This window comes from Aeromonas sp. FDAARGOS 1405 (genome assembly GCF_019048265.1).
Taxonomy (GTDB): Bacteria; Pseudomonadota; Gammaproteobacteria; order Enterobacterales; family Aeromonadaceae; genus Aeromonas; species Aeromonas veronii_A.
Map to the genome: position 1 here is coordinate 470001 of NZ_CP077311.1, position 56986 is coordinate 526986.

The following is a 56986-nucleotide window of genomic DNA, read 5'->3' on the forward strand; positions in this document are numbered from 1 at the left end:
CGCAGCAGGAAGTCCGGCTGACCACAGGAGCGACGCTCACGCTTTTGCATTTCGGCGGAGCAGGTGACCGCATCCGTCCCCTCTTTATTGACGCAGATGTAGATCTCCCGCAGGAAGCGGCCACCATCGGCGCAAGCCACCGTGATGTTGTCGGGCGCCAGCCACTGGTTGGCGCTCGCCAGATCGGCCTTGAGCTGGAAGGTGCTCTTGCGCAGCGGCGCTTCCGGGGATTGATAGGCCACCGGGATCTTCACCTTCTGGCGCAGATCGCTAGCCAGCTGATGGAAGGCCTGCTGGCTCAGACCGGAGCAGGTACCGTGCTTCTCCCACTCATGGCGATAGAGGAAACGGCTGGGGTAAAGGTCGGCAAACTCGCTCTCCATATCGGGATCGAGCCGTTCGCGGGTGCAACTGCTGGGATAACCGCGATCGTACTGAGGCCAGAGACCGTGCAGCACGAACCCCAGCTTGCGGGAACACTGGTCCCGATCCGCCGGTTTGACGGCGCAGTGCTCGGGCGACCAGGAGAGCGCCATGGCGTAATAATCAAACTCCCCCGCCTCCCCTTTGGCCTGTGCGGCCGAGGAGAGCAACAAACCACCCGCCAGCAGGGCAATCATCTTCTTCATCTATATATATCCATTTCAACCAACTAGGGAATGGCTGCAATGCTCCCATATTCCAGCGCGCGGAAACAGTGCTCCCGCCAAGGCTTGCGACAAGGGTCAGACCACTTCGGGGTTTCACCGGATAATAACGAGGCGTAAGCTGGCATCCTGGCGCCGGGTGCGCCACCGCATAATTTCAAGCAACCACAGGATGTAACATGATCCGCAAGAATCCCTCCGGCCATCTGCCTGTCATCGACGAATCCGCCTATATCGACAAGACCGCCATCATCTGCGGCAAGGTGATCATCAAAGAGAATGTCTTTGTCGGCCCCTATGCGGTGATCCGTGCCGACGAGGTGGATGAGAGTGGAGATATGGAACCCATCGTCATCGGCGCCAACTCCAATATCCAGGACGGGGTGGTGATCCACTCCAAATCCGGCGCCGCCGTCACCATCGGCGAGTACACCTCCATCGCCCACCGCAGCATAGTCCACGGGCCGTGCGAAGTGGGGAACCGGGTCTTTATCGGCTTCAACAGCGTGCTGTTCAACTGCCATATCGGTGACGGTGCCGTGGTGCGTCACAACTCGGTGATCGATGGCTGCGATCTGCCGCCGGAGTTCTACGTCCCCTCCACCACCCGTATCAACCAGCAGAGCGATCTGACCCATATCCCGCGGGTTTCGGTAGATGCCGCCGAGTTCTCCGAAGACGTGGCACACACCAATATCGATCTGGTCAAAGGGTACAAGGCGCTCTCCAACGAGTTCTGATCCCTTTCTTTATGACCAGAGAACAAAACGGGCGCCGAGGCGCCCGTTGCTGTTTCTATCTCTACTTATATATGTGCGGGTCAGGAGCACTTCTTCAGGCTGATATGCCAGTTGGCACCGGATTGCACCTGATGCTTGGCAGCGAAGCTGTCCATGTTCAGCGCCACCGACACCTGCAGCAGACTGTTGAGGTAGACCAGCGGCTGACCTTCCGGCACATCACCGAAGCTGCTGACGTAAGGGGCCTTGCCGTCATATTTGACCACATCCCCTTCACGGATCTTGATGCAGGCGTTATCCCCCTTGTTGATCCCCGCCTTGGTCAGCAAGGCATCGTCGATATTGGTCCAGACGTTGCCGTACTGCACATCGAGGATCGGGATGGTGCCCTTGAGGGTGCCATCTTTCTCTGCTACCGCAGGCTGATAGGGGATCTTCACTACCTCGGCGGGCAGCAGCGGGCCCACCTGCTCGTAGCTGATGGCGCCGGAGGCTAGCCGTGCGCCGGTATAGGCATACACATCGCGGCCGTGGAAGGTGTAGGACTTCTCGGAACCCTTGAGGCGGTTGAGTTTCTCGTCGATCTGGCGCACCGCCTCGATGCCGAAGTGCTCGGCCACCAGGGTCAGGGTGCCGTTGTCCGGAGTCACGATGTAGTGACCGCTCTTGGTCTTGAGCACCACAGACTTGCGCTCGGTGCCGACACCGGGATCCACCACGCTGACAAACACTGTGCCCTTGGGCCAATACTGCAGGGTCTGGTAGAGGCGGTAGGAGGCTTCCCAGATGTTGTAAGCCGGGATCTCGTGGGTCAGGTCATAGAGCGGCAGGGTGCGATCCACCCCGAAGGCGACCCCCTTCATGGCCGACACGGCGCCATCTTTGAGGCCGAAATCGGTCTGGATCACCAGCGCTTCGTTGGCGGCGGCGATGCCGCTTGCCAGCATGAGGGCGAGCGCGATGGCGCGGGGTGTGGTGCGAATATCCATATCTGAACTCCTGAATCATCTGAGGATAACGAAACGGCGATAGCCATTTAGACATCCAGACTGCCACCAATGGATTTTTTTGCAAGGGGTTTGCAACAAAGTGAGGGACGACTCGCAGAAATTGTGCTCGCAAAACGTCGGCGGCGGGGGTATCAAAGGCAGAATGGGAAAACGTTTACAATACAGGAGCTCAGCACCATGACACAACCCGTACCGGAGATGATGACCCTGCTGCTGGAGATTGGTGAACAGAGCAGTCAGCTCTGGCTGAGCCAGCCAGATGCGGCCCCGTCACACTACCCGCTGGCCTTTGGCACCCACGCCATCCAGCCCGGACCGTTTCGCAATGCGCCACCCACCCCGCTCGAACTGGAGCGGGCCATCATGGTGGTGGAAGATGAGCTGATGCGCATCGCCCCACAGATCCCGCCCGGCTTGCAGCTGACCCTGCGCAGCCAACCCTCACTGGCCGAAGCGCTGGGGGACAACCAGCTCGACCGGGATCTGGTGGAGCAAGCCTTTGGCCAGCTGGCCGCGATGGCGGAAGGGGATCCCCTCGCCGCCAGCTTGCTGCCACGCGACGAGCACTTTGCCGCCGTGCTGCTGATCGTCAGGGAGTGGCTGCACCATCTGGCCAGCGAGAGCGTGCTGATCGTGGAGTAGTGTCATGGCTGATGCCCCTTGCACTGCCGACTCGCGGTAAAACAGAAGCGCGGCGACGAGGTCCTGCGCCACCGCCATGCGCGGCATGCAAAACCGGGAGCTATGCGCCCTTGCTCATCATCGCCTTCTGCCGCGCCCCCAGCTTCTGTTACCATCGCGGCCACGATCACTCATTGCATCGTGGCCGCAGGCCGCGATAACCCCGACTGGTGCCCCTATGTCCACAGCCTCCTTTGCCGAACTGGCCCTCTCCCCCCGTCTGCAGCAGACCCTGACCGAGCTCGGCTATGCCGCCCCCACCCCCATTCAGGCTCGTGCCATCCCGGTCATTCTGGCAGGGCGGGATCTGATGGCGGGGGCCCAGACCGGCACCGGCAAAACCGCCGCCTTTGTGCTGCCGCTGCTGGAGCAGTTGCTGGCGCAGCCGCAAGCAGAATCCCCGCGCCCAATCCGTGCGCTGGTGCTGGTGCCGACCCGCGAGCTGGCGGTGCAGGTCGCCGAGAGCGTCGCGCGCTACGGCCAGGGGACAGGTCTCACCAGCACGCTGGTCTACGGCGGGGTGAGCATCGCGGCGCAGGTAGAGGCGCTTCAAGCCGGGGTGGATCTGCTGATCGCCACCCCGGGCCGTTTGCTCGATCATCTGCGTCAGGGGGCCTTGAGCCTGGATAGCCTGCGCCATCTGGTGTTTGACGAGGCCGATCGCATGCTCGACATGGGCTTTATGGACGAGATCAAGGCGCTGCTCAAACAGATCCCGGTGGATCGCCAAACCCTGCTCTTCTCCGCCACCTGCGACGACAACCTGTTTGCCCTCTGCAAGGTGCTGCTGCGCGACCCCGAGTTGATTGAAGTTACACCGCGCAACACCACGGCGGCCGAGGTGGAGCAGCGGGTCTACACGGTGGACAGCGATCGCAAGCTGGCGCTGGTCGAACACATGCTGAAAGTGAAAAGGTGGGCACCGGCGCTTATCTTCAGCCGCACCCGTCAGGGGGCGGACAAACTGGCCCAGCAGCTTGGCAAGACGGGCATCAATGCGCTGGCCTTCCACGGCGATCTGTCGCAAAGTGCGCGGGAGAAGGTGCTGCTGGAGTTTCGCACCGGCACCTTGCAGGCGCTGGTCGCCACCGACGTGGCGGCCCGCGGCCTCGATATCACGGATCTCAACTATGTGATTAACCTCGAGTTCCCGTTTGTGGCCGAGGATTACGTCCACCGTATCGGTCGCACAGGCCGTGCCGGCAACAAGGGGCTCGCCATCACCCTGTTCAGTCCGGAAGATGCCCCCCTGTTGGAGAAGGTGGAAGCTGTGCTCGACACCCGTTTGCCCCAGCAGTGGTTTCCGGGCTTTGAGCCAGATCTCACCCGCTTCGAGCCCGAGCCGCGTCGCAACAGCAAGGCGGCTCAGAAGCAGCGCGCCAGAAAGCAGGCCCTCGCTGGCAACAAGGGTGGCAAGGGCAAGCGTTAAACCTCCCCTGCGCCGCCAATAAAAAAACGCCCGCACGGGCGTTTTTTGTTATCTGACAGGAGCCTGCTCTTGGCGAGTAGCACCCTAGCGGGTCGCCAGCACCAGTGGCAGGGATCGCAAGATCTGCCGCTCTGCCAGGGTCGAGAGGATGAACATCACCATATAGCCAAGCCCCAGCGCCACGATAATCGCCACCACGTTGGCAGTGAACTCGGCCACCAGATAGTAGGCGGCGACCAGCGCCACTATGCCCGCCAACCGGATCAGCAGACTCTGGGTAAAGTAACCGTGGGCCTTGATGTAGGCGAGCTGATAGCCGTTGAGCATCATAAAGATAAAGAAGATGGAGAAGTGGAACAGCACAGGCACCGCCCCCACGTAGTCGGCGGGGAAGAACAACAGCACCAGCGGCTTGCCCGCCAGCAGCATCAAGCCAAAGAAGATCAGGCTGACGATGGCGGAGAGACGGAAGATCCAGCTGCGGATCATCCTGATCTGGCGGTGATCGCCGTTGCGCAGATTAACCGCCAGCTCAGGCAGCACAAAGCGGTAGATGGGGAAGACGAACAAGGTGGTCATATAGGTGAAGATGGGGCGCACCACCACCTGAAAATCCCCCAGCTCGTCGAGGCTGAAGTGGCGGATGGTGAGCAGCACAGTGATGTAAATCATCAGGATGCTGGCCCCCGCCTCCAGGGAGGCGGTAAAGCTCTTCTTCACATAGCTCACCATTTCGGGGCCGAGCGCCACCTTGGCGAGCGGCCTGGTGGCGATGGCCCGGCGCCGCGAAACATACATATAACCGGCGATGGCGAGCGACGAGAAGGTCAGCCCGTAGAAGAGCGAGGCAAGCGCATCCATCCCGAGCCCGAAATAGCAGGCCATAAACAGCAGGCCGTTGGCCAGCGGCTCCAGCCAGGTGACCCGGTTGGAGAGCGCATACATCCGGTACATCGCGACCAGATTGGTGAAGTAGACCTTGAGCCCCAGCCCGAAGATAACCCCCACCAGTTGCAGATACTCCACCCGGATATGGAGCCCGTGCTTGATATAGGGGATCACCGCTCCCCAGGTGAGCAGCACAATACCGATGAGGAAGTAGCGAAAGATATTAATGATGTCCCGATCGTTTTTGGTCTGGGAGTAGCTCACCACCATGGATGAGCGAAAACCTGTCATCAGGATAAAGGAGAGGGATATCAAATCCACCACGCTGTTGAACAGCGCCAGCTCCCCCTTGGCGACCCACTGCGCCAGCCACACCTTGAAGGCGAAGCCGATAACGATGCTGACCAGCGAGGCCCACATCCCGGTGATAAAGGCCTGTTTGAGGCGGGCGAGAGAGGCGTATTGCATAACGAAAATTTATGGTTTTCCGGGGAATGACTAAACGCCATCTTATGAAAGCCCACCCGCCTTGAACAGCCTTAATCCCGCGCACTCACAACAACCAAGGGCAAAAGGCCCGCTCCCGGGCGTTTTGCTGTTCACCACTTTTGATGACCCGCCAGTTGCCCTGCACCACCCCATCTCCACAAGGCCAGAGCAGCCCAAATAACCAGCCGCAATTAATCGAATACTCATTTGGTGTAATTGATGGATTTGGCATCCACCATTACCCCTCTTATAGTAGGGCCGAAGCGGCCTCAATCGCTCCCTCCCCACTCATTCCGGACAGGAATCTTATGAAAAAACTCACTCTCGCCCAGCTCGCCGCACTCGTGACCGTGCTGCTGGCTATCGTCTGCTGGCAGCTGCCAGCCCCGGCCGGACTGGCACCGGCGGCCTACCACACCGCCATTCTGTTTATCGCCACCATTCTGGTCATCGTCACCAACATAGCGCCGACCGGCTATATCGCCATCCTCTCCCTCGGGCTCTACGCCGTGCTCCATGCCGGTGGCGAAGCGACCCCCAAGGCGGCCATCGAAGGGGCGCTGGTCGACTTCAACCACCCGCTGATCTGGCTTATCGTCATCGCCTTCATGATTGCCAGCGCCTTTGCCAAGACCGGCCTTGGCAAGCGGATCGCCCTGCTGCTGCTCAGCCGCTTTGGCCAGTCCACCCTGCGCTCCGCCTACTGTCTGGCGGTTGCCGACTTTATTCTGGCCCCCGCCACCCCGAGCAACACGGCCCGCGCCGCCATCGTCGCCCCCATTGCCGACTCGCTGGCCAAGACCATCAACAAGGATGACCGCAAGCTGGGGCAGTTCCTGCTCTCCAGCGTCAGCGCCATGAACGACGCCTCGGCGGTCGCCTTCAGCACCGGCTTTGCCGGCAATCTGGCGCTGGTCGGCATTGCCGCCAGCGTCGCCGGGCTGACGGTCGGCTTTCGCGAATGGGCGCTCTATCTGCTGCCGCCCGCCATCGGTCTGCTGCTGATCATGCCGCTGGTGCTCTATATGGTGATCCGCCCCGAGACCCGCGACACGCCGGATGCCCCCCGCTTCGCCCGCGAGGAGCTGGCCAAAATGGGCCCCCTCTCCCGCCATGAGAAAAGCCTGCTCGGGGTCTTTGTCGGTCTGGTGGTGCTCTGGGTCGGCGGCAGCAATCTGGGGCTGGATGCCACCACGGTCGCCTTTCTCGGTCTGGCCGCCCTGCTGCTGCTCGGGGTGCTGAACTGGAACGATGTGAAGGGCAACAGCGCCGCCTTCGATACCCTGATCTGGTTCAGCGTGCTGATGGGGATGGCCGACAACCTGAAACGGGTCGGCTTTACCGGCTGGCTGGGGGATGAACTCTCCGGCTTTATGCACAGCACCCTCGGCGGGCTCGGCACCATTCCCATGCTGCTGGTGGTGATGGGGCTCTACCTCTTTACCTCCTACGCTTTCGCCTCGGCCACCGCCAAGGTGGTGGCGCTGGCGCCGGTCATTGCCGGGGCCCTGCTGGCGGTCGGCGTACCTGCCGAGCTAGCCATCTTCAGCATCGCCGCCATCACCAACGTCGGCTGCAACCTCGCCACCTACTCCCACGCCCGCATCCCGCTGCTGATGGGGATGGGCTATCACACCAGCGCGGAGTGGATGCGCATCGGTCTGGTGATCGCCATCGTGGGCTTTGCCGTGGTGATGAGCATCGGCCTCACCTGGTGGCAGTGGCTGATCTGATAGCAAAAGGGCCCGTAACGGGCCCTTTTGCATAGAGGGTGTGCAGCGTTTCATACCGGCGCTGCGCTTGCCACAAGCTGCGGCATTGTTAAAAACAGCGCGGGTCAGCTCTGCGGAACCGCCTTGATCAGCTCTTCATAGTGATCAATCAGCTCAGGCCCGTGCAGCGGTGAGTCGTGACCGCCGATCACCGTCTTGATCGGCAGCTTCATCGCCTTGAGCCGCTCGATGGTCTGCGGATACTCCTTCACATTGGCAAAGCTCAGGTTGCCCAGCTTCTCCTTGAGGATGCAGTTGCCATAGAGCACCTGCTCATCGGGGAAGTAGACAAAGATGCCGTCCGGCGTATGGGCCGGGCCCGCGTAGAAGGCGCGCACCTTGCCCTCTTGCAGGGTGAAGTCGCCATCGTGCACCACGTTCGGCAGTACCAGCGGCAGATCCGGATACTCCGGCAGCCCCTTGCGGGTAAAGGCGACAATCTCGGCCCAGTCGCTCTTCATCAAATCCCGGGTCTGGCGGGTCGCCACCACCTTGGCCCCGATGGACTTCCAGTAGGCGTTACCGCCCGCCCGGTCGGTGTGGTAGTTGGTGTTGATCACCTCCAGCACCGGCTTGCTGCTGACCCGTTTAATGAGCTTGTGCAGCTCGCGGGCGGTATCCGGCGTCCAGGTCGCCCCCACCACAGTCACCCCCTTGGCCCCGAAATAGACCATGGAGTTCTCTTTGACGTAGTAGTTGTCCTCCACCACATAGACAGGGCCGCTCACCTGTTTGAGGGAGATCCCCGCCGCCCGCACGCTGCCCCCCCAGAAACTCGCCATCAGCACCACGGCTCCGGCCAACCCGCACTTCATCCAACCTTTCATCATCTTGCTCCCTCGAACCAACCACCCCCTCGCCACCCCTGTGGCAAGCCGGGCCTTTTAAGCAGTGGGCAGAAGATACGGGGGATTTGTGAGGGGAGAATGAGGTTGTGTGAAGAGAAGGTGAAGTCTGGGGGAAGTCAGGGGGAATTCAGAAAAAAACAGGGGGAATCGGCGACGAGCCACGACCAATATGGCGATCGACGGTACGGGAAGTGGAGAGAGGTAAAGGCTCAAAACGAAACGACAACACAGATAGCAGCCCCTCACCCTAGCCCTCTCCCGAGGGAGAGGGGATGGCCCGTGCCAATTCCAAGCCACTCATATTCACCCGCACCACAGAGCCAACGCACAATCAGCGGAGCATATTTGCCCCCTTCTCCCCTTGCGGGAGAAGGGCTGGGGATGAGGGGGGAGGTAACAATAAGCCACATCATGTAGTTTACCGCGAATAGCCTGATAGCAAGAGAAGCCGAAAACACTGAACACATGCGGCCTCTCGGCGACCTCCCTTTCGCGATCGTCCGAATACGCTTCGCTATTCGAACCTGCAACACAGATAGCGGCCCCTCACCCTAACCCTCTCCCGAGGGAGAGGGGATGGCCCGTGCCAATTCCAAGCCCGGTTGCCAGACCACATCAGAGGCGCATATTTGCCCCCTTCTCCCCTTGCGGGAGAAGGGCTGGGGATGAGGGGTGGTAAATGGCAATACGAAAGCTCAATACTCGAGATAATTTATTGATCTATGTCGAATTTGATCGGGAAGTAACTTCCCTAAAAAATATTTCTAGCTATGATGCTCATTTGATGACAAAAACATGTTGAAACTATTTTCCGGGAAAGCACTGTGAAAACAGAACTATCTATAAAGCTGGACTATTTAAAAGACAGGAGCAATCCTGCCGAAGTATTCGAAGCAATGGCATCATATATCAATGCCTATCAAGACCTTGGTCAGTTGCTTAGTAGTTCTATTGGACTAGATACAGATTTCAGTTTTCAATTAAATGACATAGAGAAAGGTTCAATTCTAAGCAAGCTATCTGTAATATCAGATAAAATAGATAACCTCCTTGAGGCTGCTTTCTATAACTCAGGGAATGAGTTATTTAAAGAACTTATCGATGAAGAGTCAACTGAGAGTGAAGAGCAAGTTGAACAATTAGCAGCCAAATTAGAGTCATCTCTAGCACAAAACATTCCGCCACAAATGATAGACCCCTACATAGATAGACAAAACCTATCTTTTGTTTTAAGCAAATTCTCAAATGCCAATCAAAAAATAAGAAACGGTGAGTCTGTAACATTTAAAAATGGAGAAAGTAATCGTTCCGAGTGCAAAATTAATACAAGTTGGCGCTTCTTAGGTAATCCTAGAGAAATGTTCCAAGGTGATACAAAGTCTCATGAAACCGATGATAGATTGTATGTCAAAATTTCTGTCAATGAAGGCAACTCAGTTTGGTCATTCCGTAGTACATTATTAAATCGTTCTTTCCCCGCTAGAATATTGCAAAAAGAATGGTTAGAACGATACCAAGCAGGACTAATCCCTGCCATTGGCCCCAAAGATATTATTAAAGCTAGAAATAAATATGATGTTTACACCCCAACCAAAGGACATGGCCATCCAGAAATAAGGAATGCAAAGATAATTACTATAGACAATATAGAAAGATACAGTGGACATCAATATGAAATTGACGCTTGATATTAAAGAGCGAAAAGCCACATACGCTGAATTAAAAACAGAATATCTGTATATTTTAATTCCTTTCATGCTGCTTGTTTCAGTAAAGCTATATCTATCCTCTTGGCAAGAAATAATCATATCCCCCGACTGGTCTTTAGCATCATGTCTCATCTTTGGTCAAATTACATCGAAAGTATCTAAAGCGATAGCTCGAACAAAATGTAATACCAGTGAGGAGCATTTTGGTTGGTATACGGCAAAGAGATTTCTTCTTGTATTAGTATCTGCTGCATCTTATTTTGGTATGTTATCTAAACCCACGTTCGAATTGGGTGTATTTCAGCTATTTATTTTTTTACTTGCAAGTTATTTTCATTTCAAAGATGGTTTTACAACAAAACTATTGCAGAAAAATTCAAAGTGATTTTTTCAAAAACAAACCCATCCGCATTACGGATGGGTTTGTTTTTCTTATTACCGGTAAACCCCAAGAAAATTAACTCACAACAGCACTCACCCCAACGGCGGCGTGCGCGGCGGCACCATACGCTTGCTGCCGGTGGACTCGAAGGCCGAGGCGAAGCGCAGCAGGTTGTTGTCGTCATAGGCGCGACCGGCGAAGGTCAGGCCTACCGGCATACCGATATCGGCCATCACGCCCATGGGGACGGTGACGGTCGGCACGCCGAGGTGGCGAATGGCGAGGTTGCCGTTGGCCACCCAGATGCCGTTGCTCCAGGCGATATCGGCGGAGGCCGGATTCACATCCGCATCAGCCGGGGCGACGTCGGCGACGGTCGGGAACAGCACGGCGTCGAGCTTGAGCCCGTCCATCCAGTCCTCCAGGTCGAGCTTGCGAGTCTTCTCCAGACCACGCAGGCCATCCGGCACTGTGGGGATCTCGTCCCAGGATTTCAGGCCGCGCTTGGCCATATTGACGTACTCGTCCATGCCCGCTGCCAGATCGCCCTCGCGGTTCGGCAGGGTGCCCGGATCGTGGGGGAAGATCTTCGGCCCATCTGCATCCTCAAGCTTGTTCAACTTGGGATCGCCGTTGGCGCGCAGGAAGTCGTCGAACGCCCAGCCGGAGAGCTCCCACAGTTCGTCGTTGAGAAACTCCGGGCTCACGATGCCGCGATTGAACACGGTCGGCGCGCCGGGTCGGTCCCCTTCGCAGTTGGAGACCAGCGGGAAGTCCACTTCGATGACTTCGGCGCCAGCGGCTTCCAGCGCCTTGCGCGCATCTTCCCAGAGGGCAATCACGGTCTCGCGGGTATGGATGCGCTGACCGGTCGGGCCGCCGATGCCGGGGTTTTCGCTGGTGCCGGCCAGTTCATCCTTGTTGATAAACATGCGCGGCACGCCGAGGCGCTTGCCCTTGAGGGCATCGGCCTTGGCAGCGAGCTCCAGATAGGAGGCCGGACGCACCTCGGACGCCTTGGGCAGCTGCACCCAGGGCTGCATGCGCCACAGATCGCCACGGGTATCGGCATCGTCAGCCACTACCACATCCAGCACTTCCAAGAGGTCGTTCATGGTGCGGGCATAGGGCACCACCACATCCATGGTCGGAGTCAGCGGCCAGTTGCCGCGCACCGAGATGACGCCACGGGACGGGGTGTAGGCGCACAGGCCGTTGTTGGAGGCAGGGCCACGGCCGCTCGACCAGGTCTCTTCCGCCAGACCAAAGGCGGAGAAGCTGGCGGCGGTGGCGGTACCGGCGCCGTTGGAGGAGCCGGAGGCAAACGGCGCGGTCAGGTACGCGGCATTGTAGGGGCTCTCGGCACGGCCATAGACGCCGCGCTGCATGCCGCCATTGGCCATCGGCGGCATATTGGTTTTGCCAAGGCAGATGGCACCGGCGGCACGCAGGCGCTCAACGGTAAAGGCATCGCGCTGGGCAACCAGATCCTTGAAGGCCGGGCTGCCGGAGGCGGCGGTCAGCCCCTTGACCAGATAGCTGTCTTTGGCGGTGTAGGGGATGCCGTCGAGCGGCCCCAGGGTCTCGCCACGGGCACGGCGGGCATCGGAAGCCTCGGCTTCTTTCAGCGCATCGGGATTGGCGACCACCACGGCATTGAGTTTGGTGGCAGTCTCGGGGCCGTTGTAGGCCTCGATACGGGCCAGATAGGCCTTGACCAGTTCGACCGCAGTAGTGCGGCCTGATTCGAGCGCGGCACGCAGCTCGGCAATGGAAACCTCGGTCACTTCGATCATTTAGGATCTCCTGTAAAAGGGTGACTGTTTGTCATGATGATCGCCGCATCAGCACCTGCGACCATCACACTATCAAGGGATAAAACCCCACTGCGTGGGGCTTTGAATACCAACCTCAGCTGGCTTGGAACAGGTTCTTACTTCCCTGAGGGGATCTGCTGAGTAATGCAGTGGATATTGCCACCACCCAGCAGGATCTCGCGGGCCGGTACGCCGACCACGGTGTGCTCCGGGAAGATCTCTTCCAGAATCCGCTGGGCTTCGCCATCGGTGGCGGCATCCAGCAGCGGATAGACGATGCGATCGTTGGTGATCAGGAAGTTCACGTAGGAACCGGCCAGACGGCCTTCTGCCTCGCGCGGCACACCGCTGCCGCTCTCGACACCGGCAGACTCCTCTTCGGTACAGAACAGCGGGCCCGGCTGGGGCAGCTTCCACACTTTCAGCTTGCGACCCTTGGCATCGACCGCCGCTTCCAGCACCTTGAGAGCGGCTACGGAGCGGGCGTACTGGGGATCGTTCTGATCGTCAGTCCAGTGCAGGGCCACTTCACCCGGACGCACGAAGCAGCACATGTTGTCGATGTGGCCGTCGGTTTCATCCATGTAGACGCCTTCGTCCAGCCAGATAAAGCTGGTGACGCCCAGATAGTCGCGCAGGTGAGCTTCGATCTGCTCTTTGGTCAGGTGCGGGTTGCGGTTTTCGTTGAGCAGGCACTCGGCGGTGGTCAGGCAGGTGCCTTCGCCATCGACATGGATGGAGCCCCCTTCCAGAATCAGCGGCGCGTCGTAGCGAGCCATGCCGTGCTGGGCCAGCATCTGGGCAGCGACCTCTTCATCCTGATTCCACGGGTAGTAGAGACCGCCCTTGTGACCGCCCCAGGCGTTGAAGCCCCAATCCACCCCACGGCACTCGCCGGCAGCGTTGGTCACAATGGTCGGGCCGGTATCGCGGGCCCAGCAGTCATCGCTGTTCATTTCAACCAGAGTGACATGGGCGGGCATGATGGCGCGGGCCTTCTCCATAAACTGGGCCGGAACCCCCATAAAGACAGGGGTGGCACCGCCGATAGCATCGGCCACCTTGGCGAAGGTCTCTTGCGCGAAACGACCGGCTACGCGCCAGTTGTCCGGGCGAAACGGCCAGATCATCCAGACGGCCTGCTGGTGCGCCCACTCGGCGGGCATGGTGAAGCCGTCGGCGGCCGGCGTGGAGTTAATGGTCTTGATGCTCATCGCAAGGCTCCTTGCATGGATTGAGGCCCCCGATTACGCCCGATGCGGCGCGGGAACCCGGAAAAATAAGAGTGGGTCGCAGATTAAGACGTTGCGCCCCCATCCATCAAATGAATAGGATGGATTGCCCCATAAACACGACGAATAATCCCCCCATGAAACTGCACCAACTCGACCTCAATCTGCTGCTCGCGTTTGACGCCCTGATGACGCAGGGCAGCGTCACCCGCGCCGCCGAGGCGCTCTTTATCAGCCAGCCCGCCATGAGCCACTCCCTTAACCGGCTGCGCACCTTTCTCGGCGACCCGCTGCTGGTACGCACCCCGCAGGGGATGCTGCCGACCCCGCGCGCCCAGCGGCTGCACCTCGGGGTACAGCAGGCACTGCGGCTGCTGGAGCAGCAGCTCACCGAGGAAGAAGAGTTCGAGCCGAGCCAGTCGAAGCGGCGCTTCGTGCTCTGCACCACAGATTACGTGGAGTGCGTGCTGATCCCGCCGCTTATTCAGCGGCTCAGACGGCTGGCGCCGGGGGTCACCATCGAGATCCGCATCCTGCGCGACACCCTGCCCGAAGCCGAGCTGGCAAGCGGCGAGATCGATCTGGTGCTGGGCTTTGACGAATACATGCAGGTACCGGGGTATCTGGGCAAGGAGACCTGGCTCACCGAGCCGCTGGCCGGGCTGGTGCGCGCCGATCTGCCCATTGCCAAATCGGCCCCCGCCGGGGCCGAGGATGACCCCTCCCAGTGGATGGAGCGCATCACCTTGCAGCAGCTTATCGCCATGCCCCATGTGTTCCACTCGCCCCTTGGCACCTCGGAGGCGAGCCTCGACCGCTATCTGAAGAGTCAGGGCTTTAGCCGCACCATCTCGGTCAACAGCCAGAGCTATATGTCCGCCGCCGCCATCGTCAGCCAGAGCGATCACCTCTTGGTGCTGCCCAGCATGGTGGCCGAGCTGCTCGCCACCCACTGGCCGCTGAAAAGCCTGCCGCTGCCCGAAGACGTGCCGGATTATCACCTCAACTGCGTCTGGCACCCCGTGCACGCGCAACAACCCGCACTGGTATGGCTGAAAGATTTGATGAAAGAGCTGGTGGGGCCGAGGTAATGCTGAGGTAAGCCTCCCAAAAACAACAGTGGCTCCCGAGGGAGCCACTGTTGTTTCTGCTGTATCGCGTTACGCCCGCAGGGCCCGCATCAGCTGGGCGACTACGTCGTCGAGCAGGGGGCGATCGGGACGGCACTGGGCGAAGGTGACCAACCCTTGCAGGTTGATCAGCAGCAGGGCGGTGAGGGTGTGGATATTGCTATCCGGGGCCAGCTCGCCCTTGGCCTGCGCCTGTGTCAGCAACTCGGCCAGATCCTGCTCCAGCTCGCCATAGATCCCCTTGACCCGCTGGGTCAGCTCCTCATCCTGCTCGCTCAGCTCCATCATGGTGCGGGTCACCAGACAGGAGCCGCAGAGCGCCTCCCCCACAATCCGGTCGAGATAGGCAGCAAGGCCCGCCAGCGGGCTCGGGTTGTCGAGCAATGAGCGGCGCAGGGTGCGTTTACCCTCGACATAGTGATCCACCGCCGCCAGCAGCAGGCCGCGCTTGTTGCCAAAGGCGCCGTAAATGCTGCCCGGGTGCAGGCCGGTGGCGGCCACCAGCTCCTGCATGGTGGTCTTGGCATATCCCTTGGCGCGAAACGCTTCCATGGCATTTCGCAGTACCTCGTCCCGATCAAACTCGGCTATGCGCATGGTTCCTCCCGTGGGAAATGGTTCACCGGCAAGAGGCAACAGGGCCCGCCGATAAAGAGTGGCTGGAAAGGGCGGCAAGTTTACCCCAGCCGCCCGCTCGGGCCAACCTTCTTGAACGCGCATTCAAAAAAAGCTTGCACCCGACGCAAAAAACGTCTTGAATGCACGTTCAAGAATAACCCGTTCAGGACAACCTATCATGAATACTCTGTTTCAGCCGTATCGACTCAATGACACTCTGACCCTGGCCAACCGTTTCATGATGGCCCCGCTCACCCGCTGCATGGCAGGCCCAGGTCTGGTGCCGACCGAGCAGATGGCAGCCTATTACGGCCGCCGCGCCGACATCGGCCTGATTGTTTCCGAGGCCGTCATCATCCGCCCCGACGCGCAGGGCTACCCCAATACCCCGGGTCTCTTCACTCAGGCGCAGATCGATGGCTGGAAGAGAGTGACCAGCGCCGTGCACGCCAAGGGCGGCAAGATCTTCGCCCAGCTGTGGCACGTCGGCCGCCTCTCCCACCCCTTCTTCCATCAGGCGGAAGTGCTGGCCCCCTCTGCCGTGGCGCACGAGGGCACTGTGCCCCGCATGCGCGAGCTGACCTATCAGGTGCCGCGTGCCCTGACCGAGGCCGAAATCACCCAGCTGGTGCAGGATTACGCCCAAGCCGCAGCCAACGCCATCGAGGCGGGCTTTGACGGGGTGGAGATCCACGGTGCCAACGGCTACCTGATCGACCAGTTCCTGCACCACTCCACCAACCTGCGCACCGACAACTACGGTGGCAGCCCGGAAAAGATGAGCCGCTTCGCGCTGGAAGTGGTCGATGCCATCAGCACCCGCATCGGCGGTGATCGGGTTGGTATTCGCCTCTCCCCGGGTGCCTATGTCCATCTGGCGGGCAGCCAAGAAGATCGCGCCGTGTTCGACTACCTGCTGGGCAAGCTCAACGATCGCCCGCTGGCCTATATCCACCTCGGCATCTTCGATGACAACCTCACCTTCGATTATCTGGGTGGCCGCGCCTCCGACTATCTGCGCGCCCACTACAAGGGCAATCTGGTCGGGGTGGGCAACTACGACGCCGAGCGCGCCGCAGCAGCCATCGAGGCCAACCGCTTCGATCTGGTGGCCATCGGTCGTCCGCTTATCGCCAACCCGGACTATCTCGCCAAAGTGAAAAATGGCGAAGCACTGGTGCCCTACGCCGACACCATGCTGGCTGAGCTGGTATAACCGCATCGGCATCGCCAGACGACAGGCAATAAAAAACGAGGGGAGCTGTTGCTCCCCTCGTGCTATTTGGCTGGCGTTATAACCCTGATTAGTTTGTTCCGCTAATCAGTTGGTTCTGGACTCAGTTTGTTCTAAACAGAGCCTCAATAGAGAGCCCCTGGCTCAGCAGGATCTCCCGCAGACGGCGCAGCCCCTCCACCTGGATCTGGCGTACCCGCTCGCGGGTCAGGCCAATCTCGGCCCCCACATCCTCGAGGGTGGCGGGCTCGTAACCCAGCAGACCGAAACGACGGGCCAGCACTTCCCGCTGCTTGGGATTGAGCTCCTCCAGCCAGTGCACGATGCTGCTACGCATATCATCTTCCTGTGACTCCAGCTCAGGCCCCATGCCGCGCTCGTCGGAGAGCACATCCAGCAGCGCCTTGTCGCGATCGCCGCCGATGGGGGTGTCCACCGAGGTGATCTTCTCGTTGAGCTTGAGCATGCGGTTCACATCATCCACCGAACGATCCAGCGCGAAGGCGATATCCTCGGCGGTCGGTTCATGATCGAGGCGGTGAGAGAGTTCGCGCGCAGTGCGCAGGTAAACGTTTAACTCTTTGACCACATGAATAGGCAGACGGATGGTACGGGTCTGGTTCATGATGGCCCGTTCGATGGTCTGGCGGATCCACCAGGTGGCATAGGTAGAGAAACGGAAGCCTCGCTCGGGGTCAAACTTCTCGACCGCACGGATAAGACCGAGGTTGCCCTCTTCGATAAGATCCAGCAGCACCAGGCCGCGGTTATTGTAACGACGGGCGATTTTCACCACCAGTCGCAGGTTGGACTCGATCATGCGCTTGCGGGCTGCTTTGTCACCTCGCAAGGCACGACGGGCGTAGTAGACTTCCTCTTCGGCAGTGAGCAGCGGGGAGAAACCTATCTCCCCCAGATAGAGTTGCGTGGCATCCATCACCTTGTTCAGCTCAGGTGCCAGCAACTCATCGGAGATACTCTCGTCCGCCTCGGCGGCTACCTCCTGCAACTCTTCTACCTCGTGAGATTCGGGTTCAGCGTCAAACTCTAACTCTGCATCCTGCATTACCAGTTGTTCTTGGCTCATGGTGTGTCTCCCTGACGTTACCAGAGTAAGACGGTCTCTCTGGGGTTAACGCTTTGGCAAATAGCTCATCGGATTGATCGACTTGCCTCTGTACCGGATCTCGAAATGCAATCGCACATCCGGCGCGTCCGTGCTACCCATGTTGGCAATGACCGATCCCCCCTTGACGCTGTCCCCTTCCTTCACCCGCAACTCGTCGTTGTGTGCGTAGGCGGAGAGATAGTCATCATCATGCTTGAGGATAATCAGCTTGCCATACCCCCTTAAAGCACTGCCAGCGTATACCACTTTACCGCTGCTGGCGGCGTAGACGGGTTGCCCCTTCTGGCCGGCTATGTCGATCCCCTTGTTACCCTGTTCTGCAACAGAGAACCCCTCGACAATCCGACCTTTTGCGGGCCAGTGCCAAGCAAGTCTCGACTGGGAGTTGTTTGTTTTTTGTTCTTTGACCTGAGCGTATTCCTTCGGTGCTGCCGGAGCAACGGATTTCTGAGAGATGAACGGCGTGGTCTGACCAGATCCGCTAGGCTCGGCCAACGGACGCGGACCGCTGCTCGGACGGCTCACGGCCACCGGCGTCACGGTTGTCGGACGAGTCACAGCCACCATCTGGGTTGTGTTGCCACCGGACTGTACATTGAGCACCTGACCCGGTTGCAGCGCATAAGGGGCGCTCAGGTTATTGCTCTGGGCCAGCGCCTGCGCACTCATGCCAAACTGGCGACCGATGCTGCTCAGGGTATCGCCGCGACGTACCTGATAGGTCCCCGTACTGCGGCTGCTGCCAACACTGGCACTGGAGCCATCGAGGCGCAGCCGCTGCCCCGGATAGATGTTGTAGGGCGGGCTGATATTGTTGAGGCTGGCCAGTGAGGGCACATCATTACCGGAGTTAAAAGCGATGGAGTAGAGAGTATCCCCCTTCTTCACCACATAGCTGCCGCCCTGAATAGGGGCGCTGACCTGGGCACCACTATGGCGAGCCGGAATGGTCGAGACGAACTGATCATCACCGACCCCATCCACCGGAGCTGCAGTTTTACTGGAGGAGCAGGCAAGCAGCAGCCAGGACAACACCACGACACTGCTTCCCTGCCAAATACGCGAACGCATAATGGATCCTTAACGACTAAACCAGAAATAGGCCACCACGGCCAGACCAATACAGAGCCAACCGAGCACATCTACATAGTGCATCAGTTTGCGTTCCATCTTCTCGCCCCCCCAACGCATCAGGCCAGCAACCAGGAAAAAGCGCATGCCACGACCGATGAGGGAGGTGATGATGAAAGGCAACAGAGCCATTTGCAACAACCCAGCCGTCACGGTAAACACCTTGTAGGGGATCGGGGTGAAGCTGGCAATGAAAATGACCCAGATCCCCCACTGCTCAAACCAGTGGCGGGCGATCTCGATCTTTCCCTGATAGCCAACAGACTCCACCAGTGGCAGCACCACCGGATCCCACAAGGCGTAGCCAAGGGCATAGCCAAACAGCGCACCCAGCACCGAGAATACGGTAGCCAGCGTAGCGTAGTGCCACGCCTTGTGCGGCTTGGCGAGCGCCATCGGCGCCAGCATCACATCCACCGGGATCGGCCAGAATACCGATTCGATAAAGGCGGTGATGGAGAGATACCAGGGAGCATGCTTGTGGCGGGCCCACTGCATCACCAGTACATACAAACGGGAAAACAACTTCACTCAACATCTCCGTCAATCAGGGGAACAAAACGTACCGGCTCCAGAATTCGGCTGGTCAGCTGGGAGCCGGATCGTTCAATCAGCTGCAGGGTCTGCTGACTGTCACCGACAGGCAACACCAGTCGCCCCCCTTCGGCCAGTTGATCGGTCAGTGCCGTCGGGATCTCGCTCGCCGCGGCCGTCACCAGAATGGCGTCATAAGGCCCCTTGTTGGGCCACCCCAACCAGCCGTTGCCGTGCTTGGCCGAGACATTGTGCAGATCGAGCTGGCGCAGCCGGCGCCGGGCCTGGAACTGCAGCGACTTGATCCGCTCAACGGTATACACATGCTCCACCAGATGGGCGAGGATCGCCGTCTGGTAACCCGAGCCAGTGCCAATCTCCAGCACATGGGCCGGATTGTTTTGCATCAGTAACTCGGTCATTCGCGCCACCATATAAGGCTGCGAAATGGTCTGGCCGTGGCCAATGGGCAGGGCGGTGTTGTCCCACGCCTTGTGTGCCATGGCCTCGTCCACGAATAGCTGACGTGGCACTTTCGCGATGGTCGCCAGCACGCGAAAATCGCGAATATCCTGTGCAATGAGCTGATTTAACAGGCGCTGTACTATCACACCACCCTCATCCCTGCAGATCTAACCAAGCCCCCAGACCGGCGAGACTGTCATAGGCAGTCATGTCGATGGTCAGAGGGGTAATCGAGACATAGCCCTGCTCGATGGCGGCAAAATCGGTACCTTCACCGGCATCCTGCTGGCTGCCGGGAGGGCCAATCCAGTAGATGGGCTGGCCACGGGGATCCTCGGTATGGATCACCGACTCCGCCCGGTGGCGATTGCCAAGGCGGGTGGTCTTGATCCCCTTGATCTGTTCGAGGGGCAAGTCCGGCACGTTGACGTTGAGGATCTGATCGGCAGGCAGGGGGTGTTTCATCAGCCCCTTCACCAGCAGGGCCGCATAGTGGGCCGCCGTGGCGAAGTGGGTCTTGCCCACCAGCGAGATGGCGATGGAGGGGTAACCAAGATGGCGCCCCTCGGTGGCCGCGGCGACCGTCCCCGAATAGATGACATCATCTCCCAGGTTGGCGCCGTGATTGATGCCGGCCACTACCATGTCCGGCTCCGGGCGTACCAGCTCGTTGACTGCCAGATGCACGCAGTCGGTCGGCGTGCCTTTCACCGCATAGTAACCGCTTTGGGCAATGTGTGTGACCCGCAGTGGTACTTCCAGCGTCAGGGAGTGACTCGCACCGCTACGGTTGCGATCCGGCGCCACCACAATGACCTCGCCACAGGCGCGCAGCGCCTCGCTGAGGGCTCTAATGCCCTCGGCATGCACACCATCATCATTACTGACCAGAATTCGCATCGGTCTGATTCCTGAAACCATGATCGGCCTCTTCGGCCTGCATTAACTCGCGCACCACGCTGGTGGCAAACGCGCCCGCCGGCAGGAAGAAGGAGAGGGTCAGCGCCTCGCCGTCCAGCTGCCAGCTCATCTGCTCCGGCTTGAGTAGCAGGGGGCGCCTGTCCTGCTCCAGCCCGGCTTTCTCCAGCCCGTCACACCAATCGCTGTAAGGAGCCAGCACGCCCTGTTCGAACTCGGCAGCGGCACCCTGACTGGCCAGACGGCCACGGCCCCACTGGGGCGCGGTGAGCTGCACATCGCCGGAGGCGAGACGCGCTTCCAGCTCGGGGGTCACGCTCTCTTCGCTGAAGATGGAGTGGCTACCCTTGAGCATCACGCAATCACCGGCCAGCAGCTGATGGGCCAGCCCCTGTTCGATACGGGCGCTGACGATGGCGTTGAACAGCATGCTGCGGGCGGCAGAGAGGTAGAGGGAGCGCTTGTTGCGATCCTTGATCCGCTTGCCGGCAAACATCGCCTTGGCCGCTTCCAGGTTGTTGCCATCGCGGCCAAAACGCTGCTCACCATAATAATTGGGCACGCCCTGAGTGGCGATGGCCTGCAGGCGCGCTTCCAGCCCGTCGGCCTGTTCCAGACCGGTGAGACGCAGGGTGAAATGGTTGCCCTTGAGGTAGCCGACCCGTAATTTGCGGTTGTGACGCCTGGCTTGCAGGATCTGGATGCTGTCGCTCTCGATGACCGACAAGTCCGGCTCGGCCTTGCCCGGCAGGTGAATGCCAAACCACTGCTCGGTCACCGCGTGGCGATCCTTCAGGCCCGCCCAGGTCACCGCATTGCGGTTGACCCCGGCCGCATCGGCCAGCAGACCCGCTACCCAGGCGGTGTTTTCGCCGGTTTTGCGCACCCGGACGAAAATATGCTCCCCTTCCCCGCAGGGCTCGAAGCCGAGATCCTCATTGACCACGAAATCGGCGGCCTCGGCCTTGAGGATACCGCGGGCAGTGGGCACCCCGTGCAGATAGGCAAGTTGTTCCAGCATTATTGTTTCACCAGTAGGACGACGGCTTCGGTGGCGATCCCTTCCTTGCGCCCCGTAAACCCAAGCTGTTCGGTGGTGGTCGCCTTGACGTTCACCCGGTTCAAATCACATTGCAGGTCGGCGGCCAGCACGGCGCACATGGCGTCGATATGGGGGGCCATTTTGGGCGCTTGGGCGATGATGGTCACATCCAGGTTGCCGATGGCATACCCCGCCTTCTGTACCCGGGCAAACACATCCCGCAGCAGGATGCGGCTGTCGATCCCCTTGAACTCGGCAGCGGTATCGGGGAAGTGGCGACCGATGTCACCGGCACCAATGGCGCCCAACAGGGCATCGCTCACTGCGTGCAGCACCACATCGCCGTCGGAGTGGGCAATCAGCCCCTGCTCGTAGGGAACCGGCACGCCACCCAGCATGCAGGGGCCAACCCCGCCAAACTTGTGTACATCAAAACCATGACCAATGCGCATCATAAGAGACGACCTCCCGACATGCTGAAACCAACCCCATCAATCTTGTGCACGTCAAAACCATGACCAATGCGCATCATCAGCGGCCACCTCCCAACATGCTGAAACCAACCCCATCAATTTTGTGTACGTCCACACCATGTCCAATCCGGATCATGCTAACTCCTTGTTCGGGCCTGTTTGTTAGAGACACTCTGCTCTGAACGGTCTGTTCTGACTGAGGGGCTTATGCCTGCTGGCTTAAAAACAGCCCCGCCAGCGACAAGTCTTCTGGCCGGGTCACTTTGATATTGTCGGCGCGCCCTTCCACCATGCGCACCGCAAATCCTGCCCGCTCCATGGCGGAGGCCTCGTCGGTGATGGTGGCACCCAGCAGCAGTCCCTCCTCCAGCGCCCGCTTCAAGGCACGGGTCGGGAACATCTGCGGCGTCAGGGCATGCCAGAGCTGCTCGCGCTCGACGGTGGCGATGATATTGCCCTCCCCATCGGAGCGCTTCATGGTATCGCGCACCCGACTGCCGAGAATGGCGCCGCCACAGCCCATGGCCACGGCAATCAGCGCATCGAGATCGCCGTGAGTCAGACAGGGGCGGGCCGCATCGTGCACCAGCACCCACTCCCCTTGCGCCACATGGAGGCCATTGAGGACGGAAAAGGCGCGCTCGGCGCCTCCCTCTACCCGCACAATTCGCGGGTCGGCCGCCACGGGCAGGGCCTCGAACCAGCGGTCATGGGGTGCCAGCGCCACGATCACCTGGGCGATAGCCGGGTGGGAGAGCAGCCGCTCCAGGGTATGTTCGAGAATGGTTTTACCCGCCAGTTGCAGGTACTGCTTGGGGCAATCGGCCCCCATCCGGCTGCCGATACCGGCGGCAGGGACGATCGCCGTCAGGCCGGATACCCGGCTGGCATCAGTCATCGTAGGGCTCATCGTCCGGCGCTGTCTCTTTGTCTTTCTCTTTGGGGATGATCCGGTAGAAGGTCTCCCCCTGCTTGATGTAACCCAGATCGTTGCGCGACAACTCCTCGATGGCCTCGAGGCCAGAGGTGAGATCATCTATCTCGCGGTAAATGAGGTCGTTACGATCCTTGAGAGTCTGGTTGTCCCGCTGTTGCTGCGAGATGGCCTCCGACAGGTTCTGATAATCGGATAGCCCGTTCTTCCCCAGCCAGAGGTCATATTGCAGTCCCCCCAGCAGGAGGATCAGGATCAGGGTGAATAGCCGCATGCACTAGGTCTCCTTCAGGCGGCCTAGTGTCCCATATTCGGTGCCAAGACAAAAGAAAGCGAGCACCCGGGAGCCACTGGCCGAACATAAAAAAGTGCCCAAGAGTGAATCAGATAGCACAAAGCCCCGCCAAACCGGTGCAAGGATGGCCAACCAGGGCGCTCCTTGTCCGGGGGCGGGGCTCTCAATCAGAAAGCGGTAAGGGGGATCAGTTCACCGCGACCGGCTCTCCCGCGCTCTCGGCCGGGGTGTTGTACTCCTCCTCGGCATCGCGGAAACGCTCCAGCATCGCTTTTGAGGGCGCTTCGCCCAGCAGACTGCCCACCACGATGGCCAGCAGTGCGAACAGGAAGCCCGGAATGATCTCATACAGCCCCAGCCAGCCGAACTGCTTCCAGACGATGACTGTGATAGCACCGACCAGCATGCCGGCCAGCGCGCCGTTGCGGGTCATTCTCGGCCAGAGCACCGAGAGCAGCACCACGGGACCAAAGGCGGCACCGAAACCGGCCCAGGCGTAGCTCACCAGCCCCAGCACCCGGTTTTCCGGATTCATGGCAACGGCGATGGCAATCACGGCGATCAGCAGCACCATCAGGCGACCCACCCACACCAGCTCACGCTGGGAGGCATTCTTGCGCAGGAAGGGCTTGTAGAGATCCTCGGTAATGGCGCTGGAGCAGACCAGTAATTGACAACTTAGAGTGCTCATCACCGCCGCCAGAATAGCGGAGAGCAGCACACCGGCGATCCAGGGGTTGAACAGGATCTTGGAGAGCTCGATAAAGACCCGCTCCGGGTTGCCGGTCACTCCAGCCGCCACTTCCGGGAAGCGGGCGAAGTAGGCCAGCCCGAAGAAGCCGATGGCCACCGCGCCTGCGAGGCAGAACACCATCCAGGTCATGCTGATGCGACGGGCATTGGCCATGGAGTGGTGGGAGTCCGCCGCCATGAAACGGGCCAGAATGTGGGGCTGACCGAAGTAGCCAAGGCCCCAGGCCATCAGCGAGATGATGGCGATCACATCCAGATTCTTGAACATGTCGAGGTTGGTGGCGCTCTTGGCGGCCACCTCGATCATGGCGCTGTCTATCCCGCCGACGGCGATGATGACGAAGACCGGGGTCAGGATCAGGGCGAAGATCATCAGGGTCGCCTGCACCGTATCGGTCCAGCTCACCGCGAGGAAGCCGCCGAAGAAGGTGTAGGTGATGGTGGCGGCGGCACCTACCCAGAGGGCGGTGTTGTAATCCATGCCGAAGGTGCTCTCGAACAGACGGGCACCGGCCACCACGCCGGAGGCGCAATAGATGGTGAAGAAGAGCAGGATCACCAGCGCCGAGAGAATGCGCAGCACCTTGCTGTGATCTTCAAAGCGGTAGGTGAAATAGTCCGGCAGGGTCAGGGCATTGCGGTTCTTCTCGGTATGTACCCGCAGGCGACCCGCTACCCAGCGCCAGTTGAGGTAGGCGCCGATGACCAGACCGATAGCGATCCAGCTCTCGGAGATGCCACTGACGAAGACGGCGCCGGGCAGGCCCATCAGCAGCCAGCCGCTCATGTCGGAGGCGCCGGCGGAGAGAGCGGTCACCCAGCTCCCCATCCGGCGGCCGCCCAGAATGTAGTCATCAAAGTTGCGGGTGGCGCGATAGGCGACGAAGCCGATCAACACCATTCCGAGGATATACACCAGGAAGGTGATTAACATGGGTGTGCTAGCTGTCATGCGAAACTCCGTTTTGTGTCATTTTATGCCCGCTCTGGTGACGGGCTCATCCCTAAAAAACCGGCCTAGCTTAATCAGCCGTTCGCGCCAGCTCAACCACTTTTAACAAACACAAAACACAATAAAAACCTTTGCGCATCAAATCATCTGCCACATCAAGAGGATGGCGCCAGATTTCCTGCCGTGGCCGTGGCTGCCATATCGCCGCAACGGCGGCTATTGAGCGTTATGTTTTCACATTTTGTTACTATCCATTTTTTTACAAGCCAGCGCCCCGCTCCTACACTCCCCGCCCTGTCTCATCACACCAGTCAGAGGTCGGCACCATGTCATCTCATCTGTCACACCTGCGAACCCTCGCCCGCCGCCTTCATCCGGTGGAGGAGTCGGGTCATCTCATCCGACGGGCCAAGTATGTGGGGCGTCTCTGGCTCAATCCCGGCGCCCGCGCACTCTATCGCCAGCAGCAGGAGCAACCGCTGCTGGCGCAGGCGATCAGCCGCTTCCCCGATATTCTGGAAAAGCCGATCCACCCCTATCGCCACAAGGGGCTCCGCAAGCGCCTGCGAGCCGGGCTTATCAGCGGCCACTACCAGCAGCTGGCACGTCAGCTGCCCAAGGCGCAACAACTGGCAATCTACAGCGGGCGCGGCCTGCTGCTGGCCCAGTGGCAGAGCGACAAGCTGACGGCACCGCTGACCCTGCAACTGGATTACCAAACCCACATGGGCAAAGAGGGGGAGATGAGCCTGACCCTCAAGCTGGGTGACGCGGCGCTCTATTACATGGCCCTCAATCTGCGCCCCGCGCCGAACCCGACCCTCGAGATCTGCTCGCTGCAGGGCGGCAAGGGGCAGAGCGAGGAGATCAAGCAGGTCACCAAGGCGTGCGGCGGGCTGCGCCCCATGTCCCTGCTGGTCTATATGGCCGCCGAGCTGGCCCGGGGGCTGGCGTGCAAGAGCCTGCTCGGGATCCGCACCCAAAGCCACGTCTATCAGAGCAGCAAGCGCACCGCCGATCGGGTCAAGTTCGACCTCGACGGCTTGTGGCAGGAGCATCAGGGCAGCGTGCAGGATGAACTCTGGATGAGCCTGCCGCTGGAGGTGCCCCGCAAGACGCTGGAGGAGATCCCCTCCCGCAAGCGGGCCAGCTACAAGGCGCGCTACCAGCTGCTCGATCAGCTCGGCAGCGAGCTGCAGGCAAATCTGCTGCGAAGCTGAGTCAACGCAGCAGAAACAAAAAGGGCGAACAGCTTGCTGTTCGCCCTTTGTCGTGACGGGGATTTGCCGTTAGCGGTTGATCGCCATCGGCATGCCGTTGCGCTGCTCCAGCGCCTGCTTCACCAGTTGGGAGTCGCTGTCGGCGTGGGCAATGAAGCGGGTCACCGCCGGGGTCATCGGCAGCGGTGCCGGCAGCTTGGAGTTGAACTCCTCTTCGCTGCGCGACAGCGGCTGATGCACTTCCAGATAGCGGACACCGTTGGGCTCGAGAGAGGCCTTGATCGGCTGGTTGACGAACTGGACGCGAGTACCGACCGGTACCTGCTTGAACAGATAGGCGATGTCATCGTTGCGCAGGCGCACACAGCCGTGGCTCACCCGCAGGCCGATGCCGAAGTTGGCGTTGGTACCGTGAATGGCGTACATCTTGCCGATGTAGAGGGCGAACAGACCCATGGGGTTGTCCGGACCGGCCGGCCATACCGCAGGCAGGCTCTCGCCACGGGCGGCGTATTCGGCATGCATCTTGGCGGTCGGGGTCCAGGTCGGGCCCGCTTTCTTGCGCTGCACGCTGGTCACCCAGTTTTCCGGAGTATCGGTGCCGAGCTGGCCGATGCCGATGGGCAGCACTTCCACCACTTTTTTACCCTTGGGGTAGTAGTAGAGGCGCATCTCGGCCACGTTCAGCACGATCCCTTCACGGGGTGCATCCGGCAGGATCAGTTGCTGGGGGATCACCAGCTTCTCGCCGGTCTGTACCAGCAGGGGATCCGCATCGGGGTTGGCTTCGGTCATGTTGGTGAGCCCCAGCTGGAATTTGGCCGCAATGGCCTCCAGCGGCTGGCCGTTCTCTTCGGCCGGAACCACGTATTCCAGATTTTCCCCTACCAAACGGCTGTTGGCCGCAGGCAGAGCATATTCAACAGCGAAAACCGGCGCAGCGGTCAGCAGCAGGCTGTAGCAGAGTGTTGCCACACTATTGCGAAGGAGCTTCATAACTTTCCCATGATGATGACTTGAAGTGACGTCTCTGGGCTGGCAGCTGATCAAGAGGGGATCAGGGGCGCGAAGAGAAGGCCGCCATTTTTCTCCTCTGCACGGCAAATTTCAACTGACAAGTGGCGACGGGTCGATGATTAATATGCGGTTTTTTCCGCGTCCCCGACCCGCCCCATTTCCCTGTTTATCCCCGTTGCCAGGCACGCATGTCGTAACCTGTGGGAGATTGATGCAACCGCAGATGAAATTGCTCAATGATGGCGAAGATATGGTCGAAAATATCGGCCTGGATCCCTTCGTAATCGGCCCATGCCGTTGTCGCGGTAAAGCAGTAAATTTCCAGCGGCAGACCGTCTGACGTGGGTGCCAGCTGGCGCACCATCAGGGTCATGTCCTTGCGAATGCCGGGGTGGGCACGCAGGTAGGCATCCAGATAGGCGCGCAGGGTGCCGAGGTTGGTGAGGTGACGACCGTTGATGGGGCAGCTCAGGGCATCGCTCAGCTGCTGGTTGTAGGCACTCAGCTCCTGCTCCTTGCGGCTGAGATAGGGTGCCAGCAGTTGGGCCTGCTTGAGCTGCAACTGCTCCTCGGCCGTCAGAAAGCGCACACTGGTCATGTCGATATTGACGCTGCGCTTGATGCGGCGGCCGCCCGACTCGGTCATCCCCTGCCAGTTCTTGAAAGAGTCGGAGATCAGGGCATAGGTAGGAATGGTGGTAATGGTCTTGTCCCAGTTCGACACTTTGACCGTGGTAAGCCCGATGTCGGTCACCTCGCCATCGGCGCCGTACTTGTCCATCTGCAGCCAGTCACCGACGCTCAGCATCCGGTTGGCGGAGAGCTGGATCCCCGCCACCAGCCCGAGGATAGGGTCCTTGAATACCAGCATCAGCACTGCGGTCATGGCACCCAGACCGCTGAACAGGAACAGCGGCGACTTGCCGAGCAGCAGGGCGATCATCAGGATGCCCACCAGAATGCTGCCTACCAACTTGGCCCCCTGGAAGATGCCGCGCAGGGGCAAATCCCGGCCAAGGCGGGTGTAACGGCTCACCGACAACAGGCAGTCGAGCAGGGCGAAGAAGGCCAGCAGCAGGAACAGCAAAATCCAGAGCTGGGCCACCATCTCGATAAGCTTGAGGCTATCCGATTGGCGGGGTAGCCAGATCTCCGCCTGACCGAGCAGCACGGCCCCCTGCAGCACAAAGGCGAGCCGGTTGAAGAGGCGCTGTTGCAGCTGGGGCGGCAGCCACACCTGCTTGGCCTTGCCGAGGATCCCCACCAGCCGGACCAGCAGTACCCGGTGCAGCGCCATGTGCAGCAGCAACGAGGTGATGACGATAAAGCCCAGTGCGATCACCAGCGCCATCAGGCTGGTCACCTCCACCCCAAGGCCCGACAACCAGTTAAAAAACGCCTCTTTCATTGCTCTCTCCCGAACCGGGCAGCCCGCTGGCTGCAAAAACAGTGGTGGTCAGGGTACCGCTCCCCTCCCCCATGTCAAATCGGCGTACGCCAGAAATGACAACGCCCGGCACAGGCCGGGCGTTGTTTCAAAGCGAGGCTGACTTAGCAGACCAGGCTCAGGGCATCGCGAGCGATGACCAGCTCTTCGTTGGTTGGGATCACCATGGCGCAACGGCTGTCGGCGGTGGTGATGCGACCTTCGCCACCCAGTACCGCGGCGTTGTTGGCCTCTTTGTCCACCTTGAAGCCGAACAGAGCCAGGCGGTTCAGCACCATCTCGCGCACCATGGCGGCGTTCTCACCGATACCGCCGGTGAAGACCACGGCGTCCAGACGACCGTCCATCGCAGCGGCGTAGGCACCGACATACTTGGCCACACGGTAGGTGAAGACATCCAGCGCGCGCTTGGCACCGGCGTCGGTGGCGTAGTTGGTGGTGACGTAGCGGCAATCGCTGCTCGCTTCGGTCATCCCCAACAGACCGCACTCACGGGTCAGGGTGTGGTTGATCTGCTCAACGCTGTAACCGAGCTGGTCGTGCATGAAGAAGACCACGGCCGGATCGATATCACCGGAGCGGGTACCCATCGCCAGACCTTCCAGCGGAGTCAGCCCCATGGAGGTGTCTACGGATTCGCCGTTCTTGATGGCGCAGACAGAGGCACCGTTACCCAGGTGGCAGTTGATGATGTTCAGTTCATTCAACGGCTTGCCCAGCTCTTTTGCGGCCTCTTCCGCGATGTAGCGGTGAGAAGTACCGTGGGCACCGTAACGACGGATGCCGTGTTCGCGGTAGAGCTTGTGCGGCAGCGCATAGAGGTAGGCCTCTTGCGGCAGAGTCTGGTGGAAAGCGGTGTCGAAGACGGCCACGTTCTTCTCGGACAGCTGCGGGAACACTTTCAGCGCGGCGCGAATACCGATGAGGTGGGCCGGGTTGTGCAGCGGGGCGAACGGAATGGCGGCTTCGATACCGGCGATCACGCCGTCATCAATGCGCACGGAGCGGGAAAACTGCTCGCCACCGTGTACGATTCGGTGACCGATGGCCACCAGTTGCTCGGCAAGAGTCGGATCCTGCGGCAGGATGTGACCCACGATATGGTCGAGGGCCTCCTGGTGAGCGGCACCCGCTCCCAGCATGGCTTCGCCCTTGACCCCGTGGAGTTTCCATTTGATACGTGCATCATCCAGATTGAAGCATTCGGCCAGGCCGGACAGCATGTCCTCACCTGTTTCGGCGTCCATTACGGCAAATTTCAGGGAAGAGCTACCGCAGTTAAGGATCAATACCAACTTGCTCATTTTCTACATCTTCCTGTGCTTCGGCTTTATGCCGACAGTGTCGTGTCATCCAAAAGAGGATGGGATTCCCCTGCCGGGGGCTTATGGTCGCAGGAGGGTGCGTCCAATTTTTCAATTCTTGCTCTTGAAAGAGTGATCGCAACTTGTGGTGCATATCACTGGTTTCAATGCTTGCGAGTCTCAACGCATCAGCTGCGCAGGGCTCGCCTCAATGGGAGTGCTCAGGCGATAGCCAGCAGCTCCTTGTGTACCTTGACCACCAGCTTCTTCACCTTGGCGGGCTGGTTGAAGGTACAGAGCGGGCGGTGCAGCTCGCCCGGCCAGAAGATGGCGAAATCGCCAGGTTGCAGCGCCAGATAGCTGGTCTGCTCGTCATCGACAAACCAGAGGTCGGGATGGGGATGGTCGGCACCTTCATCCGCATACTCATGGGGCCCGACACCTATCCACTCTTCGCCATCCAGCAGCAGCTGAATATCGAGATAGTCGCGGTGAAACTCACCACGGCGATCCGTGGCGGGCTCGGTCATCTCCTCGCTCACCAGACAGAACAGCTTGAGACCGTCGATCTCGCTCTTGCCAAGGGGCGCATCGCGCCAGCGGGTAACACTTTTGACCACCTCGACCATGATGCGATCCAGCGGGGCAGGCAGCGGTGTCCGCTGCAAAGTGTTCAGGCTACCGGTGATCATGGTGCGAGTATCTTCCTGTTAGATATATCTATGCGGCATCTTTTCCGCCCAATGAAAAAGGACCTGTTACAGGTCCTTCGATAATACCCCCGGCGATCCGTGCAGAGGGATTAGAGCTAACGTTCATATTCAGCATATTGGAGCACTGTTACACACTCATCCAGTGATTGCCAAGAGTATGGACTCCATTTTCACGGTGATCGTACCAGCTGAAACCATATTATTCACCACCCTTTCCCCCTCGACTTTGACCAGACGCAAAAACGGGAGCATCAGCTCCCGTTTTTTTCGCAAAACCGTTTAACAACCGGCTTCATTCAAGCCTTTTCGGCGTTTTCCACCGGTTTGGCGTACATGGCACGCCAGATAGCCTTGTGCTCTTGTGGCACTTCTGACTGACGGGTCAGGAAAGCAGCCTGTTCGATGGTATTGGCCTTGCCAGCCACATCTGCTGCCAGATAGTTGCTGGGGAAGAGGCGGTAACTGCTCCATATAGCCTTATCGATCAGCGCGGCCAGTTCGTCCGGATCGCTGAAGCCCTCGGTAATGGGGGCGCCGAAAGAGACATGTACCCGCCCCTTCATGCCGACGATACCGGCGACAATGCTCTCGATATCTTCGAACTCGCCCTTCTCGTAGCTGCCGTTGACCGATTTCTCGTAGAGCTCGCGCGCCTTCGCCTTGTCGGTGGGGTCCAGCTCGTAGCTGATGCTGACCGGCACGATATTGAGGCTACGCATGTAGTCGACAAAGTCGATCTTCTGCTTCTTGCCGTCGACATAAAACATCTTGAGGATGGCCGGATCGGTCTTGTCATCCCCATCCTTGGCCCGCCCCTCTTTCTGGGCGATCCAGATGGAGTGCCCCTCGTGGACCGACTGACCTATATAGGCCGACAGCTCGCCGAGCGCTTTCATCATCTCCCGCGGCCCCTTGGCGGAACGCTTGACGATAAAGCTCTTGTTGAGCTTCATCAGCTCGGTGGCGCAGGGCTTGCGCAGCAGGTTGTCGCCGATGGCGATACGTACGGTATCGAAACCGTGGGTGTGCAACCCCCAGTTGACGAACGCCGGGTCCATGGCGATGTCTCTGTGGTTGGAGACAAACAGGTAGCCCTGCTCCTTCTTCAGATGTTCGAGCCCGGAGAAGGTCACCCCCTTGGTGGAGGTGGCGATCATGCGGGACATATAGCGAGTCACCCCCATCTGGACCTGATGCACCGTGGTCACTTTTGACCATTTACGGCGCAGGAACAGGCGGATCATCGGGCGGATGGCCCAACCCAGCCAGCTCATCAGGGAACCGAAACGATACTTGGCGATGGCGCCGATAAATTCATCATCCTGGATCAGCCGTTCGATGGCTGCCGGCACTTCTTCATCGCGGTAGGGGCGAATATCCGCGAATCTATCTACTTCAGTCACAATGTCAGCCTTGCATGCTAGGAAACCGCAGCCAACCCTTGTTGGCCGGGGAAAATTCAGGGCGCAATTTTACACGCTTTTATGGCAAGGGGTATGAGACAAGCATGAATAGTGAGATCTGACCAGTTTATTAATCGGCTGCCAGTGCCAGCGCGACCGCCGCTTCGGCATGGATGGCAGTGGTGTCGTAGAGCGGCACGGCGGCTCTGGCATCCCCCACCAGCAGGGCAATCTCGGTGCAGCCGAGGATCACCGCCTCGGCACCCGCGGCTGCCAGCCCCTCGATAATCGCCAGATACTCGGCCCGCGACGATGCACGGATCTCCCCCAGACAAAGCTCGTCATAGATGATCCTGTGTACCCGCTCCCGCCCTGCCTCATCGGGTACCAGCACAGTAAACCCGAAGCGCGCCTGCAAACGCCCCTTGTAGAAATCCTGCTCCATGGTGAAGCGGGTGCCGAGCAGGCCGACTCGGGTGATCCCGTCAGCCCGCAATTTGGCCGCGGTGGCATCGGCGATATGGAGCAGCGGGATATCGATGGCGGCCTCAATCTCGGGGGCGACCTTGTGCATGGTGTTGGTGCCGATCAGCAAGAAATCGGCGCCGCCGGCCTAGATAGCCTGAGCTTCGGCCACCAACAGGCGAGCGGTGGCGGGCCAGTCACCAACATGCTGCAGCCGCTCTATCTCGGCAAAATCCACACTGCTCAATAGCACTCGCGCCGAGTGCAAACCGCCAAGCTGCGCCCGCACCCCGCGGTTGAGCGCCTGATAGTAACTGACGGTGGACTCCCAGCTCATGCCACCCAACAGACCGATACATTTCATAGGAACTCCTTTCATCCCGAGGGAGGGCAGAACCACGCCACCTTGCAGGCAAGATCACGGGAGCGAGATAAAAAAGGCCCCGCAGGGCCAACAAGACAGCCGGTAAAGGCCCGGGGCAACCCCGGGCTAAATCCAGATCATCCCGACACAGGCGGCCGTCGCCAGCCCCATGCCGAGGTTGAAACGCCGCCAGCCTCGGGCGGTGCGAATGATTTGCCGCACCTGGGCACCAAAAAGCACCCAGAATGCCCCGGTGTAGAGGCCGGTAATAAAGAAGATCACCAACACCCAGAGCGCGGAGGGCCAGTAAGCCTCCCCCGCCAGAGTGAAACCGCTGATGGCGGAGAGCGCCATCATCCATGCCTTGGGGTTGAGCAGTTGCAGCATGGCCCCCTGATGGGCGGGAATGAGCGGACGGTTGCCCTCGGCCGGGCCGCTGGCGGTCGCCACCTTCCACGCCAGCCAGAGCAGATACGCCGAGCCGATAATCTTGAGGCCATCGTGCAGCAGCGGCACCTTCTCAAATACCACACCAAGCCCCAGCGCGGTAGCGAGGATCATCAGATTGATCCCCCCCACCACCCCCACCAGCAGGGGAATCGTGCGGCGAAACCCCTGCGCCGCCCCGGCGCTGGTGAGCAACATGTTATTTGGCCCCGGCGTGCCGCAGGTAACCAGGGCAAACCCCGCCAGGGGCAGTAACCAGTTCAGATCCATCTCAACCTCTTGTCGATTCAACGCCCCCGTTATGGGGAAAGCCTTCTAATATGCAGAGCCAACCCCGTGGCGACAAGTCAGAAATGCCTCTTTCTCGGCCACCTCCCCCTCCAGCGCAACACGGCTCAATACCAGAGCATCACCACACAGAGTGCCGTCAGCAGGCCGAGAGAACCGTTGAGTCGCCGCCAGCCCCGATCCGAGCTGATCCAGTTGCTCAGCTGATGGCCGAACAGTACCCAGACAAAGCAGACCGGCAGGGCCACCAGCGCAAACATGACCATCACCGCCAGCTGACTCGACCAGTAACTGGCGCCGGGCAGGCTGAACAGACTGATGGCGGAGATCCCCATCATCCACGCCTTGGGATTGAGGAACTGAAAGCCCAGCCCCTCCAGCATGGTCAGCGGACGGGCCCTCCGGGCCGGATCCCCCGGCGCCCCGGCCACCGCGATACGCCACGCCAACCACAGCAGATAGAGGCTGCCGAAGATCTGCAAACCGAGCCGTAGCAGGGGCCAGCGCTCGAACAGCGGATAAAGCCCCAGCGCCAGCACCAGTTGCAACACCGGCTGCCCCAGCCCCACCCCGAGCAGATGTGGCAGAGTGCGACGCACCCCGAAGTTGGCGCCGGAGGCCGTCAGCATCAGGTTGTTGGGCCCCGGCGTACCGCAGGTGAGTACGGCAAAACCGAACAGGGTAACATACCACTCCATCGTCATATTGTGACTCCTTACTCGCTGAATTGTATCGATACAATGCAAGCTATTTGATTGTTATCAGGCTGAAATTCACGCTATATTGACAACAAATTTGGATCAATGGATTTATTGCCACCATGACAATCTGGACGCCCGACCTTGCGGCCTTCGATGGCCCCCTCTACCTCAAGCTGGTCAAAGCAATCGAACAGGGGATCGCGAATGGCGAGCTGCCACCGCAGACCCGATTGCCTACCCACAGATCCCTGGCGGATCGTCTGGGTGTCACCGTAGGCACCGTCACCCGCGCCTACAGCGAGGCGGAGCGGCGCGGCCTGCTGGCCGCCCGGGTGGGCCACGGCACCTGGGTCAAGGGAGCGAACACGGATCCCGCCAATGAGTGGGTGATCCGTCAGGAGGAGGGGCACCGCATCGAGCTGTGGCAGAACCTGCCGGTGCAGCTGGATCGGGCGGCCATCATTCGCCCCATGCTGGGGGAAGTGGCGGATGGGGATCTCAACGCTCTGCTCGGCTACGACAAGGAGGCGGGACGACCGGATCAGCGCCAGCAGTTCGTCAACTGGCTGGCGGAGCAAGGGGTGGCCTGTAGTGAGGATCGCCTGCTGTTCAGCCACGGCGCCCAGCACGGCATCATGCTGGCGCTGCTGGCGACCGGCTGCGTGGGGGAGACCATCCTGTGCGAGGGGCTGAGCTACCCCGGTATGCTGGGCAATGCCCGCCAGCTGAAGAATCAGGTGGTGGGACTGGCGATGGACGAGGAGGGGCTGCTGCCCGAGGCGCTGGACGCCGCCTGCCGCACCCGCCGGGCCAAGCTGCTCTACCTCACCCCGACCCTGCAAAACCCCACCACCGCCATCATGAGTCTGGCGCGGCGGGAGGCCATCGTCGCCATCGCCCGTCGCCACGATCTGCTGATCATCGAGGATGACGTCAACGGCCTGCTGCCCCAGCAACCTGTGATCCCTCTGGTCAATCTGGCGCCGGAGCGGGTCATCTATCTGGGCAGTCTGGCCAAGATCGCCTGCGGCGGCCTGCGGGTGGGCTTCGTGCTGACGCCCCCTGCCCTGCGCAGCGCCTTCGCCCAGACCATGCGGCTGTCGAGCTGGATGGTGAGCCCGCTGTTGATCGAGCTCGCCTGCAAAATGGTCAGTCAGCGCCAGATCATGCCGCTGGTCGAGCAGCAGCGGGAGATCCTCAAACGCCGTGGCGAACTGCTGCGCCACCTGCTGCCTGCCGCCCGCTGGCAGCCGGGCAGCATGCACGCCTGGCTACCGCTGCCGGAGCCCTGGCGCAGCCAACAGTTTGCTGCCGCCGCCGATGCTCTTGACGTTGGCGTGGCGAGCGGGGAACACTTCGCCGCCGGTCAGTTTGCCGCTCCGCAAGGGGTGCGCCTGAGCCTGAGCCAACCCGCCACCGATGCCCGGGTCGGCGAAGGGCTGGCCCGTCTGGCGCAGCTGCTGCAGGGGACGCCCCCGAGCAATCCCCTGCTATAGTCAGGGCCAGCCGACCTGACCTTCACGCTTCATCGTCATTGCCAAGGAGATGCCGTGCCCCCCATCAGAGCCGCCCTGCTGCTTGCCACCCTGTTGCTGGGTGGCTGCGCCTCGTCAACGACCCACCAGCAGCTGGGGGCCGCGCTCAATGGACTGGAAGGGGAGTTGCAACGGCTGGAAGAGGAGCTGGCGGCCATGAACGGCCTGCACTATCAAAAGGCGATCGATGCACCGCTCAGTTTGCGCCGTGCGCTCGGGGCGCCGCAGCCCACGCCAGAGGGGCTGGTGCCGGTGGCCAGCAAGCTGGAAGATGGGCCGATCCTGCGCTATCAATACCGCCTGCCAGCGGGTATGACGAGTCTGCCCCAAAACAACCTCTGCCAGCGCTACGAATTTGAACTGCGCCATCTAGGCCGCCTCGGCAAGCTGGAATTAAGCTGGCAGGGGGAACAGGGGAGTGGCTCACACCAGATCCGTCAAACAGAGTGTGTCTTTCTCACCGAAGCACATAAATCCCGGTAACCGCCTATAATGCCCTTCCTCGTCTCGCGCCGACTACTGTCACTTTTCCTCCCCCGCAGAGTTGTCGCCATGTTCCTCTTGGGTCTAATCTGATCTACTCGTGGAGTATTGAAAGGACGCGTGCATGACGATACTGCTGCTCGAAGAGGATCCACTGCTCCGTAGCGCCATCACCCGGGAACTGACCGAACAGGGTATCCCTGCTGAACGGATCCACCACCACAGCCACCCGGGTCAGGAACGCAGCGGTCTACTCACCCTGCTGCAACAACAGCCATTCGATGCCATTATCTGCCAGCAAAATAGACAACTGGGGCATGACGGCGCCCGCCTGCTGCATGAAGCACACTACCTCGGCCTGCTACAACCCGCCTGCGTACTACTGTTGATGGATGCAGACCAGAACGAGCAGGATTTTCTCCCCTCGGACCTCTACTTCTCCCTCCATCTGCCACTCCCCTTCATGACCGGGGAGCTCACAACTGCGCTCAAGCAGTTGACACAACTGAGCAGGATGACCCACACCCTCGCCCCTCCAACCCTGCTGCGGGAGTGGAAACTGGCGACCGCACTCTGTGAAGACCTGCTCTATCAACGGGACAACCGACCCCTTGCCCCCTGGCTGGATCGGTTCAAGGGTTACCTGCTGCTGCAGTCCAGCGAACAGCTCACTGCCGCCCAGCATTATGCCCTGTGTGCCAACGAGTATCGGGCAAGCTGGCCGAGGGCCGGATTGTTCTACGCCATGTTGGGACTGGGCAAACTGCAGAGTGCCGAAACCGACTTGCAGCGTCATCAAACCATATTGCCGACCGCCACCCGACTGGAGCTGCAACTCGCCAGTCAGTTGCACCAACATCAGTGGCAGGCAGCCTGGGAGACCATGGTGCAGTTGCAACAAGTCCGCCCCCATCAACCCCGCTGGCATCAGCTGGCCATGATGCTGGGACTATTACAGCAAGACGAGAGGAAGGTGCTGGAACAAGCCAGTACCCTGAATCTTCACCATTTCAGTGAACAGCGCGTCCGGCTGGCCATCGACCACTTCATGATCAACGCCATGCTGGCGGTGCTGTGGCATACACCATCCAGCAACCGGATCCGCTCCCTGCAACAGGAGTGGGCCCATCTGAAGCGAACAGTAAACCTGCCCGCGCAGGAGTTCGAGCTGCTGCAGGCACTGATGCAGGGATTGGATTACCGCTTCGACGAGGCGCTGATCCTGATCGCCCACCATCAACCCAGCCAGGCGAGCGAGAACCATCTCACCCTGTTATTGGGCTTTGCCGTCTGTCAGTTTTGTGGCCTGCCCCACCATGCCCAGCGCTATCTGGCGCAGCTGACACACTACCGTGACCGTGTCGCCCCCCACCCCCTGACCCGTCAGCTGTTTCACCATCTGCTAACGGAACTGGGCCAACAGTTGACGGCGCGGGAGCAGCGCCTGACCAGCTTGCGCCAAACCCGTCATCAAGGGATACAAAAAGGTGACTATCAACTGGCACTGCAGGCCGGCTTGCAACTGCTGGAGGAATTTCCCGCCCTGCCCGGCGATGCCTGGCAACTGCTGGAGCTGCTACAGCACAGCTGGCCGGCGGGCATGGCGGCCCCCAGGGTTGCGCTGCTGGTCGATACCCTGGAGCGGCGCCTCAAGCACAGCCCTGCGTTTCTGGATCAACATGCCCAGCAGTATCAGCGTACTCTGCACGAGATCCGCACTCACTTGCAGCCGCACCTCTCCGGCAGCGCCCCCGCCAGCCTGGGCAAGGGGCCCCCGGAATCATGATGAGGCTGGCCTGTGCCGCCAGCCACATAAGAGAGAGGGGAGCCTTGGCTCCCCTCTATTCATTTCGTGTAACCTTATGGCCCTCAAGAACGGGCACAAGCAGATACGGTGACAGATGACTGTTAAGTCCCCGGGCTCAGCCCAGCGCGTCACTCTCCAGCGCGACCTTGAGAAAATCTTTCCAGCTGATGATGCCGACCAGAGCGCCATTCTCCAGCACCGGCAGGCAGGAGACCCCCTTCTCCAGCATCAGCTTGACGCCGTCGCGCACGGTGAGATGGGGAGCGATGGTGACGAGCTGACGACTCATGATCTGGTGGGCCCGCTTGTTGAGGGTTTCGGTATCGCGGCTCATCTCGGCTTCGGAGTCGAGATAGGGGCTGATGGCGCGGAACAGATCCCGATCCGAGATGACCCCCACCAGTTCCTCCTCTTCCAGCACCAGCAGGTGGCGAAAGTGTGCCTGCTCGAAGATATCCCTGATGACTCGGAGTCGATCATCCATTGAAACGGTGGCGACCCGGGTCGTCATAATATCCCTGATATGCATGCTAACCTCCCGTTACCAAACTGGTTTCTCTGTTATGGCATGTTTTTACGATGCCAGCCAGTGGCAAGCCCCTCACCAAAGTGCAAATCTGCGTCATTTCACGTAAGATCCGCGCCAGTTTTTCTCCTCCATTTTGAGCAAGCAGATCCCACCCATGATAGTTGCCAGTCAAATCGAACTGATCCGCGGCGGCCGCAAGCTGCTGGACAACGCCTCCGCCACCATTCACCCCGGCCACAAAGTGGGTTTGGTGGGCAAAAACGGCTGTGGCAAGTCCACCTTTTTTGCACTGGTACGGGGCGAGCTGGCCATCGACAGCGGCACCTTCAGCCTGCCCGCCGGTTGGCAGATTGCAGGCGTCGCGCAGGAGACCCCAGCGCTGGACTGCTCCGCCCTCGACTACGTGATCGACGGCGACAAGGAGTTCCGCTCGCTGGAGGCCCAGCTGGTGCAAGCCGAGCAGGATGACAATGGCCTGTTGGTAGCCGAGCTGCACGGTCGCCTCGATACCATAGGCGCCTACAGCATTCGCGCCCGCGCCGCCGAACTGCTGCACGGCCTCGGTTTCAGCGACGAGCAGCTCAGCTCGCCGGTGCGCAGCTTCTCCGGTGGCTGGCGCATGCGTCTGAACCTCGCTCAGGCGCTGCTCTGCCGCTCCGATCTGCTGCTGCTCGATGAACCGACCAACCACCTGGATCTCGATGCGGTGATCTGGCTGGAGAAGTGGCTCAAGGGCTATCAGGGCACGCTGGTGCTGATCTCTCACGACCGCGATTTCCTTGATTCGGTCATCAGCCGCATCATCCATATCGAGAACGGCAAGCTCAACGAATACACCGGCGGCTACTCCGACTTCGAACTGCAGCGCGCCGAACAGCTGGCCCAGCAGCAGTCGATGTACGAGAAGCAGCAGCGGGAGATGTCCCACATGCAGGCATATGTGGACCGCTTCCGATACAAGGCCTCCAAAGCCCGTCAGGCACAGAGCCGCCTGAAAGCGATGGAGCGGATGGAGAAGATCCTGCCCGCCCACGCCGACTCGGAATTCAGCTTCGAGTTTCGCGAGCCCTCGGCCCTGCCGACCCCGCTCATCGCCATGGAGAACCTCTCTGCCGGTTACGGCGACAAGGTGATCCTGGAAAAGATCAAACTCAATCTGGTACCGGGTTCGCGCATCGGTCTGCTCGGTCGCAACGGCGCCGGTAAATCGACCTTTATCAAGATGCTGTCGGGCTCCAACCCGCCGCTCTCCGGCAAGCTCGAAGTGAGCGCCGGAGTGAGCATCGGCTACTTCGCCCAACATCAGCTGGAGACCCTGCGTCTCGACGATTCCCCGCTCGATCATCTGGCCCGCCTCGCGCCGGACAAGACCGAGCAGGAGCTGCGCAACTATCTGGGCAGCTTCGGTTTTCACGGTGACAAGGCGCTCGACAAGGTGGCGCCCTTCTCCGGTGGCGAAAAAGCGCGGCTGGTGCTGGCGCTGATCACCTGGCAAAAGCCGAACCTCCTGCTGCTGGATGAACCGACCAACCACCTGGATCTGGAGATGCGCCACGCCCTCACCATGGCGCTGCAAGGCTTCGAAGGGGCCATGGTAGTGGTCTCCCACGACCGTCACCTGCTGCGCACCACCACAGATGACTTCTATCTGGTGCACGGTGGCCGGGTCGAGCCGTTCGACGGCGATCTGGACGACTACCACAAGTGGCTCGGCGAGCAGGAGAAAGAGGCCAACGCCAAACCGGCCGATGGCCCCGTCTCTGCCAACTCGGCAGTGGCGCGCAAGGATCAGAAGCGGCGCGAGGCGGAGTTCCGCCAGCAAACCCGTCCCCTGCGCCAGAAGCTGGAAAAGCTCGAAGCGAGCATGGAGAAGCTGCAAGGCAAGCTTGGCGACATCGAGAGCCAGCTGGCCGACCCCGCTATCTACGAAGAGAGCGCTAAAACCAAGCTCTCCGAACTGCTCAAATCCCAGGGCCCCCTCAAGGAGCAGCTGGAAGAGGTGGAGCTGGAGTGGATGAGCCTCTCCGAAGAGCTGGAAACCATGGAGCAAGCCTTCTTTGCGTGACGAACAGCTGATGGCCAGCGAGCGGGTCGCGATCCACGAATTGCCGACGCCGATCGGCTTCTGGCACTGGAGCGGCAAGGTCTATGGTGAGCGCAGCCAGGATTGGCTCACCGTGCAGGAGCAGGGGGGCAACGTCAATCTGGCGCTGCTGCTGCACCGGCTCGATCAACTCGGCATCGTGGTCGATCTGACCGACCTGCAACCGGCGCTGGTGCAGACCGAAGCGGTGCTGACCCCGTGGCGCGCCCTGCGCCAGAGCGCCAAGACGCGACTCGACGAGCAGCAGTATCAGTCGATGCTGGCCCACGAGCTGGAGCTGGAGCGGCTGCAACAGGGCGTCCTGTTGCAGACCCTGCGCAGCCTCTCCCTGTTTCGCGGCAACAGCCGCAATTTGTTGAACTATCTATCGTTACTGGGTGCCCAGCAGGGCCCCCTCAGAGATCTAATATGCTGAGCTATCGCCACGCCTTTCACGCCGGCAACCATGCCGACGTGCTGAAACACGCCGTTCAGGCCCTGATCATCGAGTCCCTCAAGAAGAAGGAGAAACCCTTCATCGTGCTGGACACCCATGCCGGTGGCGGTCTCTACGACCTGCGCGGCGACTGGTCCCAGAAGAAGGCCGAGTATGCCGACGGCATCGGCCGCCTGTGGGACGAGCGGGCCCAGTGGTCTGCCATGGCCCCCTATCTGGGTGTTATCGAGGAGATGAACCAGAACGGTGAGCTGCACTACTACCCCGGCTCGCCGGAGCTCTCCCGCCGCCTCACCCGCGAGCAGGACAAGCTGGCGCTGATGGAGCTGCACAACAACGAGGTGGAAGATCTGCGCGCCAATATGGGTTACGACCCTCGCGTGGCCGTGCACCACCGCGACGGCTTCGAGGGGCTGATCGCCCTGCTGCCACCGACCCCGCGCCGCGGGCTGGTGCTGATCGATCCGCCCTATGAGCTCAAAGAAGATTACTTCGCCGTGGTCGACACCCTGAAAAAGGCACAGAAGCGCTGGGCGACCGGCATCTACGCCCTCTGGTATCCGATCCTCGGACAAGAGGCGGACAAATCCCGCGACATGCTGCGTGCCATCAAGCGCGAAAACTTCGGCAACGTCCTAGTGGCCGAGCTGGAAGTGGCCGGTCAGACCAAGGATTGGGGCATGAACGGTTCGGGGATGCTGATCATCAGCCCACCCTGGATGCTGGACGAGCAGATTGAAGCCTTCCTCAAACCGCTGTGTGCCAAGCTGGCGCAGGGCGCCGGCGCCCAGTACAAGGTGGAGTGGCTCAACAAGGCTGAGGATTAATCCCCGCCCCCGCTGCGCTCACCGAATTCAAAAGCAAAAGCCCCATCACGGGGCTTTTGCTATTGGTACGGCCGGTGTGTGCGGCAGCCTGAACCTGCGCGTCCTATGAGCGGGCGGGCAGATCCTGTTTCAGCGCAACCAGCAACAGGGCCAGCAGGCCAAAGGGCGGAAACAGACAGAGCAGGGAGCAGATAAGGGTGATCAGCGCCGGATGCTCGCTCTTGCGGCGCGCCAGTCGCCAGGCGATGACGCCGACGATGACCATCAGCAACGCAATGAACTGGCCAAGCAGGGTGGCATTGATATTCATGAAAGATCCTTTTTCATGGGCAAGTGTGAAGAACCTGTACTTTATCGCCTTGGTTGCGATTGGCAACCGCTGAACCGTACCGGCCACTCGCCCGTTGATAGGTTCTCTCTATTTCGGCAATAGATGAGAATAGTTTTCATTTAATCTCATTTCGGCGGATACTCTCATCATCAACAGAGGGAGCCGCCATCATGAAAAAGACCATCAGCTTTGCCATCCTGCACTTCGGTGTCGCCTTTACCGTGGCCTACCTGCTGACCGGTGAACTGCTGACCGCCAGTCTGATCGCCCTGATCGAGCCCGCCGTCAACACGGTCGCCTTCTACTTTCATGACCTTGGCTGGCACAAGCTCAAGCCAAATCACAGCCTGCAGGCCAAGACCAGCAGCTTCGCGGTGGTCCACTTCTCGGTGGCCTTCGGAGTGGCCTTCCTGCTGAGCGGCGAGCTGCTCACCGGCGGCGTGATGGCGATGATCGAACCGGCCATCAATACCGTGGTGTTCTTCTTCCACGAGCGGCTGTGGCGCGCCCGCAGTCAGCAACTGGCGCTGGCTTGATCAACCGGGCAACCCGCCTCCCCCCTTTATCGCGGCCACAAAAAACCCGACATTCCGGCGAGGAGTGTCGGTTTTTTCCGCTTGGCAGCCATTCAGCAGTGTAAGTGCGCTCAGCTCCCCTGCTGCATTGCCCTGTAGAGTGTGCTGTAGTAGGCAGATATGCCCTCCTCATTGCTGGAATCTATCGATGAACAAGACCTTGTTTGCGACCCTGCTGTTTGCCCCTCTGCTGGCCAGTGCCGCAACCCCCTCCTTTGACTGCACCAAAGCCTCTGGGTCGGTCGAAACCCTGATCTGCAAGGATGCCGGACTGGCCGCCCTTGATAACGAACTGGCGGCCCTCTACCCCAAGGCGATTGCTGCGCTCTCTCCCGAACAGCTCAAGACCGAGCGCGCCATGCAGCGCGGCTGGATCAAGGGGCGCAACGACTGCTGGAAGGGGCAGGATCTGCGCCAGTGTGTGGAGGATAACTACCTGCTGCGGATCACCGAACTGCAGATCAGCGGCGGCCAGCTGATGGTGCCGGCACCGGTCAACTACCAGTGTGGCAAGAGCGTCATGCTCTCTACCTACTTCTATAACGATGCCAAGCTGCCCGCCGCGGTGATCAACCTGAGCGAGGGCGACAAGCAGCAACAAGTGCTCGCCTATGAAGCCCCCAGCGCCAGCGGCGCCCGTTATGAAGGGCAAAACCTCACCTTCTTCACCAAGGGGGACGACGCCACGCTGGAGCGTTACGGCCAGCCAACCCTCACCTGTATGGAAAATCCAACCAAGGGCTGAGGCTCATAGGCGCGGCTCGTCTTGCCGCCCCCCACCTTGACTAGATAGCGATATCCAGCGGTTTTCCTTCCCGCACAATCCGCAACTTGAGCGACCCCGGCTTGCCGGTGCTGAGCAGTTCACGCACCTTGTCGATCTCGAGGGGGCGATAAGCCACCCCGTTGATCTGCTCCAGAATGTCGCCGTTGGCCAGACCATAGGGGGCCAGATCCCGTTCGTCGCTGTAGTAGACCTGCAGATGCTCGCCATCAAAACGCACCCCGATATTGCGCAGGATTGGCGGCACTTTTCGCGCCAGGCTGTCGGCGTCGTAGCAGAGCATCATCCGCCCGGGCATGATCGCAAAGCGATTGAAGCGGTTAACAAAATCCAGCCCCAGACCATACTGCTCATTGCTGTTTTCCGACACGCGCAGCTCACCGAGCTGGCGCTCATCAAAGTGCAGGCCGGTGAGGATATGTTCACGCCCCTCCACCATACCGCTGGCATCCACCCCTTTGCGTGGCATCGCATCTTCGCCAGAGATCGCCTTCTGACTGGCCATAAAGTCGATAAAAGCATGATCGGCATAGCTCTGATCGGCCCCGGTATCCAGATACATGCGCACGCTGCTCTCGCCGTGGGTCAGATACACGGCCGGGGAGCGGTTGTAGCTATCTTCATAGCCGATGCAACGCTCGAAGGTGGCTGCCGACGGTGCCGTCAGCGAAGCCGTGAGCTGATGCCTGTCGCGATCAAACACCCAGTTGAAACGGCGGATGGTGTCGATCCCGAGGATGCCATCGATACGGCTGCCAAGAGACTGGGAGAAAAGATCGAAATCAACGGTTGCCCACAGATCGCTGTCATCAATGGTGACCGACCCCAGCGAGAAGGGTTGCGGCTCAACAAAACCAAGCTGCTCGCTGCCCAGTTGGCTCGAAACGCTGTTCACAGTGGCAAAATCAGCCTGATAGGCCCTGGGCAATTCGCTTAAGGTCAGCGCCTTGAAACGGCTGGCCAGACGACGATCGATAAAGGTGATACTGGCCCCGGTATCCAGCAAAAACTGGTACTGCTCACCAGCGATGGTGACGGGGATCAGGGGGGCACTTTCGTAATGTACTGTCAGCAACGGGCCGGGTGCATTGCGTTTGGCGGATGAATCCGGGGCTGTGCAGCCTTGGACGACGAACAGGGCCAACATGGCCAGCGCCACTTTGAACTGCGACTTCATAACTCTCCTTCCCGATAGCAGATGCCCCCGCGACGCCACCACATAATGCTATCTTGTTGATTTATATATAAATAAGCTATTTCGGCGGGGGAGGCGGACAATAACAAAGAGTTTTATGCTGGTTCAAGCCGGATATGACCATGAATATTCTATGGGGATAGCTCAAGAATGGTTGTTCACGCTATCTCGGCGCGTCATCAATCGTTGGCGAGATTTGATTAATTTATTGATCTTGAACAGAAATCCTCAATATTGAGCTTTCTCTCCACAGCGCCATGGTTAATATTGCCATTTGGCAACAATTGCCTCGTCGGAGTCTCCCATGAGCCATGCCAACCCCATCCCGTTGGTAAAATGCAGCAGACTGGAGGCTGAAATTCAGGGGCGGTAGCCATGCCAAATCATGCCCGCCTTTTTTGTCAAAGCCAGCCAACCGGCAAGCGGCTGACTCATCCACAACATGCAAATCAAGGTGGTGTATGGAAACACAAACCCTGCATCGTGGTCGGCTGATCGACCATATCCAGCTGGTGGTCAAAGATCTGGTCGCCAGCCAGCGCTTTTATACGGCCATTCTCACCACCCTCGATATTCCGCTGGGCGGCACAGGTGAGGGCTACTTCTGGGCAGACGAACTGTTTGTCACCTCTGTCGACAGCCCCGCCGCGCTGGGGGTGTTGACTGGTCGCCACCATCTCGCCTTTCAGGCAAAAAATCGCGCTATGGTGGATCGCTTTTATCAGGCCGCGCTGACCCACGGCGGCAAAGATAACGGCTCTCCCGGTGAGCGTAATTATCATCCCGGCTATTACGCAGCTTTTGTCCTCGACCCGGACGGCAATAATATCGAAGCGGTTTATCACGGTGAGGCAAAGCGCAATGTGGAATCAGTTAAAATTCAGTTTTAGCAATATAGTGAAATACTATTAATATGAGGTCCGTAATGAACTATGAGGTAATTAAATTTTGCTAAAAATGGTGGTGTTATAATTTCATTATTACAGCACTTTTACATTGCCAAAGGTAAAGCAAAGTTATAATTTCAAGCTAAAATTACAACATTATTATAAATTAATTTTTCAGCTTATTGACAATATAGCAATAATCATACAGAAGGATCAAACATAAAAGCATCGCCTCTTTATGTCTAATCACTGTTACACATATTATTAGGAATAGCAATGACAAAAATGAACGTAAAAACAGAACTAGAAAACCTGAAAAAAGACTTTTCTGAACTCATGGACTTATTTGATAATTCACATGTAAATATCGCGTTGATATCTGAAAAATACGCTAAAATCAAAACTCTGGTAAATGATAGACTCGTTTTTATAGAAAAAGAAGAAAAAGTTAAAAAATTAAATAGATATGAGGTTTGTTTTTTACTACCTGCTATCAGGGAGGTAAGTCTGCACTGTACCGCTAGAATTGGTTCAAAAAACATCGAACAATTGAGTTCTTCTATTTATGACGGAGAAGACTATTGCTCTTACTGGCTTACTGCACTAGGTACATAAAAATATTCGAGAGGTACTATCAAGTACTCTGCCATTTAAATCTCGATGGCTATCTTTATTTTTTGATCTTGAGTTTAGTACCAATAAGTTAATGGCAACGTAAATTAGCATTATATTAAATTCAATAACTCAGCATGGAGACTAGTAATGAAATACGAAGAGATTGCTAAAATATGCGAAGAACTTAGCTACCGAGATAAGTTCAGGCTTGCCCAACTTCTAATTCAATTAGCAAGAAAGCAGGAAGAAGAAGAGTATCCAGTGCAAAGAAAACCGGAAGGACCGGCCAATGACATAAACAATATCACCTATGTCGCTGAGCGACTGCTGAAACTAAAGCCGGCAAAGAAAAGTACCCTTCTAAACTCCATCGGCGCAATGTTTCAATTCCAGGGCGGAATATCTGATGCAGATAAAGAGAAAATTGCCATAGTACTTCAAAAGAAAAAAATAATTACCATTACAGAAACAGGCAAGGTTTTATACCCAGAATAATGTGTAATCAAGGAGTGACAATTTTTGCCGACAATCACTGAAATAGAAGAGGAAGCAACTAAATTCAGGGGTTTACTTGAGAGGTGTGATAAGAAAAACACAAAGCTAGTAATTGAGTGCTTTCCAATTATGAGTTGTAAGTTATCTTCTATGCTTTTAGCCTATCATTTTCTTTTGTTATGGCCAAATATGGAGATTAAAGGTATAAGTGGAGCCACAGGAAAAAATAAAAACATAACCCATTACTGGCTAGAAATAAATGATGTTGCAATTGACATAACAGGCGATCAATACAATATCATTAGTGAAGAAGAATTAAATAAAGAAATTATAATGAATCGGCCATTTGGAGTTGTACATGTTTACAATAAAGCTAGCAGCTACCTGTATGATCTATTCAAGATCATAGAAAGCGAGCCTCTCGTATATGGATTTCCTACAATTGGGGAAGATTTTATTGAAGATCTAGCTCTTGGTTACAGTCAAATAATTTATCAGGCAACATGTGAGAATAACAAAAAAAATTAGGCCAATAGTTTTTATTAGCAATAATGTAATCGGACTTTCACGATAACAATATTCGTGATAGCAGCAGTTTCCTTTAGAGACCGACTTTCACATGATCTCTGTATTCACCTGTATCTTTGCTGGCTAACACCCGCGCCAAGGAGATTTATGAAGCCCGACTTAACCGGCACACGGATTGCGCTGCGCACCATTGGCCCGCACGATACAGCCGATCTGTTCGAGATTTATGGCAATCCATTGACCATGGAGTTTGCCTCTGATCCCTGCTTTACCTCACCCGCCATGGTGGCGCAGATGATGGCGAGCGTGGTGCGGCTGGAGCAAACGGGGGAGTCGCTGGAGTGGGCGATTGTCGAGCGGGAGGAGAACAAGGTGATCGGCACCTGCGGCCTGCACAATTTCAGCGAGGCGGGCCACAGCTGCGAGGTGGGCTGCCTGCTCAATGCGGCCTATTGGCGCAGAGGGTTTATGTCGGAGGCGCTGGGATTGCTGTTCGCCCACGCCAGCACGTTGGGAGTCACCCGCCTCACCGCAGATATCGATGCAGATAACGTCCGCTCTATCGCCCTGTTTGAAAAGCTGGGCTTCAAGGCGCATGCAGGGCGCTATCAGCGCATGCTCCCCTTTGTCTGACCCGACACCAGAGCCACAGCCCCTCACCTCTCAGGCTGTTGTGGCAAGGATCAGGCATAAAAAAACCGGAACCCAAGGGTTCCGGTTTTTTTCATTCCAGCCGAGGCTGGCAAACCAGCAAATTAAGCCTGGTTTTTAACTTCTTTCAGACCGCGGAAAGGAGCTTTGGCACCCAGAGCTTCTTCGATACGGATCAGCTGGTTGTACTTGGCAACACGGTCAGAACGGCTCATGGAACCGGTCTTGATCTGGCCAGCAGCGGTACCAACAGCCAGGTCGGCGATGGTAGCGTCTTCGGTCTCACCGGAGCGGTGGGAGATGACGGCAGTGTAGCCAGCGTCTTTGGCCATCTTGATGGCAGCCAGAGTTTCGGTCAGGGAACCGATCTGGTTGAACTTGATCAGGATGGAGTTGGCGATGCCGTTGTCGATACCGCGCTTCAGGATCTTGGTGTTGGTTACGAACAGGTCGTCACCCACGATCTGGATTTTCTTGCCCAGTTCAGCAGTCTGGTAGGCGAAACCTTCCCAGTCAGATTCGTCCAGGCCATCTTCGATGGAGACGATCGGGAACTTGGTGGTCAGGTCAGCCAGGAAGTCGGAGAAACCGTTGGAGGTGAAGACACGACCTTCGCCTTTCAGGTTGTACTCTTTCTTCTCTGCGTCGTAGAACTCGGAAGCAGCGCAGTCCATAGCCAGGGTGATGTCGGTGCCCAGTTTGTAACCGGCAGCGGCAACGGCTTCAGCGATAACTTCCAGCGCTTCGGCGTTGGATTTCAGGTTCGGAGCGAAACCACCTTCGTCACCAACTGCAGTGTTGTAGCCCTTGGACTTCAGCACTTTGGCCAGGTTGTGGAACACTTCTGCGCCCATGCGAACGGCTTCTTTCAGGGTCTTGGCGCCAACCGGCTGGATCATGAACTCCTGGATGTCGACGTTGTTGTCGGCGTGCTCACCACCGTTGATGATGTTCATCATCGGCAGCGGCATGGAGTAAACACCCGGGGTGCCGTTCAGCTCGGCGATGTGGGCGTACAGCGGCATGCCTTTGGCAGCAGCGGCAGCTTTGGCGTTAGCCAGGGAAACAGCCAGGATGGCGTTGGCGCCGAACTTGGATTTGTTCTCGGTACCGTCGAGGTCGATCATGATCTGGTCGACAGTGGCCTGGTCCTTGGCATCTTTACCCAGCAGAGCTTGAGCGATCGGGCCGTTTACGGCTTCGATGGCTTTCAGCACGCCTTTACCCAGGAAACGGCTCTTGTCGCCGTCACGCAGTTCCAGCGCTTCGCGGGAACCGGTGGACGCGCCAGACGGAGCGGCTGCCATACCAACAAAACCACCTTCCAGGTGAACTTCGGCCTCAACGGTCGGGTTACCACGGGAGTCGATGATTTCACGACCGATCACTTTAACGATCTTGGACATGTGTATTTCCTCAGGTTTCGTAAAAAAACAACAAAAATATGCCAAAAAAAGCGGCTGTGGCACAGTGCCCCAACCGCATTTATTTTCAATTACTTCAAATTACGCTTCTGATACTCGCCTGCCGCCTTCACAAAACCGGCGAACAGAGCGTGGCCATCACGAGGAGTTGAGGTGAACTCCGGGTGGAACTGCGCAGCCACGAACCAGGGGTGATCCGGGATCTCGATGATTTCCACCAACTTCTTGTCGGCGGAGAGACCGGTCACTTTCAGACCTGCCGCTTCAATCTGCGGCAGCAGCTTGTTGTTTACTTCGTAACGGTGACGGTGACGCTCGTAAATGGTCGGGCTGCCGTACATCTGACGCACCTTGGAATCTTCGACCAGGTGGCAGAGCTGGGAACCCAGACGCATGGTACCGCCCAGATCGGACTTCTCGGTACGGGTCTCGATATTGCCCTCTTCATCAACCCACTCGGTGATGAGGCCGACGACCGGGTACGCGCAATCTTTCTTGAATTCGGAGGAGTGAGCCCCTTCCATGCCCGCCACGTTGCGAGCGAATTCGATCATGGCAACCTGCATGCCGAGGCAGATACCCAGGTAGGGGATCTTGTTCTCGCGGGCATACTGGGCAGCCAGAATTTTGCCTTCCACACCGCGCTCACCAAAGCCACCCGGCACCAGGATTGCGTCCAGACCTTCCAGCAGCTCGGCGCCACGGGTCTCGATATCCTGAGAGTCGATGTACTTGATGTTGACGGAGTGACGGGTCTTGAGACCACCGTGCTTGAGCGCCTCGTTGACGGACTTGTAGGCGTCCGGCAGGGAGACATACTTGCCGACCATACCGATGGTCACTTCACCAGTCGGGTTGGCCTCTTCGTAAATAACCTGTTCCCACTCGGACAAGTCAGCCTCTTTGCACTCCAGACCGAAACGCTCGGTGAAGTAGGAGTCCAGGTTCTGGGATTTCAGCAGTGCCGGGATCTTGTAGATGGAGTCGACGTCTTTCATGGAGATGACGGCGCGCTCGGGCACGTTGCAGAACAGGGCGATCTTGGCGCGCTCGTTGGCCGGAATGGCACGGTCAGAGCGGCAGATCAGCACATCCGGCTGGATACCGATGGAGAGCAGCTCTTTGACGGAGTGCTGGGTCGGCTTGGTCTTCACTTCACCGGCAGCAGCCAGGTAAGGAACCAGCGTCAGGTGCATGAACATGGCGTTGTTGCGGCCCACTTCGGCGGCCAGCTGACGAATGGCTTCGAGGAACGGCAGGGACTCGATGTCACCTACGGTACCGCCCACTTCGACGATGGCAACCTGATGGCCTTCGGCACCGGCAATCACCCGCTCCTTGATGGCGTTGGTGATGTGCGGGATAACCTGAATGGTGGCGCCCAGATAGTCACCACGACGCTCTTTACGCAGTACGTCGGCGTAGATACGTCCGGTGGTAAAGTTGTTGCGACGGGTCATCTTGGTGCGGATGAAACGCTCGTAGTGGCCCAAATCCAGATCGGTTTCGGCCCCGTCCTCGGTTACGAACACTTCACCATGCTGGGTCGGGCTCATGGTGCCCGGATCCACGTTGATGTACGGGTCCAGTTTCATGATGGTCACATCCAGACCACGGGCTTCCAGAATGGCTGCCAGAGAAGCTGCGGCAATGCCTTTGCCGAGGGATGAAACAACGCCACCAGTAACAAAAATATATTTGGTCGTCATGCTGAACCTGAAAGAAGTTTAGGGAATTTTAAGGGGTGCTTCGGGGATGAAGCAGGACGGGGAAACAGTATACCAAAAACCCCTCTCCCAAACAATGAGCAAAAATCTATCAGGCTCCTTGCCGCCCCATCTTGCGCCAAATCAACTTTGCTCGGTTTCCTTCGCCTTGTCCCAGGCGGCATCGAGCTTTTCGAGGGTGCAATCGGTCATTTTCAAGCCTTCTGCGGCGATTATCTGCTCAACCTGACGAAAACGACGTTCGAACTTGGCGTTGGCGCCTCGCAGCACCTGCTCCGGATCCTTGCCCAGATGACGCACCAGATTGACGGTAGCGAACAAGAGATCGCCGAGCTCGTCGCTCACCCGCGCCTCGTCCACATCGGCCATCAATGCCTCTTCCATCACCTCGTCGATCTCTTCGTGGATCTTGTCCACCACAGGCCCCAGGGTCTTCCAGTCAAAACCGACGGTGGCGCAGCGTTTCTGAATTTTGGCGGCGCGGGTCAGGGCAGGCAGCGAGAGCGGGATATCATCCAGCACGCTCTCTTTGTCGAGGGCCGCTCGCTCTTTGGCTTTTTCTGCCTCCCAGTTCGCTTTTACCGCCTGCTCGTTGGAGAGATCTGCATCGGAAAAAACGTGGGGGTGACGGCGAATGAGCTTTTCGCTCACCGTATCGACGATATCGGCGAAGTCGAACAAGCCCCGCTCTTTACCCAGCTGGGCGTAGAACACCACCTGAAACAGCAAATCCCCCAGCTCCCCTTTTAGCCCCTGCCAATCCTCGGTCTCGATGGCATCGGCCACTTCGTAGGCCTCTTCCAGGGTGTGCGGCACTATGGTCTGGAAGTCTTGTTTCAGATCCCATGGGCAGCCGTTTTGCGGGTCACGCAGACGAGCCATGATGTCGAGCAGTTGGGGCAGATCGTAACGTTGGGACATGGGCTACTCACTTTCGATTCGTTAAATGGGGATGAAGCGACATCAGACCGCGCAGTCGAGCAATCTCATGTCGAACAGTTGGGAGAGGTCATAACGTTGGGACATGGGATATTCGCTTTCGATTCGTTCAAAAAGGGTCGTAAATGCAGACCGGCCACTGGGGCCGGTCGGTTCGATATCAAAGCCGCTTGGCGCTGATCACGTCGTTAAGCTGACTGAGCTTGGCCAACGCCCGGTTGAAGGCGTTGATGTTGTAAATCTCCAGCTCCATGTCGATCTCGGCGGTCTGCTCGCGCACGTTGGAGCGTGAGCGCACCCCCATCACATTGATCTTCTCGTTGGCCAGTACTGTGGTGATATCGCGCAGCAGGCCGGAGCGATCGTTGGAGATGATCCGGATGGTGAGGCCATAGCCGCCGGAGTAATTCTCCCCCCACACCGCATCGATCAGCCGCTCGGGGTTGCGCCGTGACAACTCTTTCAACTGCTCGCAATCTTCCCGGTGGATGGACACCCCGCGCCCCATGGTGATGAAGCCCTGAATGGAGTCCCCCGGAATGGGCTGGCAGCAGCGGGCAATATGGGTCATCAGGTTGCCGACCCCTTCCACCACGATGTGGTCTTTGGGCTTGTGGCGCATCGGCGCATTGGCCTTCTGCTCCAGCTTCTCCAGCAGGCGGCGATCTTCCTCTTCCGCCGTCGGCTTGTTGTAGCAGGTGTCGAGATAGTTGAGCACCTGGTTGATGCGGATATCGCCGCTGCCGATACCGGCCAGCAGATCGTCGGTGCTCTCCAGATTGAAGCGGCGCAGCATGTTGCCCTTGTCGATCTTGGACATGCTGAGGTTATGGCGATCCAGCTCCTTCTCGAACAGCTCGCGACCGGCCACGATATTCTTGTCCCGATCCAGTTTTCTGAACCAGGTCGCCACCTTGGCCCGCGCCCGGCTGGAGCGCAGGAAGCCGGCGTTGGGGTTCATCCAGTCGCGGCTCGGGTTCGGCTCTTTCTGGGTGATCACCTCCACCTGATCGCCGGTCTGCAGCGCGTAGGTGAACGGCACGATGCGGCCGTCAATCTTGGCGCCGATGCAACGGTGGCCGATCATGCTGTGGACGTGATAGGCAAAATCGAGCGGGGTGGCGCCCGCCGGCAAGTCGATGACATCCCCTTTCGGGGTGAAGACGTAGACCCTGTCCTCGAACACCTGACTGCGCAGATCTTCCAGCAGGGAGCCGCTCTCGGAGAGATCCTCCTGCCAGGCGAGCAGCTTGCGCAACCACTCGATCTTGTCTTCGAAGGTGTTGGCCTTGCCGCCAGCCTGTGCCCCTTCCTTGTAGCGCCAGTGCGCCGCGACGCCGAGCTCGGCATCCTGATGCATCTGGTCGGTACGGATCTGGATCTCGACCGTCTTGCCCTCAGGCCCCACCACTACGGTGTGAATTGACTGGTAGCCGTTGGGTTTAGGGTTGGCGACATAGTCGTCAAACTCGCGGGGAATGTGGTGGAACTGGGTATGGACGATACCGAGCGCCGCATAGCAATCCTGCAGCCGCTTGGTCACTACCCGCACCGCGCGCACGTCGAACAACTCGTTGAATTCGAGGTGCTTCTTCTGCATCTTGCGCCAGATGCTGTAGATGTGTTTCGGGCGGCCGTACACCTCGGCGTCAACTCCCGCCTCTTTCAGCCCATTACGCAGGGATTGCACAAACTCGCGGATATAGCGCTCGCGGTCGAGCCGCTTCTCGTCGAGCTGCTTGGCGATCTGCTTGTAGGTATCCGGGTGCAGGTAACGGAAGGCGAGATCTTCCAGCTCCCACTTGAGCTGGCCGATGCCCAGACGGTTGGCGAGCGGCGCATAGATATTGGTGATCTCCTGAGCCATCAGCACCCGGGTCTCTTCATCTGCCGTCTTCGCTTCCCGCAGGCAGGCGATCCGCTCCGCCAGCTTGATCACCACGGCGCGCACATCCTCGACCATGGCAAGCAACATGCGACGCACGTTGTCGACCTGCTCCGGCGAGGTTTCGCTGCGATGGAGGGTTTGCAGGGAGCGGATGGCTTCCATCTCCAGCACCCCTTCCACCAGCTTGGCGATCTTGGAGCCGAAATCCTCGTCCATCCGCTCCTGGCTGATGAGACCGGCTTCGACGAAGGGGTAGATGATGGCCGCTTTGAGGGTGCCGATATCCATGCTGAGCATCTGCAGAATGCCCACCATTTCGATGCCGCGCACCAGCAGCTTGCTGGTCAGCGCCTCGTCACCGAGCGTCAGACAATACTGGTAGACGGTTCGCAGCTGATCCTTTTCACTGTCACTCAAGGAGAGCGAGCTGACCCACTCTTCCAGGGTGAAGTTGTCTTTCAAATGAATATCGCGAACCGCAACCATGGTATCAATCCTTTAAATTATCGGGCCGAAAGCTGTCACTTTCCCCCCTCATGAGATTGCCTCAAATGGGGATATCCAGCGCACTTTTCAAGGCATATTGTCCAGAAAGACAATAGAGTGCACCCACAGGCCCTGCCGAACGACGAGGGTCTAGATTACCCCAATCACATCAGCTCAAACAGCCGCAGACATGCCAGATTACACATCCGCATCGCCGTACCGAAGCAGGATTACTTCATATACACACCTGCTCAAACAGCCGCAGACATGCCGGATTGCACATCCGCATCGCCGTACTGATGAGTCATTTACTCCCGTTCAAACAGCGCCATGGACTCCAGATGACCGGTGTGAGGGAACATGTCGAGCATGCCGAGGCGCACCAGACGGTAACCCCCTTTCACCAGCACCTGGCTGTCCCGCGCCAGGGTGACCGGGTTACAGGAGACGTAGACCACCCGCTTGGGTGAAAGTTTCACGACGTGTCCCATCACTTCCAGCGCGCCGGGGCGAGCCGGATCCAGCAGTACCAGATCAAACCCTTCCCGCGCCCAGGACATGCCGACGATGTCATCGCTCAGGTCGGCTTTGTAGAAACGGGCATTGGTGATGCCGTTGCGACGGGCGTTCTCTTCGGCCCGCTGCACCATGGCCAGTTCACCTTCCACACCCACCACTTCGCGAGCCTGACGGGCCAGCGGCAGGGTGAAGTTGCCGATACCGCAGAAGAGATCGAGCACCTTGTCATCCTTGCTCGCCCCGAGCCATGTCAGCGCCTGCTCAACCATGCTCTGGTTGATGGGGCCGTTGACCTGAATGAAATCACCGGGAGCAAATGCAAGAGACAGGCCATCCAGCGAGTAGGATGGGGAAAAATGTTGCTGCAGCGCTTCGATGCGATCATCGGCCGCCTGCAGATAGAGGTCGATCCCCTGCGCTTTTGCAAACTCCACCAGCAGGGCACGATCCGCCTCATTGGGGCGGCCGGTGTGACGCAGCAGCATCATGATCCCCTGCTCGGCCTGGATTAGCTCCGCATGGCCCAGCTCGCGCTGGCTCTTGAGGCGATTGAGGCATTCACGCAGCGGGGCAATCAGCGCAGAGAGCGGTTCGGCCAGCACAGGGCAACTGTCGATCTCCACCAGATCGTTGCTGTTGCGGCGGCGGAAACCGACCCGGGTGCAGCGACCGTTCTTGTCAAATTTGATGGCCAGACGACAGACCCGGCGGTAGGCACGATCTTCACCGGTCAGTACCGGCTCCAGCGCCGGCGCCTTGATGTTGCCCAACCGCTCGAACAGGCTGACCAGTCCGGCCGCCTTGGCGGCTTGCTGATCGGCAACCGACATGTGCTGGGCACTGCAACCGCCGCACTCGCGATAGTGGCTGCAAAAGGGGGCGATACGATTGGCCGCCGGGGTCACCACCTGTTGCAAGGCGGCGTGACCATACTGTTTTTTCTCTTCGGTGATGCGTGCCTTGACGGTCTCGCCGGGCAGCGCCCCTTCGACGAAGATCGCCTTGCCCTGATGGCGACCGATACCGACGCAGTGGTGATCGAGGGTGTCTATCGTAAATTCAATGCGTTGGAGCTGGGGGGACTTCTTTTGGGGCTTGAAAAACTGGGCCATAAAACTTGGTGCCTATAGGTGGCTATGTCATGATTGTGGAATCTGCTGCCGGGTATTGTCCCACAAGAATAATAGTATGACCAAATACGGCCACAGAGCCCGTGTATTGCCATCAACCCTATCGCCAACCCTGTTCACTGGTGGCCTGTTCGTATGACCAAATATGGCCTGAGAGCACGCGTTCTCGCCTTCACCATCCTGCCGACCTTGATCATCGGTGGCCTGATGGCCGGTTACTTCACCTTCCACCGCTACCAGCAGCTGGAAAACAACCTCATTGATCAGGGGATCAACATCATCGAACCGCTGGCGATCGCCAGTGAATACGGGATGACCCAGCACAGTCGCGAATCCCTCAAGCGTCTGATTGGCCTGACCCACCGCAAGAACTCCCCCTTCATCAAATCCATCGCGGTTTTCACCCAGGACAACCAGCTGTTCGTCACCTCGAACTACCACCGGGATTTCACCCGGCTCAGGCTGCCCGA

General features: G+C 58.9%; 55 protein-coding genes and 1 pseudogene (2 of these 56 only partly in view). 23 read left to right on the plus strand and 33 right to left on the minus strand.

Annotated elements, in window-relative coordinates; genetic code table 11:
• A protein-coding gene (locus I6L35_RS02165) for a ribonuclease (RefSeq protein WP_158112849.1) crosses the window boundary here: on the minus strand, positions 1–629 show its 5' portion. It extends 13 nt beyond the left edge of the window; only the first 629 of its 642 coding nucleotides appear in the window; its start codon is at positions 627–629; its stop codon lies off the left edge, out of view.
• Between the two features lie 197 nt (positions 630–826).
• On the opposite strand from I6L35_RS02165, the gene I6L35_RS02170 reads away from it, so the two are divergent.
• The gene (locus I6L35_RS02170; RefSeq protein WP_005335471.1) at positions 827–1387 is read left to right on the plus strand and encodes a carbonate dehydratase; all 561 of its coding nucleotides are present in this window, start codon (positions 827–829) and stop codon (positions 1385–1387) included.
• 80 nt (positions 1388–1467) lie between these two features.
• On the opposite strand, the gene I6L35_RS02175 is transcribed toward I6L35_RS02170, so the two are convergent.
• Positions 1468–2376 (minus strand): S-adenosyl-l-methionine hydroxide adenosyltransferase family protein, encoded by a 909-nt coding sequence (locus I6L35_RS02175; protein WP_216979422.1) that lies wholly within the window; start codon positions 2374–2376, stop codon positions 1468–1470.
• A gap of 198 nt (positions 2377–2574) precedes the next feature.
• Here I6L35_RS02175 and I6L35_RS02180 point away from each other — a divergent pair, with 198 nt between their 5' ends.
• Positions 2575–3039 (plus strand): hypothetical protein, encoded by a 465-nt coding sequence (locus I6L35_RS02180; protein ID WP_042081467.1) that lies wholly within the window; start codon positions 2575–2577, stop codon positions 3037–3039.
• Between the two features lie 217 nt (positions 3040–3256).
• A complete protein-coding gene (locus tag I6L35_RS02185; protein ID WP_216979423.1) occupies positions 3257–4507 on the plus strand; it encodes a DEAD/DEAH box helicase in 1251 nt (416 codons plus the stop codon).
• An 84-nt stretch (positions 4508–4591) separates the two neighbouring features.
• Here I6L35_RS02185 and I6L35_RS02190 read toward each other — a convergent pair whose 3' ends face one another.
• Positions 4592–5863 (minus strand): hypothetical protein, encoded by a 1272-nt coding sequence (locus I6L35_RS02190; protein WP_216979424.1) that lies wholly within the window; start codon positions 5861–5863, stop codon positions 4592–4594.
• 329 nt (positions 5864–6192) lie between these two features.
• Between I6L35_RS02190 and I6L35_RS02195 the strand changes: the two genes are divergently transcribed.
• On the plus strand, positions 6193–7617 hold the full coding sequence (locus I6L35_RS02195) for a DASS family sodium-coupled anion symporter (protein WP_124241738.1): 1425 nt from the start codon (positions 6193–6195) through the stop codon (positions 7615–7617).
• Positions 7618–7721: 104 nt separating this feature from the next.
• On the opposite strand, the gene I6L35_RS02200 is transcribed toward I6L35_RS02195, so the two are convergent.
• Positions 7722–8486 carry a CphA family subclass B2 metallo-beta-lactamase gene (locus tag I6L35_RS02200; protein WP_216979425.1) on the minus strand — a complete coding sequence of 255 codons (765 nt, stop codon included), beginning with the start codon at positions 8484–8486 and terminating at the stop codon, positions 7722–7724.
• Between the two features lie 842 nt (positions 8487–9328).
• Between I6L35_RS02200 and I6L35_RS02205 the strand changes: the two genes are divergently transcribed.
• The gene (locus I6L35_RS02205) at positions 9329–10192 is read left to right on the plus strand and encodes a hypothetical protein (protein WP_216979426.1); all 864 of its coding nucleotides are present in this window, start codon (positions 9329–9331) and stop codon (positions 10190–10192) included.
• Positions 10176–10598, plus strand: a complete 423-nt coding sequence (locus tag I6L35_RS02210) for a hypothetical protein (protein ID WP_201915765.1) — start codon at positions 10176–10178, stop codon at positions 10596–10598. The genes I6L35_RS02205 and I6L35_RS02210 overlap by 17 nt, the downstream gene beginning before the upstream one ends.
• Positions 10599–10687: 89 nt before the next feature.
• Here the strand turns inward: I6L35_RS02210 and I6L35_RS02215 are convergent, their stop codons facing one another.
• Both I6L35_RS02215 and aguA read right to left on the minus strand, forming a co-directional pair.
• Entirely contained in the window at positions 10688–12391 is a 1704-nt protein-coding gene (locus I6L35_RS02215) for an amidase (RefSeq protein WP_216979427.1), read from the minus strand.
• 137 nt (positions 12392–12528) lie between these two features.
• The gene (gene aguA / locus I6L35_RS02220) at positions 12529–13626 is read right to left on the minus strand and encodes an agmatine deiminase (RefSeq protein ID WP_216979428.1); all 1098 of its coding nucleotides are present in this window, start codon (positions 13624–13626) and stop codon (positions 12529–12531) included.
• A gap of 155 nt (positions 13627–13781) precedes the next feature.
• Between aguA and I6L35_RS02225 the strand changes: the two genes are divergently transcribed.
• A complete protein-coding gene (locus I6L35_RS02225) occupies positions 13782–14735 on the plus strand; it encodes a LysR family transcriptional regulator (protein ID WP_058059628.1) in 954 nt (317 codons plus the stop codon).
• Positions 14736–14804: 69 nt separating this feature from the next.
• On the opposite strand, the gene I6L35_RS02230 is transcribed toward I6L35_RS02225, so the two are convergent.
• Positions 14805–15371, minus strand: a complete 567-nt coding sequence (locus tag I6L35_RS02230; RefSeq protein ID WP_005335495.1) for a TetR/AcrR family transcriptional regulator — start codon at positions 15369–15371, stop codon at positions 14805–14807.
• A gap of 199 nt (positions 15372–15570) precedes the next feature.
• Here I6L35_RS02230 and I6L35_RS02235 point away from each other — a divergent pair, with 199 nt between their 5' ends.
• On the plus strand, positions 15571–16608 hold the full coding sequence (locus tag I6L35_RS02235; protein WP_216979429.1) for an alkene reductase: 1038 nt from the start codon (positions 15571–15573) through the stop codon (positions 16606–16608).
• Positions 16609–16729: 121 nt separating this feature from the next.
• Here the strand turns inward: I6L35_RS02235 and rpoS are convergent, their stop codons facing one another.
• From rpoS to putP, 10 genes are all read right to left on the minus strand, one after another.
• Positions 16730–17713: an RNA polymerase sigma factor RpoS gene (rpoS, locus tag I6L35_RS02240; RefSeq protein ID WP_216979430.1), complete on the minus strand. Its 984-nt coding sequence runs from the start codon at positions 17711–17713 to the stop codon at positions 16730–16732.
• A gap of 45 nt (positions 17714–17758) precedes the next feature.
• On the minus strand, positions 17759–18826 hold the full coding sequence (locus I6L35_RS02245; protein ID WP_216979431.1) for a LysM peptidoglycan-binding domain-containing protein: 1068 nt from the start codon (positions 18824–18826) through the stop codon (positions 17759–17761).
• Positions 18827–18835: 9 nt separating this feature from the next.
• Positions 18836–19417 carry a YqaA family protein gene (locus I6L35_RS02250; RefSeq protein ID WP_216979432.1) on the minus strand — a complete coding sequence of 194 codons (582 nt, stop codon included), beginning with the start codon at positions 19415–19417 and terminating at the stop codon, positions 18836–18838.
• On the minus strand, positions 19414–20031 hold the full coding sequence (locus tag I6L35_RS02255) for a protein-L-isoaspartate(D-aspartate) O-methyltransferase (RefSeq protein ID WP_005335507.1): 618 nt from the start codon (positions 20029–20031) through the stop codon (positions 19414–19416). The genes I6L35_RS02250 and I6L35_RS02255 overlap by 4 nt, the downstream gene beginning before the upstream one ends.
• Before the next feature lie 7 nt (positions 20032–20038).
• The gene (surE, locus tag I6L35_RS02260) at positions 20039–20785 is read right to left on the minus strand and encodes a 5'/3'-nucleotidase SurE (protein WP_216979433.1); all 747 of its coding nucleotides are present in this window, start codon (positions 20783–20785) and stop codon (positions 20039–20041) included.
• Positions 20766–21824, minus strand: a complete 1059-nt coding sequence (truD, locus tag I6L35_RS02265) for a tRNA pseudouridine(13) synthase TruD (protein WP_216979434.1) — start codon at positions 21822–21824, stop codon at positions 20766–20768. Before truD ends, surE begins: the two co-directional genes overlap by 20 nt.
• A complete protein-coding gene (gene ispF / locus I6L35_RS02270) occupies positions 21824–22300 on the minus strand; it encodes a 2-C-methyl-D-erythritol 2,4-cyclodiphosphate synthase (protein ID WP_216979435.1) in 477 nt (158 codons plus the stop codon). The genes truD and ispF overlap by 1 nt, the downstream gene beginning before the upstream one ends.
• A gap of 223 nt (positions 22301–22523) precedes the next feature.
• Positions 22524–23216, minus strand: a complete 693-nt coding sequence (ispD, locus tag I6L35_RS02275) for a 2-C-methyl-D-erythritol 4-phosphate cytidylyltransferase (RefSeq protein WP_216979436.1) — start codon at positions 23214–23216, stop codon at positions 22524–22526.
• On the minus strand, positions 23209–23526 hold the full coding sequence (gene ftsB, locus I6L35_RS02280) for a cell division protein FtsB (RefSeq protein ID WP_005335520.1): 318 nt from the start codon (positions 23524–23526) through the stop codon (positions 23209–23211). The genes ispD and ftsB overlap by 8 nt, the downstream gene beginning before the upstream one ends.
• A gap of 208 nt (positions 23527–23734) precedes the next feature.
• On the minus strand, positions 23735–25252 hold the full coding sequence (gene putP, locus I6L35_RS02285) for a sodium/proline symporter PutP (protein WP_201986304.1): 1518 nt from the start codon (positions 25250–25252) through the stop codon (positions 23735–23737).
• Positions 25253–25578: 326 nt separating this feature from the next.
• Between putP and I6L35_RS02290 the strand changes: the two genes are divergently transcribed.
• Positions 25579–26472, plus strand: a complete 894-nt coding sequence (locus I6L35_RS02290) for a DUF535 family protein (RefSeq protein WP_100652902.1) — start codon at positions 25579–25581, stop codon at positions 26470–26472.
• A 69-nt stretch (positions 26473–26541) separates the two neighbouring features.
• Here the strand turns inward: I6L35_RS02290 and I6L35_RS02295 are convergent, their stop codons facing one another.
• The 8 genes and pseudogenes from I6L35_RS02295 to I6L35_RS02330 all read right to left on the minus strand — a co-directional run bounded on the left by I6L35_RS02295 (position 26542) and on the right by I6L35_RS02330 (position 34624).
• Positions 26542–27468 (minus strand): L,D-transpeptidase family protein, encoded by a 927-nt coding sequence (locus I6L35_RS02295; RefSeq protein WP_005354531.1) that lies wholly within the window; start codon positions 27466–27468, stop codon positions 26542–26544.
• A 187-nt stretch (positions 27469–27655) separates the two neighbouring features.
• The gene (locus I6L35_RS02300) at positions 27656–28897 is read right to left on the minus strand and encodes a mechanosensitive ion channel family protein (RefSeq protein WP_005335524.1); all 1242 of its coding nucleotides are present in this window, start codon (positions 28895–28897) and stop codon (positions 27656–27658) included.
• 143 nt (positions 28898–29040) lie between these two features.
• Positions 29041–30240 (minus strand): acetate kinase, encoded by a 1200-nt coding sequence (locus I6L35_RS02305; protein WP_216979437.1) that lies wholly within the window; start codon positions 30238–30240, stop codon positions 29041–29043.
• A 221-nt stretch (positions 30241–30461) separates the two neighbouring features.
• Positions 30462–30932, minus strand: a complete 471-nt coding sequence (locus I6L35_RS02310) for a YhcH/YjgK/YiaL family protein (protein ID WP_216979438.1) — start codon at positions 30930–30932, stop codon at positions 30462–30464.
• A 317-nt stretch (positions 30933–31249) separates the two neighbouring features.
• Entirely contained in the window at positions 31250–32356 is a 1107-nt protein-coding gene (locus I6L35_RS02315; protein ID WP_216979439.1) for a 1-acyl-sn-glycerol-3-phosphate acyltransferase, read from the minus strand.
• Positions 32357–32486: 130 nt separating this feature from the next.
• Positions 32487–33185: pseudogene (locus tag I6L35_RS02320) on the minus strand (aspartate/glutamate racemase family protein).
• 126 nt (positions 33186–33311) lie between these two features.
• Positions 33312–33902 carry a LysE family translocator gene (locus I6L35_RS02325; protein WP_040068358.1) on the minus strand — a complete coding sequence of 197 codons (591 nt, stop codon included), beginning with the start codon at positions 33900–33902 and terminating at the stop codon, positions 33312–33314.
• Between the two features lie 125 nt (positions 33903–34027).
• Positions 34028–34624, minus strand: a complete 597-nt coding sequence (locus I6L35_RS02330; RefSeq protein ID WP_040068356.1) for a LysE family translocator — start codon at positions 34622–34624, stop codon at positions 34028–34030.
• 116 nt (positions 34625–34740) lie between these two features.
• On the opposite strand from I6L35_RS02330, the gene I6L35_RS02335 reads away from it, so the two are divergent.
• The 3 genes from I6L35_RS02335 (at position 34741) to I6L35_RS02345 (ending at position 38425) form a co-directional block, all read left to right on the plus strand.
• Complete coding sequence (locus I6L35_RS02335; RefSeq protein WP_201993039.1) at positions 34741–36117, plus strand: PLP-dependent aminotransferase family protein; 1377 nt, start codon at positions 34741–34743, stop codon at positions 36115–36117.
• A gap of 54 nt (positions 36118–36171) precedes the next feature.
• Positions 36172–36639 carry a hypothetical protein gene (locus I6L35_RS02340; protein ID WP_216979440.1) on the plus strand — a complete coding sequence of 156 codons (468 nt, stop codon included), beginning with the start codon at positions 36172–36174 and terminating at the stop codon, positions 36637–36639.
• A gap of 124 nt (positions 36640–36763) precedes the next feature.
• The gene (locus I6L35_RS02345) at positions 36764–38425 is read left to right on the plus strand and encodes a hypothetical protein (protein WP_216979441.1); all 1662 of its coding nucleotides are present in this window, start codon (positions 36764–36766) and stop codon (positions 38423–38425) included.
• Between the two features lie 136 nt (positions 38426–38561).
• On the opposite strand, the gene I6L35_RS02350 is transcribed toward I6L35_RS02345, so the two are convergent.
• Positions 38562–38975 carry a CBS domain-containing protein gene (locus tag I6L35_RS02350; RefSeq protein WP_005343339.1) on the minus strand — a complete coding sequence of 138 codons (414 nt, stop codon included), beginning with the start codon at positions 38973–38975 and terminating at the stop codon, positions 38562–38564.
• 154 nt (positions 38976–39129) lie between these two features.
• Between I6L35_RS02350 and I6L35_RS02355 the strand changes: the two genes are divergently transcribed.
• The 3 genes from I6L35_RS02355 to I6L35_RS02365 are packed head-to-tail and all read left to right on the plus strand — an operon-like array spanning position 39130 to position 42342.
• On the plus strand, positions 39130–41040 hold the full coding sequence (locus I6L35_RS02355) for an ABC transporter ATP-binding protein (protein WP_216979442.1): 1911 nt from the start codon (positions 39130–39132) through the stop codon (positions 41038–41040).
• A complete protein-coding gene (locus tag I6L35_RS02360) occupies positions 41033–41494 on the plus strand; it encodes a DUF2390 domain-containing protein (protein WP_181363570.1) in 462 nt (153 codons plus the stop codon). Before I6L35_RS02355 ends, I6L35_RS02360 begins: the two co-directional genes overlap by 8 nt.
• Positions 41488–42342, plus strand: coding sequence for a 23S rRNA (adenine(2030)-N(6))-methyltransferase RlmJ (locus I6L35_RS02365; RefSeq protein ID WP_216979443.1), 855 nt, complete (start codon positions 41488–41490; stop codon positions 42340–42342). Before I6L35_RS02360 ends, I6L35_RS02365 begins: the two co-directional genes overlap by 7 nt.
• Before the next feature lie 103 nt (positions 42343–42445).
• Here I6L35_RS02365 and I6L35_RS02370 read toward each other — a convergent pair whose 3' ends face one another.
• On the minus strand, positions 42446–42652 hold the full coding sequence (locus I6L35_RS02370; RefSeq protein ID WP_005354562.1) for a hypothetical protein: 207 nt from the start codon (positions 42650–42652) through the stop codon (positions 42446–42448).
• 191 nt (positions 42653–42843) lie between these two features.
• Between I6L35_RS02370 and I6L35_RS02375 the strand changes: the two genes are divergently transcribed.
• Together I6L35_RS02375 and I6L35_RS02380 are read left to right on the plus strand one after the other, a co-directional pair.
• Positions 42844–43209: a DUF2061 domain-containing protein gene (locus tag I6L35_RS02375; protein ID WP_042084552.1), complete on the plus strand. Its 366-nt coding sequence runs from the start codon at positions 42844–42846 to the stop codon at positions 43207–43209.
• 187 nt (positions 43210–43396) lie between these two features.
• Complete coding sequence (locus tag I6L35_RS02380) at positions 43397–43993, plus strand: MliC family protein (protein WP_216979444.1); 597 nt, start codon at positions 43397–43399, stop codon at positions 43991–43993.
• Positions 43994–44033: 40 nt separating this feature from the next.
• Here I6L35_RS02380 and I6L35_RS02385 read toward each other — a convergent pair whose 3' ends face one another.
• Positions 44034–45209: a retropepsin-like aspartic protease gene (locus I6L35_RS02385; protein WP_216979445.1), complete on the minus strand. Its 1176-nt coding sequence runs from the start codon at positions 45207–45209 to the stop codon at positions 44034–44036.
• A 479-nt stretch (positions 45210–45688) separates the two neighbouring features.
• On the opposite strand from I6L35_RS02385, the gene I6L35_RS02390 reads away from it, so the two are divergent.
• The 5 genes from I6L35_RS02390 (at position 45689) to I6L35_RS02410 (ending at position 48385) form a co-directional block, all read left to right on the plus strand.
• Positions 45689–46117, plus strand: coding sequence for a VOC family protein (locus tag I6L35_RS02390; protein ID WP_216979446.1), 429 nt, complete (start codon positions 45689–45691; stop codon positions 46115–46117).
• 273 nt (positions 46118–46390) lie between these two features.
• Positions 46391–46729 carry a hypothetical protein gene (locus tag I6L35_RS02395; protein ID WP_216979447.1) on the plus strand — a complete coding sequence of 113 codons (339 nt, stop codon included), beginning with the start codon at positions 46391–46393 and terminating at the stop codon, positions 46727–46729.
• Positions 46730–46876: 147 nt separating this feature from the next.
• Positions 46877–47224, plus strand: coding sequence for a hypothetical protein (locus I6L35_RS02400; RefSeq protein ID WP_042052364.1), 348 nt, complete (start codon positions 46877–46879; stop codon positions 47222–47224).
• Positions 47225–47248: 24 nt separating this feature from the next.
• The gene (locus I6L35_RS02405; RefSeq protein WP_042052365.1) at positions 47249–47752 is read left to right on the plus strand and encodes a hypothetical protein; all 504 of its coding nucleotides are present in this window, start codon (positions 47249–47251) and stop codon (positions 47750–47752) included.
• A 147-nt stretch (positions 47753–47899) separates the two neighbouring features.
• Entirely contained in the window at positions 47900–48385 is a 486-nt protein-coding gene (locus I6L35_RS02410) for a GNAT family N-acetyltransferase (RefSeq protein ID WP_216979448.1), read from the plus strand.
• 122 nt (positions 48386–48507) lie between these two features.
• Here I6L35_RS02410 and eno read toward each other — a convergent pair whose 3' ends face one another.
• From eno to rlmD, 5 genes are all read right to left on the minus strand, one after another.
• Positions 48508–49809 (minus strand): phosphopyruvate hydratase, encoded by a 1302-nt coding sequence (gene eno, locus I6L35_RS02415; RefSeq protein ID WP_005335583.1) that lies wholly within the window; start codon positions 49807–49809, stop codon positions 48508–48510.
• A gap of 89 nt (positions 49810–49898) precedes the next feature.
• Positions 49899–51536 (minus strand): glutamine hydrolyzing CTP synthase, encoded by a 1638-nt coding sequence (pyrG, locus tag I6L35_RS02420; protein WP_005343329.1) that lies wholly within the window; start codon positions 51534–51536, stop codon positions 49899–49901.
• A gap of 141 nt (positions 51537–51677) precedes the next feature.
• A complete protein-coding gene (mazG, locus tag I6L35_RS02425) occupies positions 51678–52475 on the minus strand; it encodes a nucleoside triphosphate pyrophosphohydrolase (RefSeq protein ID WP_201995629.1) in 798 nt (265 codons plus the stop codon).
• Positions 52476–52653: 178 nt separating this feature from the next.
• Positions 52654–54867 (minus strand): GTP diphosphokinase, encoded by a 2214-nt coding sequence (relA, locus tag I6L35_RS02430; RefSeq protein ID WP_005335588.1) that lies wholly within the window; start codon positions 54865–54867, stop codon positions 52654–52656.
• A gap of 308 nt (positions 54868–55175) precedes the next feature.
• On the minus strand, positions 55176–56498 hold the full coding sequence (rlmD, locus tag I6L35_RS02435; RefSeq protein WP_216979449.1) for a 23S rRNA (uracil(1939)-C(5))-methyltransferase RlmD: 1323 nt from the start codon (positions 56496–56498) through the stop codon (positions 55176–55178).
• A gap of 153 nt (positions 56499–56651) precedes the next feature.
• On the opposite strand from rlmD, the gene barA reads away from it, so the two are divergent.
• On the plus strand, positions 56652–56986 hold the beginning of the coding sequence (gene barA, locus I6L35_RS02440; protein WP_216979450.1) for a two-component sensor histidine kinase BarA. 2383 nt of this gene lie beyond the right edge of the window; the window shows 335 of its 2718 coding nt (coding positions 1–335); the start codon lies at positions 56652–56654; the stop codon falls past the right edge of the window.

Coding starts and splice junctions, on each gene's coding strand:
- I6L35_RS02295 (WP_005354531.1), bottom strand. CDS start 27,468: ATGAAGCTCCTTCGCAATAGTGTGGCAACACTCTGCTACAGCCTGCTG.
- I6L35_RS02290 (WP_100652902.1), top strand. CDS start 25,579: ATGTCATCTCATCTGTCACACCTGCGAACCCTCGCCCGCCGCCTTCAT.
- aguA (WP_216979428.1), bottom strand. CDS start 13,626: ATGAGCATCAAGACCATTAACTCCACGCCGGCCGCCGACGGCTTCACC.
- I6L35_RS02210 (WP_201915765.1), top strand. CDS start 10,176: ATGAAATTGACGCTTGATATTAAAGAGCGAAAAGCCACATACGCTGAA.
- I6L35_RS02195 (WP_124241738.1), top strand. CDS start 6,193: ATGAAAAAACTCACTCTCGCCCAGCTCGCCGCACTCGTGACCGTGCTG.
- I6L35_RS02345 (WP_216979441.1), top strand. CDS start 36,764: ATGACGATACTGCTGCTCGAAGAGGATCCACTGCTCCGTAGCGCCATC.
- I6L35_RS02355 (WP_216979442.1), top strand. CDS start 39,130: ATGATAGTTGCCAGTCAAATCGAACTGATCCGCGGCGGCCGCAAGCTG.
- I6L35_RS02365 (WP_216979443.1), top strand. CDS start 41,488: ATGCTGAGCTATCGCCACGCCTTTCACGCCGGCAACCATGCCGACGTG.
- I6L35_RS02410 (WP_216979448.1), top strand. CDS start 47,900: ATGAAGCCCGACTTAACCGGCACACGGATTGCGCTGCGCACCATTGGC.
- I6L35_RS02375 (WP_042084552.1), top strand. CDS start 42,844: ATGAAAAAGACCATCAGCTTTGCCATCCTGCACTTCGGTGTCGCCTTT.
- I6L35_RS02310 (WP_216979438.1), bottom strand. CDS start 30,932: ATGATCACCGGTAGCCTGAACACTTTGCAGCGGACACCGCTGCCTGCC.
- I6L35_RS02300 (WP_005335524.1), bottom strand. CDS start 28,897: ATGAAAGAGGCGTTTTTTAACTGGTTGTCGGGCCTTGGGGTGGAGGTG.
- relA (WP_005335588.1), bottom strand. CDS start 54,867: ATGGTTGCGGTTCGCGATATTCATTTGAAAGACAACTTCACCCTGGAA.
- I6L35_RS02390 (WP_216979446.1), top strand. CDS start 45,689: ATGGAAACACAAACCCTGCATCGTGGTCGGCTGATCGACCATATCCAG.
- truD (WP_216979434.1), bottom strand. CDS start 21,824: ATGCTGGAACAACTTGCCTATCTGCACGGGGTGCCCACTGCCCGCGGT.
- pyrG (WP_005343329.1), bottom strand. CDS start 51,536: ATGACGACCAAATATATTTTTGTTACTGGTGGCGTTGTTTCATCCCTC.
- ispD (WP_216979436.1), bottom strand. CDS start 23,216: ATGACTGATGCCAGCCGGGTATCCGGCCTGACGGCGATCGTCCCTGCC.
- rlmD (WP_216979449.1), bottom strand. CDS start 56,498: ATGGCCCAGTTTTTCAAGCCCCAAAAGAAGTCCCCCCAGCTCCAACGC.
- rpoS (WP_216979430.1), bottom strand. CDS start 17,713: ATGAGCCAAGAACAACTGGTAATGCAGGATGCAGAGTTAGAGTTTGAC.
- I6L35_RS02370 (WP_005354562.1), bottom strand. CDS start 42,652: ATGAATATCAATGCCACCCTGCTTGGCCAGTTCATTGCGTTGCTGATG.
- I6L35_RS02235 (WP_216979429.1), top strand. CDS start 15,571: ATGAATACTCTGTTTCAGCCGTATCGACTCAATGACACTCTGACCCTG.
- mazG (WP_201995629.1), bottom strand. CDS start 52,475: ATGTCCCAACGTTACGATCTGCCCCAACTGCTCGACATCATGGCTCGT.
- I6L35_RS02335 (WP_201993039.1), top strand. CDS start 34,741: ATGACAATCTGGACGCCCGACCTTGCGGCCTTCGATGGCCCCCTCTAC.
- ispF (WP_216979435.1), bottom strand. CDS start 22,300: ATGATGCGCATTGGTCATGGTTTTGATGTACACAAGTTTGGCGGGGTT.
- I6L35_RS02185 (WP_216979423.1), top strand. CDS start 3,257: ATGTCCACAGCCTCCTTTGCCGAACTGGCCCTCTCCCCCCGTCTGCAG.
- I6L35_RS02395 (WP_216979447.1), top strand. CDS start 46,391: ATGACAAAAATGAACGTAAAAACAGAACTAGAAAACCTGAAAAAAGAC.
- putP (WP_201986304.1), bottom strand. CDS start 25,252: ATGACAGCTAGCACACCCATGTTAATCACCTTCCTGGTGTATATCCTC.
- I6L35_RS02245 (WP_216979431.1), bottom strand. CDS start 18,826: ATGCGTTCGCGTATTTGGCAGGGAAGCAGTGTCGTGGTGTTGTCCTGG.
- I6L35_RS02230 (WP_005335495.1), bottom strand. CDS start 15,371: ATGCGCATAGCCGAGTTTGATCGGGACGAGGTACTGCGAAATGCCATG.
- I6L35_RS02170 (WP_005335471.1), top strand. CDS start 827: ATGATCCGCAAGAATCCCTCCGGCCATCTGCCTGTCATCGACGAATCC.
- I6L35_RS02175 (WP_216979422.1), bottom strand. CDS start 2,376: ATGGATATTCGCACCACACCCCGCGCCATCGCGCTCGCCCTCATGCTG.
- I6L35_RS02380 (WP_216979444.1), top strand. CDS start 43,397: ATGAACAAGACCTTGTTTGCGACCCTGCTGTTTGCCCCTCTGCTGGCC.
- I6L35_RS02385 (WP_216979445.1), bottom strand. CDS start 45,209: ATGAAGTCGCAGTTCAAAGTGGCGCTGGCCATGTTGGCCCTGTTCGTC.
- I6L35_RS02200 (WP_216979425.1), bottom strand. CDS start 8,486: ATGATGAAAGGTTGGATGAAGTGCGGGTTGGCCGGAGCCGTGGTGCTG.
- ftsB (WP_005335520.1), bottom strand. CDS start 23,526: ATGCGGCTATTCACCCTGATCCTGATCCTCCTGCTGGGGGGACTGCAA.
- eno (WP_005335583.1), bottom strand. CDS start 49,809: ATGTCCAAGATCGTTAAAGTGATCGGTCGTGAAATCATCGACTCCCGT.
- I6L35_RS02325 (WP_040068358.1), bottom strand. CDS start 33,902: ATGGATCTGAACTGGTTACTGCCCCTGGCGGGGTTTGCCCTGGTTACC.
- I6L35_RS02350 (WP_005343339.1), bottom strand. CDS start 38,975: ATGCATATCAGGGATATTATGACGACCCGGGTCGCCACCGTTTCAATG.
- surE (WP_216979433.1), bottom strand. CDS start 20,785: ATGCGAATTCTGGTCAGTAATGATGATGGTGTGCATGCCGAGGGCATT.
- I6L35_RS02305 (WP_216979437.1), bottom strand. CDS start 30,240: ATGAGCAAGTTGGTATTGATCCTTAACTGCGGTAGCTCTTCCCTGAAA.
- I6L35_RS02400 (WP_042052364.1), top strand. CDS start 46,877: ATGAAATACGAAGAGATTGCTAAAATATGCGAAGAACTTAGCTACCGA.
- I6L35_RS02215 (WP_216979427.1), bottom strand. CDS start 12,391: ATGATCGAAGTGACCGAGGTTTCCATTGCCGAGCTGCGTGCCGCGCTC.
- I6L35_RS02190 (WP_216979424.1), bottom strand. CDS start 5,863: ATGCAATACGCCTCTCTCGCCCGCCTCAAACAGGCCTTTATCACCGGG.
- I6L35_RS02225 (WP_058059628.1), top strand. CDS start 13,782: ATGAAACTGCACCAACTCGACCTCAATCTGCTGCTCGCGTTTGACGCC.
- I6L35_RS02180 (WP_042081467.1), top strand. CDS start 2,575: ATGACACAACCCGTACCGGAGATGATGACCCTGCTGCTGGAGATTGGT.
- I6L35_RS02330 (WP_040068356.1), bottom strand. CDS start 34,624: ATGACGATGGAGTGGTATGTTACCCTGTTCGGTTTTGCCGTACTCACC.